The following is a 57,671-nucleotide window of genomic DNA, read 5'->3' as shown; positions in this document are numbered from 1 at the left end:
CGGGCGGCGTTATGAGTGGGACATCGAGGCGCTGTGGAGCGGCTTGCTCGACCACCTCGACCGCCTGCCGCGCAGTGTCCAGGCCAAGCCGCAGCTGTGTGACAACTTGCAGCGGCTGATCAAGAACGCCTGGGTGCGTGCTTCGATGGAAGAGGACAACGAGCAACTGCGCTCGGCCCACGTGCTGGGCGCGCTGATCGAGTCTCCCGACCTCCTCGCATGCGTAGAGGCCTGGCCGTTGCTCAGCCTGAGCGAGGTGCAGTTGCGCCATTTGCTGCCGTTTCTTGACGAGCATTCCGATGAGCGCCCACAGCCTGGGCAGGGTCTGGACGTTGAGCCGGAGATGGCTTCGGTAAAGATCTCGCCTGCGGATTCATCGGCGGAAAACCCTTCGCTGGCCAGGTTTACCCAGGACATCACCGAGAAAGCGCGCAAGGGCGAGATCGACCCTGTGCTGGGCCGTGACGACGAGATTCGTCAGGTCATCGACATTCTCAGCCGCCGGCGCAAGAACAACCCGATTCTGGTGGGCGAGCCCGGTGTCGGCAAAACCGCGCTGGTGGAAGGGCTGGCCCTGCGCATCGTCGAGGGCAACGTGCCCGCCAGCCTCAAACCGGTCAGCGTGCGCACGCTGGATCTGGGCCTGTTGCAAGCCGGCGCCGGGGTCAAGGGCGAATTCGAACAGCGCCTCAAAGACGTCATCGAGGCCGTGCAGCAGGCCGAGCATCCGGTGCTGCTGTTCATCGACGAAGCCCACACGCTGATCGGCGCGGGCAATCAGGCGGGGGGCGCCGACGGTGCCAATCTGCTCAAACCCGCCCTGGCCCGTGGCGAACTGCGCACCATCGCCGCAACCACCTGGAGCGAATACAAACAGTATTTCGAACGTGACCCGGCACTGGAGCGACGCTTCCAGATGGTCAAGGTCGACGAACCGGACGATGCCGCGGCGATGGTCATGCTGCGCGGTTTGAAGGCCCGCTACGCCAGCCACCACGGCGTACACATCGAAGACGCGGCGATACAGGCGGCAGTGGTGCTGTCGCGCCGCTATCTACCCGGTCGGCAGTTGCCGGACAAAGCCGTCGACCTGCTCGACACCGCCAGCGCCCGGGTGCGCATGAGCCTGGATTGCGAGCCCCAGGCGCTGATCGCGAGCAAGGCCCGGCAGTCCGCGCTGGTGCAGGAACGCCAGGCGCTACAAGACGATCAGCGCGTCAACGGACGCAACGCCGATGAGCGTCTGACGGCCATCGCCGCGCAACTGTTATCCCTGGGCGGTGAGCTGGCGCGACTCCAGGACCAGCACGCCCACGAACTCGATCTCGCGCAGACGTTGCTCGCTGCTCGTCATGCCGAAGTCTTTGACCCCGAGACCTGCGCGGATTTGCAGGCCCAGCTAAAGACGGTTCAGGGCGATGCACCGCTGCTGTCGCTGGATGTCGACGATCGCAGCGTCGCCCAAGTCATTGCCGACTGGACCGGCGTGCCCCTGAGTAGCTTGCTGAAAGATGAACAGGCCAGCCTGCTCACGCTGGAACAGTCCCTGGCCGCGCGGGTGATCGGACAGGACCGCGCGTTGACGGCAATGGCCCAGCGTCTGCGCGCCGCGAAAACCGGCCTGACCGAAGAAGACTCTCCGCTGGGCGTGTTCCTGCTGGTCGGCAGCAGCGGCATCGGCAAGACCGAAACCGCCCTGGCCCTGGCCGACACCCTGTTTGGCGGCGAGAAATCGCTGATCACTTTGAACCTGTCCGAGTACCAGGAAGCCCACACCGTCAGCCAGTTGAAAGGCGCACCGCCGGGTTACGTCGGCTACGGGCAGGGCGGCGTGCTCACCGAAGCGGTGCGCCAGCGCCCCTACAGCGTCGTCCTGCTGGACGAAGTGGAAAAGGCCCACCGCGATGTCCTCAACCTGTTTTATCAGGTCTTCGATCGGGGCTTCATGCGGGACGGCGAAGGGCGCGAAATCGACTTCCGCAACACCGTCATCGTCATGACGTCCAACCTGGGCAGCGACCTGTTGCAGGACTACCTGCTGGAGAACCCCGACGCGCTCGACGGGGAGGTCCACGAGCAACTGCGGCCGGTCCTGCGCGAGCACTTCCAGCCCGCGTTGCTGGCTCGTTTCCAGACGTTGATTTACCGACGGCTGCAGGCGCCGGCGCTCAAGCGCATCGTCGCAATCAAGCTGGGCAAAGTGGCAGAGCGGTTACGCCGGCATTACGGGCTGGACTGCCGGATCGACGAGCGCCTGCATGATGCGCTGGTGGAGGCGTGCCTGCTGCCCGACAGCGGCGCGCGGAACATCGACAGCTTGCTCAATCAGCAGATTTTGCCGGTGCTGAGTCAACAGCTTTTACAGCGCCAGGCGGCGCGATTGGCGACGCGGGGCGTGGTGCTGGGGCACTGCGAGGAGGACGGCATCACCCTTGAGTTTGTCGAGTCCCAGGCTTCGGTGGAGGGCGAATGATGAACGATGCCATCGGGGTGTTTTTCGACCATAGCCGTCACAAACTCGTCGTTCATAACCTGCCTGTGACACTCGACGTTTTAGCCTTTGAAGGTGAAGAACAGCTGAGCCAGCCGTTTCTTTATCGCGTGGAATTTACCTCGGTTGAGCGAGACATCGGCGCCGAGCGGATGCTGGGCCAAGATGCGCAGTTCAGTCTGCATGCGGCGGCCCACATGTTGCCTGTGGCGATTCCTGGGTTGCGGGTGCCTCGGGTTGAAGCGCTGCGTACGTTGCATGGGGTGGTTACCGGGTTCAAGCGGCTGTCCGGCTCGGCTGATGAAGCGCGCTATGAAGTGACGCTGGAACCGCGCCTGGCGTTGCTGGCCCGTGGGCGGCAGTTCCGGATCTATCAGCATCAGTCGGTGCCGCAGATTGTGGAGAGCATTCTGCGTACGCGCCATGACTTCCAGGGGCAGGACTTTCTGTTCACGCTGGTGCGGGAGTACCCGGCGCGCGAGCAGGTGATGCAGTACGGCGAGAGCGATCTGGCGTTTATTTCCCGGCTGCTGGCCGAGGTGGGGATCTGGTACCGCTTTAGCAACAATGAGCGATTGGGTATTGAGGTCGTCGAGTTTCACGATGATCAGCGGCATTATGTTCGGCCGCGGGTGAGCTTGCCGTTTCGGCCGCAGTCCGGGTTGGGCAGCAGTGACGCGGACGGGGTTTGGGGGCTGCAGGTCAGTCATGAGGTGGTGGAGCAGAGCGTTCACTTTCGTGCCTACCACCATCGTGACGCCGGTGCGTGGCTGGATGGGGATGTGGATCAGACTCGCGGTGATACCACGACTTATGGGGAGGCTTATCACTATGCCGAGCCGTACAAAGCGCTGGGTGACAAGCTCGATCAGGATGAAGATTTAGAGGGTGAAAGCGGGTTTTTCTTTGCCCGGTTGCGGCATGAACGGTATCTCAATAACCAGACTCGGCTGACCGGGATTAGCAGCAGTGCGTCTTTGGGACTGGCCCAGGTGCTGGCGATTTCCGATGGGGCGCCGCAGGCGTTTGAACCGGGTGCGGTGATCACTCGACTGCAGCTGCGGGCCGCACGGGATCGCAGCTTTGAGTTGAGCTTTGAAGCGATACCCTATTCCGAGAGCGTGTGTTTTCGGCCGCCGTTGCTGGCAAAACCGCAAATTGCCGGGACCGTCCCGGCGCGGGTCACCAGCTCGCTGGCCAACGATCCCTACAGCCACATCGACCGCGAAGGCCGCTACAAGGTCAGCTTTCTGTTTGACCGAGACAGCTGGGAAATCGGTCAGGAAAGCCTGTGGCTCAGATTGGCCCGTCCGTATGCCGGGGATACCCACGGCCTGCACCTGCCACTGATCTGCGGCACCGAAGTAGCCATCGCGTTTGAGCAAGGCGATCCGGATCGACCCTACATCGCCCATGCCCTGCACGACAGTCGCCATCCCGACCCTGTGACGCTGCTGCGCAGCGATTACAAACGCAATGTCCTGCGCACCCCGGCCAATAACAAGCTGCGCATGGAAGATGATCGCGGCCAGGAACACATCAAACTCAGCACCGAGCACAGCGGCAAGAGCCAGCTAAACCTTGGGCATCTGGTCGACAACGAGAAGGATAAGCGCGGCGAAGGATTTGAACTGCGCACCGATGGCTGGGGCGCGATTCGAGCAGGTCGCGGGCTGTTTATCAGCGCGGATGAACAGACCAGAGCCCACGGTCAGCAGCTCGACATGGACGCTGCAATCGAGCAGCTTGAAAGCGCGTTGTCGTTGGCCCGGTCCATGGCTCAAGCCGCGCGGAGTGCCCAGGCCATTGCCGCCGATACCAGCGGCCACGAACAACTCACCGCGGCCCTGACCAACCTGACCGAGCCCGGGCTTCTGCTGCATGCACCGGCCGGCATTGGCGTGGTCAGCCCCGAGGCTGTTTTGCTGTCCTCCGGCCGTGACAGCGTCGCCATCGCGTCGTCGCGCTCGACCAACATCAGCGCGGGACATGACATCACCGGCACCGCCGAGGGTGCGGTCAGCCTGTGCGCTGTGACCAAAGGCCTCGACCTAAAAGCCGTGGACGGGGATATGCAGCTCCACGCCTACGGCGGCGCGATGCACGCGCTGGCGAATGACCAGATAAAAATTGAAAGCCTGGCCGGCCGTGTCGAGATCAGTGCGCCCGAAGAAATCGTCTTCAGCTGCGGCGGCGCATTCATCCGCATTAAAGATGGCGATATCGAGCTGGGCGCGCCAGGGAACATCCATCACCGGGCCGCGTACGTGCTCAAGGGCGGTGCCACCACGCTGATCACCCCGGCGACACCGATACCGCCGGGCTATGCCGCGGGCTACACCCTCAGCGAACCCGATAAGGGTTACGCGCCCTACGCCCGTTACCTGATCACCACCCAGGAAGGCGAGCGGTTCCCCGGCGTGACCGATAAGGACGGCAAGACCATTCCGGTTCACACGCTATTGCCCGGGAAGGTAGTGATCGAGTTCCCCAATGACAAGCACGATGAGCAGTGACCACCGCTCAGGGGCCCCGTCGCCCAAATGGTTTGCGATCTGCATCGCAACGGCTACCGACACCGCGCCTGCCGCCAAGCAATCGGCCGCGACAATTTATCACCGCATCAAATCTTCAATCAGGAAGGACCCGGCATGAAAGACAGACAGCACCAGACGGACATTTTTTGCACCTACAAGCCTGTGGCCATCGGCCCCCAGAAAACCCATTGGGTTGAATTTCAACTGGTGGACGAGCGCGGCGAGCCGCTGGCTAATCTGCCGTGGCGGGCGACCAACCAGGCAGTGCGGGATGGCTGCGTTGCTGAGTACTCGGGGAGCACCGATGCCCAGGGTGTCATTCGGCTTGAGGATCTTTATCCGCTCGACGTAACACTGCTAATGCCGGCGGCGCCGTTGGCTGACGTTCTGCAACAGCGGCGGTTGCGCGCGGTGCGTCCGGAGCCCGAGCGGCCGGGTGCAAGTGACAGCAAACCTCTGTACGGAAAGCAGCGGCCCGGGTTTTCGCCGGTGGAACAACAGGCACTTGAGCAGGGGCATGCCTATCACTACCTGCGAATAGGGCAACTGTGTGATGAGCTGCCGGCGTTCAACCCGCCGTGGCCAGAGCTGGATCCGCCACCGGCTTATCATTTCCCGGACGCTGAGTTTTCAGGGTTTACCGCACCTTACGAAGCGCTGAACTGCCGGCATGTCTTGGAAGTTTGCCCACTGCGGGCTTGGTCGTTGGTGCTCCATGACAAGAATGAGTACAGCCTGGCGAACGCCTATAACCTGGGGCTGATGAGTATTTTGGCTTATAGCAATGAGGACAGAGCACAACATGGTTCTCAGGTGGGATTCTTCGCGCAGCAGTGTGTGGATCTTTCTCGCACGCCGCGGGTTTGGGATGGGGGAAAAAACTGGCCATGTCTGGTGACTGACGTACCGTTCGACGATCGTTACGAACCTTGCCAGCCGTTGAACACCGCTAGAGCCGAAATTCCTCAAGGGGATACCCAGCTTTTCTACGTTGCGAACGCTACTCAAATGTTGGTTGCTTGGAGGGGAACCGATTTTGATCGAATAAGTGCTCCGGACCTCGTTACCGACCTGACATTCCGCCCAGTCGATCCCAAGTTAAGCAGCAGTTGTGCCCCGTCTGTTCCATGCCCAGACCTGTCGGGTGAGGGGCGCGTACACCTAGGTTTCCGTAACGCCTATGTCGCCGCCCACACTCTATTTACCGCCGACCTGACATCCAAAATCCTGGACAAACTCCCAGGTAAAAAACTTTTTATTTGCGGCCACAGCCTTGGAGGTGCTTTGGGATTAATTCACGCCGCAGCTCTAAAGGATAGCGATCCGATGTTGTACACCTACGGCATGCCTCGCACTTTCACGCTGAGCGCGTTAAAGGGGTTGAGCGAAATTTGTCATTTTCGTCACGTCAATGACACTGACACCATTCCCAGCGTGCCACCTCAGGCTGACCTTGATAACCACCTCTACAAGTTGTATGGCCCGTTAGGCACGACATTGGGTTTCGCATGGTCGATGGGCCAAGTCCTCGCGACTAATGTGATCAAGTTCGGCGATCCATACGGCCATCACGGCGAACTTGCCATGTTCTACCGAGTAGAGCAGCACACGCAGAGCCGGGGCTCTTCTTACCCTGCATACCGCAGCAAAGATGGCCTCGGCGCGCCTTACTACAACACAGTCAAAACCCGACTCCCGGAGCGGCCCAGCCTTTACTTGGTGCCCAGTTTATGCGGCGCAGAAAATGATCAGGCCGAACAGTCGCAGCGCGCTCTAATGCGTTGCCTAACTCCCGAGGAAAAAGCGCGCTTCTTCCTACCTCATGAAAACATGAAGCCCGGGGGGCTGCTGGGTATCGGTAACCACATGATGGGTGAGTACATGACACATATAACTGATCGCCTATTAGCAGCTATCAAACTTGATCGTGTGCCACAGCTTGCCGCTCAGAAAAAGATTAAGCGTTTCAAGGAACAGATGAGCAAATACTGCAACTCCTCACCGAAAGATGAATATGACCGGAATAAATTTTTTCTGGCGATGCATCAGGGAGTTGATGCGGCATTGAAGGCGACGCAGCAGTTGGACGGCGGTGCCGAAGCGCTCAAACGGCTAGATACCATCGCGTTAACGCGGGGATAAACAAATGAGTGGAGTAACTGGTCAGCTTAGAAGTTTGTTGCTGTGCTTTACGCTGTCTATCTCAGTGAGCGGCTGCGCAACGGATCGCACTATGTCACCAGCGCAGGAGGGTGAAAAGGTCTCCTTTAGTATTAAATTGCCCGAAGGCTTGGAGGCGAAGCCTATGCGCGTAATGTATCGGTCTGCCATATGTCGGCACGTAACCCATGATGCACACGGGCGCCGTGAAACTTTGGATGGTTATAACGGATTCGATCTAATGTTAAGGCGAATTCAGAATGATCTGTATGGGGCTGAACTATATGTCGACGGCGGTGGCCCTTGCAGATGGCGTCTGAGCAACGTGGATCTCGGCGTTCAATATAGCGTACCTACTCCATTTGGAGTTGATGCGACACCTGGGTGGGGCGGTGGATTGATAGTGGTATTTGATTCCAACAACCCTCAGCGTCAAATCTCCAGGCCAATTATCGTGAAAGACGCAGTGTTGAATGTTATAGAAGATTACTATCCACTGGTGAGCGAGCGTTTTATCAATGGTTACGCCAAGCAGGTTAGTCTCGTCGGCGTCGATGGAGGCGATTTGACGTATACCGCGCCGGATGCCCGGATAGTCTATTTTGAGCCAGTGCTGCACGGGGATTACGTAGTGAGGTCCATTGCCCCTAAGAAAAATGTAAAAGGCGACTTTCCTAAGTTTTATTATCCGGATGGAACCGTTCAGTCCCATTGGCGATCGGAGGCTGACTTTAAAAAAATGCAGGAAATTCGTCGAAAGACGGAAGCAAAACAAATGAAGTTGCCTGCTGCCCCACCGTCTGTAGTGAGAAATATTCCATGAATTATGTTAAGTCATTTTTAAAGACTTCGATTTCATGCTTTGTATTGCTCACCTTCCTCTGCGGCTGCGCAAAAGACTTCAGCATCTCCCCTCAGCCTGATGGCGAAAAAGTCACGATTACTATCAAGCCGCCTGATGAGCTAGAGCCAGAGGTCATGCGCGTGATGTATCGGTCAGCTAAATGCCCGCGGATTGCTCACGATGGAGACGGCCGTCCCGAAACAATTGAAGGGTACAACGCCTTCGAAGTCTCGCTACATCGCAATGGGGCCGACAATCTCTACCGGACTGATCTTTTTGTAGATGGAGGTGGCGCATGCGAATGGCGTTTGAGCAATGTTGTATTTGGTGTGACGTACCGTGTGCCCAACTCATTTGGGGAAAACGTGCTCACTGGGGCGGGAGGGGAAATAGTTGTTGTGTTCGATCACAATGATCCGCAACTTCGATTGCCGGGCGCTAGAACAGTCCTCGGACGCGATCTAAAAATTTTAAGAGATTACTACCCTTGGGTAAACGAGAGATTTACCGACGGGTGCGTAAAGCGCGCGAGTCTCTGTGCTGAGAATGGTGGGGATATTACATACATTGCTCGCGAGGCACGGAATATAGATTTCGAGCCTGTGCTACACCCAGACTATGTAGTGACTTCGATAGCATCCAGGAAACATGCTTTTGGTGAGTACATAAAGTTTCACTACCCAGACGGGACCGTAGAATCCGATGGAAGATCGGTGCCAAACTTTAGGAAAATGCAAAAAATACGCATGACGGCAGATGCACAAGAATCAAGTCAATCGCTGCCCCACCTCCTGCGCTGAGAAATACTCCATGAATCACGCTAAATCATTTTTGAAGACTTCGGTTTTGTGCTTCGTATTGCTCACCCTCCTCAGCGGCTGCGCGAAAGACTACAGTATGAATCCGCCGCCAGATGGTGAGAAAGTCGAAATCGTTATAAAGATGCCCGAAGAACTGGAGCCACAACCTCTACGAGTCATGTATCGGTCGTCTGTATGCCGAAAAGTTGTGCATGACGGTGATGGTAGGCGTGAATCCCTGGAAGGATATAACGGTTACGGTTCGGAACTAACGAGGCGTGGGGCCACAGAGTTTTATGAGACGAAGTTGTTCATCGATGGAGGTGGTCGCTGCAAGTGGCGTCTTAGTAATGTCATATTTGGCATCAAATACCGTATTCCAAGTGGTTTTGGGGAAGGTGTAACGTCCGGCATTGGTGGCACGGTTATAATAAAATTCGATGAAAAAAATGCGCCAGTAAGTGTTGGCGGAGTTAGGGTGGTCGTTGGGCCGGACCTGAAGATAGTGAAGGACTACTATCCATGGGTCAGCGAAAACTTCATCGATGGTTATGCCAAGAGCGCGAATCTGTCTAGCGAAGGTGGAGGTTATCTTACTTACGAAGCTCGCGAGGCACGGAACATATATTTTGAGCCGGTACTACATTCAGATGTGGTAGTGACATCCGTGTCTCCAAAGAAGCACGTGATCGGAGACTTCATAAAATTTCACTACCCCGATGGTACGGTAGAGCCTGATTGGCGAGCTAGGCCTAACTTTGAAAAAATGCAAAAAATTCGTTTGGCGGCGGAGGCAAAAAAATGAAGTCGCTCGGTGTGCTGCACCCGTTTTTAAGGAGCCTTATATGAGTAACGCGACGCTATACGCAAAAACTACACTCTTATGCCTTGCGCTGCTCGCTCTCTTAAGCGGTTGCGTAAAAGACTACGACGTTCTAACGCCACCGCCCGACAGCGAAAAGGTAAAAATTGTTATAAAAGTGCCTGCAGAGCTTGAGCCCAAAACTTTGGTTGCCAAGTACGAATCGGCCAGATGCCGAATGTTCGTCGACTTGCCCACTGTGAGCCGTATGCAGTTTCCAGGATCAAACTTTAAAAATTTGAAGTTCACGAGGCGGGGAGAAACAGATCTGTACGAGGCGGAGGTATTCGTTGATGGCGGCGGTGAATGTGAATGGCAACTAGATAGCATCGAGTTTGGGGTCGTGTATCGTATTCCTAATCGTTTTGCAAAAAAAGTAACGGCTTATTATGGTGGGACAGTTATAGTTAAGTTTGACGGGCAGCACGCACCCTTTAATACGGTTGATCAGTTTATCGAAGGGCCGGACCTGACAATCGTAAAGGATTACTATCCATGGGTAAGGGAAGCCTATGAACTCGGTTACTACGATAAGAGCGTAAATCTGGCCAGAGAGTATGAAAGTTATCGTACCTACAGGGCTCGGGACGCAAGAAACATCTATTATGAACCGGTGCTGCATTCAGATCTTGTCGTGACGTCGACTTCCCCGAAGAAACGCGTCGCTGACGAAATCGTAACTACAACATTTCGCTACCCCGACGGAACGGAAGAATCCAATCGGGAACTTGAGCCAGACTTTAAGAAAATGCAGGAAATTCGCTTGAAGACGGAGGCGAAACAATGACGTTACTCAGTGGCGGGGAATGCCTCCAGGGCGATAAAACCACTCGGAAAGCATTAAGCATCTGGGCTTTACTCATGGGCATTACGTTATTGGCATCGCTCAGTGGTTGCGCACTTGACTATGAACTCCATCCCGACACGGAGGGGCATAAAGTCACGATGAAAATTAAAGTATCGGAAGGGTTAGTCCCGCCGCCCATGGCCGTGGGTTATCTGTCGACGATCTGCGAAAACGTTTATGAGGGGCCTGATGTATTCGGCAGTATCAGGGAGCAGCGTGTAGCGTTCAAACGGCGCGGGGCGGGCGATTTCTATGACGCCGATTTCGCTGTTGACGGTGGCGGGATGTGTAGGTGGCGCGTGGCTTACGTGAAGTTTGGGGTACGTCCTCAATGGCCTGAGCGCATTGGCGAAGGTGCGGTAGTGGGAACGGGAGGTGATGTCCTGGTCGTGTTTCAGCATAACAATCCGGATTTTCCGTCTGAAGGGGTTAAAAATGTGGTGGGCACCCATCTTGATATAAAAAATAATTACTACCCATGGTTAAAAGATGTCCTAAAGAAGGATTACGTCAAGAGGCTTAACCTGGTGGGTGAAGCGGTGCCTTACCAGACTTACCTGGCTCCCCAAGTGCGAAACATAAACGCTGAGGCAGTGCTTCACGCCAAGTATGTCGTGACATCAAAACAGCCAGAGTTCAAAGGCATCGGAATTCACCCTGCCTTTATTTATCCAGACGGGACTTCGGGCCCAGATGACAGCGATACGCCAGATTTTCCCACGCTTGAGGCCATTCGTTTAAAGGCTGAAGCCAGACGATGAGGACAAGTAATAACTTAACGTGTCACTCCTGATCTTTATATCGGTCATCAAGTCGGTGAGTACAGGCCCGCACCGTTAAAACCCGGCACGTATGACACGCACGCGCAACCCATGAGCTCGCCCAGGGATGCGCTCGCGCGGAATAAATACACGGCTTCATCAATTCGTTAACAAAGGATCTTTCAATGTCACAAGGATTCGTATTGTTGGGTGACAAGACCACCCACGGAGGAGCGGTAATTTCCGCATCGTCTACTCATATCACCCAGGGCAAAGCAGTCGCTCTGGTGGGGGATAGGGTCATGTGTCCCATACCCGGACATGGCGTTAATCCCATTATTGAGGGTTGTGCCGACTGTTTAGAGGATGGCCGTGCGCTGGTGGTCGATGGTTGCCACTCGATGTGCGGTTGCCAGGTCATTTCCAGCGCACCTGACTGGGCGGTGGATTGAAGATGGCGTGGCAACGTGAATACGTGCAAGCAGGGCTCGCACCCAAACCGCCTTCACCGGTTCGCTGGCTGCTGATCGTGGTTTTAGCGGGGGCAGCGGCTGTGCTGATGTTCCTGCTCTACGTCGTGGTGCCTGAATTGCAGGCGTTAAACGTATGGGCGCTCACCGCCTCGCCGTTGGTGGTGGCGATTCTCGCGCTGGCGGCGCGGGTGCACGCTTACGGTGGCGCTCTGGATGAGTACAGGCTGCTGCAGGAGCGGTCCCGGCTGGCACAGGTCGTCTGGGCGGAATGGGGTCAGCGTTACATGGCAGTCATGGGTGGGCTTGTTCTTTTGCCCGAGCATTTGTCTGCGGTGGCGATCATGGAACTGCCCCATACGCCTGTCCCACACTCAGGCAAAGCCCGCCGCATCGTTGGCCTGCCGAAGGGCCAAAAGGGCCGGGCCATGGCAGGTCTTGCCCAATTGATGGGTTCGCTGTCGACAATACTGGCGCCGCTGCCACCGAGTAAAAGTCTCAGGGTCACTGTCCTGACCGATGCGCCACAGGATGAGCATCCAGCATTGGCCGACGCCTGCCAGCAGCACCTGTCCGATCTCACCCCGTCATCCACCCTCACCGGCGTCCACGTAACAACCCAGTTTTCCTTCGCCTGGATGGAAGAAACACTTAAAACCCCACGCGACGCCGTCGACCTCATCCTCGTCGTCCAGGCCCACGGTAAAGAGGCTTACTCCGACGGACTCGCCGCGATCCTGCTGTGCGCCGACGCGGTCGCCAAAGCCCACAAGCTGCCCATCGCCGCGCGCCTGTTGCGCCCGATGCCCCTCGACGTCGATTCCCTGGAAACCGACTTCACCACTTTCCTCCAGATTCAGGCCAAAGCTCGCGATGCAACAGGCGTTTTGGCCGACGGCGCCGACTGGCACCCGGAAACCACCCTATTACTGGCGTCAGCCGCGCGAGAGGGTGCAGCGCTGTCGGTGGACCACCGCTGGATTCTGGAAGCCTTAAATGGCGTGCCGGGCCCCTGCGGTCCTTGGCTGCTGGCAGCCCTCGGCATCGAGATGACCAGGCTCGCGAAGCAACCCTTGTTGTTACTGAGCAGCGAAGACAAAGGCCGCTGGATCAACACCGTCACACCGGGAGACATCGCATGAAATCCATGATCGGCAATGGCTGGCGTCGCGCGGGTGGCGCGGTATGGCTTGTCGCCTTCGCAGCGGCGCTGGGCTGGCTTGTTTACACCTATGGCGCAACGGTCGGACTGACGGAGAGACATCAGCAAATCACGGTGTTCCTGTTGCTGATGGTGATCGCGCTGTTGGTGCAGACCCTTCCTCGTGCGCTGGCGCTGATGAAGGCCCGCCGCAGCGTCGAGCGGCAGAAGGGCGACGGCGTATTCCCACCGGAGGAGTCGTCATCCAACCCGGAAACCAAGAAACTCCCGGGCGTCGCGGAACTCCAGGAGCACCTCGACCACCAGTACAGCGCCTTCCAGCGCACCCGCACCCGCTTCATTCTGGTCGTCGGCGAGCCCGAACAGATCGAAGCCATCGCCCCAGGTCTTGCCGATGCCCAGTGGCTCGAAGGCCAGAACACCGTGCTGCTCTGGGGCGGCAGCCCGCAATCCCAGCTCTGCAAAACCGCCACCCGCTGGCACGCGGTAACCCAGCGGCGCTGTCTGGACGGCGTGGTCTGGGCCCTTGATAAGCAGCAAAGCGCCAACGCCGCGACCATGGGCAGTGGCGTCGCCGGTTTGCAGCAACTGGCGCGAACCCTGGGCTGGCAGTTGCCGCTGCACCTGTGGGAGGTCTGCGCGAGCCAATGGCCGCAGCACACCCGTCCGCGTGAGCCGGTTGGATCGTTGCTGGCCGCGCGCGTCACCGGGTCGCAGCTGGAAACGTCTCTTGCCCGTCTGGATGAGCCGCTGCGCAAACACGGCCTGGACCAGATGGAAGAAAGCGCGGACCACGACTTTCTCTTGCGCTTGTCCCAACAGCTGAAAGTGGAGGGCATCGCCCGCTGGCGTCAGGCGCTGACGCCGTTGCTGGGCAAGTTTGCGCGTGGAGTGCCATTGCGCGGGCTTTGGTTCAGCTTGCCGGCGCAACCCACCCACACCGCTGACCATTTGTGGCTGCCCGATCCAGCGTGGGGGGGCGTACTCCAAAACCAGTCACGCCAAACCCGCCGGCTAGGATGGCCCGTCACGCGCATCAGCTACGCACTGGCCTTGGGCACCGCGCTGATCTGGGCAGCAGGCCTGCTGCTGTCGTTCTCCACCCACCGCGCCCAGATCATCGACATTCAGTCGTCCCTCGCGGCCGTGCAGCCTTCGGGCAACGGCGATGAGCCGTTGCTCGCCCTCAACGCGCTGATCCTCGAAATGGGCAGGCTGAAGGACCGAGCCCGTCGTGGCGGGCCGTGGTACCAGCGCTTCGGGCTGAGCCAGAACGATGCACTGCTCGCGGCGATGTGGCCGCGCTATGTGGAGGCCAACAACCGGCTGATGCGCGACCCGGCGGCGGAGAATCTGAAGCGCCAACTGGCATCGCTGGTGGCGTCGCCCGCCGACAGTTCGCGGCGGGCGAAAGGCGCCCACAACGCTTACGTACAGCTCAAGGCCTACCTGATGATGGCCCGGCCGGAGAAAGTGGATGCGGCGTTTCTGGTGACCGCACTGGGCCATGCCGAGCCAACCCGAATGGGCGTGGCGCCGGGGTTGTGGAAAGGGCTGTCGCCCACGCTGTGGCAGTTTTACGCCGAACAGTTGGCGGCCAATCCGCAGTGGCGCATCGAGCCAGATAACGCACTGGTGGCCCAGGCGCGGCAGGTGTTGCTAGTGCAACTGGGCCAGCGCAATGGCGAAGCCAGCCTTTATCGGCAGGTGCTGGAGGCCGCCGCGACCCAGGCTCCCGATCTCGGATTTGAGCAGATGGTCGATGACAAGGAGGCGTGGCCGCTGTTTTTCACCGAGGCCAGTGTGCCGGGCGTGTTCACCCGGCAGGCGTGGGACGGGCAGGTGCGTCAGGCGATCGATGACATCGTCGAAGCCCGCCGCGAGCAGATCGACTGGGTGCTCAGCGATCGGGAAAGCAGCGCCGTTGCCGACACCTCGCCCGAGCAGCTCAGAGCGCGCCTGACCGAGCGCTATTTCCATGATTACTCCGGTGCCTGGCTTGAGTTTCTCAACAGTGTGCAGTGGCGACGGGCCGACAGCCTGGCCGACGTCATCGACCAACTGACGCTGATGAGCGACGTCCGTCAGTCACCGTTGATTGCCTTCATGAACACCCTGGCCTGGCAGGGGCAGGCCGGCAATCGCAGTCAGGGGCTCAAGGACTCGCTGGTGCAGTCGGCGCAGAAGCTGATGGGCAGCGACCGCTCGACCCGGGTGTCTGCCATCAGCCAGCAGCTCGACACGCCGGCCGGGCCGCTGGATCCGACCTTCGGCCCGCTGCTGGGGTTGTTGGGCAAGGACCCGGAAGGCAAGGGCGGCGATGACGACCTCAGCCTGCAAGCGTTCCTGACCCGCGTGACCCGGGTGCGCCTGAAGTTGCAGCAGGTCAGTCACGCCGCCGATCCCCAGGGGATGACCCAGGCCATGGCGCAGACGGTGTTCCAGGGCAAGAACATCGACCTCACCGACACCCGCGCCTACGGCGAGCTGCTCGCGGCCAGTCTCGGCGAGGAGTGGGACGGCGTGGCCCACGCGCTGTTTGTCCAGCCGCTGGATCAGGCCTGGCGCAAGGTGCTTGAGCCATCAACGGTGGCCCTCAACCGGCAATGGCAGCAAGGCGTTGTGGATGAATGGGACCAGGCGTTCCTCGGTCGCTACCCCTTTGCCGCCACCGGCAGCGACGCCTCGTTGCCGATGCTGGGCAAAATGATTCGGGCGGATTCGGGGCGTATCGAGCAGTTCCTCCAGCGGGAACTGACCGGGGTGTTGCGCAAGGACGGCGGTCGCTGGGGGGTGGACCCGGCCCACGGCCAGGGCCTGCTGATCAACCCGAAATTTCTCGCGGCCGTCAATCAGCTCAGCCACCTGGCCGACGTGCTCTACACCGACGGCGGCATGGGCATCAGCTTCGAGCTTGCAGGGCAAGGCGGTGCGCGACGTGGTGCAGACCACCTTCGTGCTCAACGGCGCGCGGCATCAGTACTTCAATCAGAAAGAGAGTTGGCAGCGATTTGCCTGGCCCGGCAGCAGCGATTACCCCGGCGCCAGCCTGACCTGGACCAGCGTGCGCAGCGGCGAGCGTTTGTATGGCGACTTTCAGGGCGCCTGGGGGCTGATCCGTTTGCTGGACACCGCCACCGTCAACGCACTGGACGACAGTGACAGCCGCTACCGCATCACGGTGCCGGCGCCGGATGGCCTGGACCTGACCTGGCACATGCGCACCGAGCTGGGCGCGGGGCCGATGAGCCTGCTGGCGTTGCGCAATTTCAAACTGCCGCGACAGATCTTCCTCAACGGGATCGCCAGCGCACCCACGTCATCGCGCGCCGAGGTGATCGAATGAGCCTGCAAACGTTGATCGCCACGACGCTGGGTGAGCGTGACGCGGTGGGCCTCGCCAAGGCCCAGGCTGAGCACTGGACAGCGTGGCTGGCACCGATCAGTGCCGAGTCCGCCGTGGGTCAGGACCCGGGCTATGACGATGATTTCCAGAGCATGCGCGAGGAGGTCAACAAACTTTCCGGAGCGGACGCCGATCGGGTCGTCTCGCTGGCGGAGAAGCTGCTCAAAGTCACGTGCAAGGACCTGCGCGTGCTCACCTATTACCTGTGGGCGCGCCTGCAGCGGGACGGCGAGTCCGGGCTGGCGGAAAGCCTGAACCTGCTGGCCGCAATTATCGAACGCTACAGCGCCGACGTGCTGCCGGCGCGTCCCAACAGTCGCAAGGTGGCGCTGGAGTGGCTGGCGAGCGCCAAGGTGCTGGACAGCCTGACGCTGTACCCGGAAGTTGCGAAAGCCGAGGCCGAACGCACAGTCGCCGCGCTCGCGTGGCTGGACCAGGTGCTGCAAGGCTGGCCTGCGCAACAACGCCCGGAACTGGGCGCGCTGTACGCGGCGCTGTCGGCACGGCTGGCCCAGGCCGGCGGACTCGACGCCGTGGTGCCGCAGTTCAGCGCCAGCCATGACGCTGCGAATCCTCAGGCCACCCAACACGCCGCCCCCCATGGCGTCGGCCCCGCGCCAAATACCATCCGCTCTGGCCGTGATCTGCTGGACAACGGCCGCACGCTGGCCAGCTATCTGCGCGAACAACCCCAGGGCTGGCTGGCGGCCCATCGGCTGATGAAAAGCCTGCGCTGGGACACCGTGCACCAGTCGCCGCCCCACGACGCGAGTGGCCGAACACGATTGGCACCGCCCCGGGGCGAATACCGCGCGCAGCTCAAACGGCTGTACCTGCAACAGAGCTGGAACGAGTTGCTCGATCAGGTGGAGCGCATGTTCGCCGAGGGCGTAAACCATTTCTGGCTCGACCTGCAGTGGTTTCTGTATCAGGCGCTGAGCCGGCAACCTGCGCCATTCGAGGGCTGGGCACGCATCGTCAAGGAGGACCTGGGCCTGCTCCTCGAACGCCTGCCGGGCCTCGAAACGTTGTGCTGGGACGACGGCTCGGCCTTTGCCGATGAGACCACCCGCGAGTGGATCGAACAGCACGTCAGCACCCAGGGCGCTGCTGCCTGGTTGCCCGCGCCGGCCGCGTCCAACCCAGACGACGCCGACATTCTGGCCCTCGAAAGCGAGGCGCTGGCCCAGGCCGACCGCGACGGCGTCGAGGTGGCGCTGGCCTGGCTCGACACGCGCCCCGACATTCACAGCGGCCGGCAGCGCTGGCTGCTGCGCCTGCTGATGGCGCGGGTCGCCGAGCAGTACGGCAAAAGCGAGCTGGCATTGCACCTGCTCGGCGAACTGGACGCCACGGCCCAGCGCCATGTCCTGGCCCAGTGGGAGCCGGCGCGGGTGTTCGAAGTCAAGGCGCGGCTGCTCGAGTTGTTGCGCCTCAAAGCCCAGCGCAGCGACGCCGACAAAAACGCGCTGAGTAAACGCATGGAGCCGCTGCTGGCGGCTCTGGTGGCCATGGACCCGGTCCGCGCGGCAGTGCTGTGCGGCTGACACTTTCAACCAGGAGGTTCCTTTGAACACGGACAATCTGACCCTGCGCTATTTCGATGCCGAAATGCGCTACCTGCGCGAGGCCGGCAAGGAGTTCGCCCAGGCGTTTCCCGACCGCGCCGCCTCGTTGAATCTGGACAAGCCCGGCGCCCACGATCCCTACGTCGAACGGCTGTTCGAAGGCTTCGCGTTTCTGATGGGGCGCCTGCGGGAGAAGCTCGACGACGACTTGCCGGAGCTGACCGAAGGCCTGGTCAGCCTGCTGTGGCCCCATTACCTGCGCACGATCCCCTCGCTGTCGATCGTCGAGTTGCAGCCCGACGTGCACCAGATGAAGCAGAGCGAGGAGGTCGCGACGGGCTTTGAAATTCAGTCGCAACCCATCGGCCCTCAGCGCACGCGCTGCAGTTACACCACCACCCAAGCGGTGACCCTGCGTCCGCTGGCGCTGGATTCGGTGCGCCTGGCCCAGGAGCCGGACGGCCGCTCGCTGATCCGCCTGCGTTTTTCCTGCGGTGCCCTGAGCAACTGGAGCCAACTGGACTTGCGCCGCATCCCGCTGTACCTCAACGCCACGCCGGCGGTGGCCAACGCGCTGCACCACGCGCTGACCCTGGGCACCCAGGCCCTCTACGTGCGTCAGCCCGGGGACGCCCAACGTCAACCGCTGCAGGGGCGCTTTGCGCCCAAGGGCTTCAGCGATGACGACCGGCTCTGGCCCAAGGGCGACAGCGCCTTCAGCGGCTATCAGTTGCTGCTGGAGTACTTCAGTTTTCGCGAGAAATTCATGTTCGTCACCTTGCACGGGCTCGAGAACATGAGCATCGCGCCGGACGCGCCGTGGTTCGAGCTCGAGGTCGTGCTGAATCAGGCGTGGCCCCACGGGCTTGCCCTGAGCGCGGAACAGATTCGCCTGCACGCCGTGCCGGTGATCAACCTGTTTGCGCTGGAAGCTGACCCGCTGTCCCTGGACCCTTTGCAGACCGACTATCTATTGCGGCCGATGCGTCTGCAGGACGGCCACACCGAGATCTATTCGGTCGACCGGGTGACAGCGTCCCGGGGTTCCGGGCGGGAGGCCTACGTGCCGTTTTCCAGCTTCCGGCACAAGGGCGGCATGCTCCGCGACGAGGCGCCCGAGCGCTATTTCCACACCCGCCTCAAGCGCGCAGCGAACGGGCTGCATGACACGTGGCTGATACTGGGAGGAGAGGGCGCCGACGTCGATCGGCTCGCCGAGCGCGCGTGTCTGTCCCTGCGGCTCACTGGCACCAACGGCCAGTTGCCGCGAAAAGCGCTGCAAAGCACGATCCTCGACACGCCGTTGCACGCCACCCAGGCAGGCCTGCGGGTGCGCAATCTGTGTGCGCCGACCCTGCCGTGCTACCCGCCGAGTCGCGACCGTTTTCACTGGCGAGTATTGAGCCACCTGGGCTCGAACTTCCTGCCGATGCTCGACAGCGCCGAAGTGCTGCGCGGCACCCTGGCGCTTTACGACTGGACCGGCAGCGAGCTCAATCGCCGGCGTCTGGAGGCCATCGTTGACGTCCGTCACCACCTCATTCAGCGCTTCGAAAAAGGCTTCCTCCTGCGCGGGGTGGACATCGAAGTCACCCTCGACGCCAACGGTTTTGCCGGCGAGGGCGACATCTGCCTGTTCGGCGAAATGCTCAACCGGTTCTTCGCGCTGTACGCCGACATCCACCTGTTCACCCAGATCACCCTGATCCTGCAACCGACCGGGAGGAGCCTGCGATGGAGCGAAAACCACAGCCAGCGGATTCCCGGTTAAGACTCGTCGAATGGCTCGATGCCGTGCAGGGGCGGGTGGCAGAGGCGAGCGTCTACCGTTTCTGCCAGTTGCTGGAAAGCGCTGCGCCCGGCCAGCCGTCGTTGGGCAGCACGGAAAACCCGAAGGATGATCTGGTGCGTTTCCGGCCTGACCCCGGCATGGGCTTTCCGGCCAGTGAGCTCAAAGCCGTGGAGTGGTCGTCTGAGGATCAGCCACTGCCCGCGACCGTGCGCACCCGCTTGCTCGGCCTCTATGGCGTGGATTCACCGCTGCCGACGCGCTACCTCGACGACATCGCGCAAAAGCGGGAAGGCCACGAGGCGCTGGAGGGGTTTCTCGACATCTTCAACCATCGGGTCTTCACCCAGTTTTACCGGATCTGGCGCAAGTACTCGTACCCGGCCTCATTTGCGCCCGCGGGTGCCGACCCGACCTCGCAATGCCTGTTCGGGCTGATCGGGCTGGGCATCCCCGGCACGGCAAAACGTATCGCCACGCCGCTGTCGCGCTTTCTGGCGCTGCTCGGGGTGATGCGTTTGCCGACCCGCAACGCCGAAGGCATTTCGGCGCTGGTGCATTTACTGGCGTCTCACACCCGGGTGTCGATCGCGCCGCACTGGCCGCGAAACATCGCCCTCGCCACGCCGGCCAGCCTGTCCTCCGCACGGCCGGTGAACCTGTCCCAGGGCACGCCGCTGGGCAGCGTCGGTCGCGACGTCAACAGCGAACTGTTGCTGACACTGTTCACCGCCGACCACGACGAGGCGCGGGAATGGCTGCCCGGCGGCGGCTTGCACAGCGACCTGCGGGTGCTGCTGCAGGTGTATCTGGGCTGGCGCTGTACGGCGCGGTTGCGCTTGTCGCTGCCGATTGAGTGCCTGCCGGTGTCAGCGCTGAGCGGACGCGGCGTGCTGCTGGGCATGACTGCAGGGCTCGAGTTGAAGGGCCGCGCTGCCGGGGAAAACGACACGATCACTATCCATTTGGGCCGTTATCAGGGGCTCCACCTCAACCCTCAGGAAAGAGAAACCACCCATGTCGCCTATGATTTTTAGAGCGTTGAACCTCTGCGCCTTCGGGCTCCTCGTCAGCGGCTGCGGGGTCACGCAGAGCGTGTCGGACTCCACCGCGTCCATGACCCGGGCGATCTTCTACAAACAGGTCAGAACACTGCGTCTGGACTTCGACGGCCGCCAGGCCCTGAACACCGACGGCACGGACATGCGCGCCTTGTCGGTGCCGGTGATGGTGCGGGTGTACCAGCTGCGCGACGGCAAATCGGCAAGCAAAGCCACCTACGACGACCTGCTGCGGGACGCCGACCGCCTGCTCGGCGCTGACCTGCTGGATCAGCGCTCACTGGTGATCAAGCCGGGGGAGGGTGCGCAGCTGGATGTGCCGCTGGACGAAAACGCCGGGGTGGTCGCCGTCGTCGGGTTGTTCCGCGAGCCCGATTCACAGGCCAACGACTGGCGCATGCTGCTCAACCGCGACGACCTCGACCCGGACCGGCCACGGGTTATCGAACTGGGGGAAAGCCGGCTGACGCTGCGCCCCCTGGCCGAGGGTTGAGCCATGACCGAGCTCAACCCGTCGCTCTACGAAACCCTGCTGCAGAATTTCACCGGTGAACTCGATCTGGCCCGGGTGGCGGAGGACGACCAGTACGTGCTCTCGGTGCTGGACAACCTGCAGCGCATTCTCAACAGCCGCGCGGGCACCCTCGCGCACCTGCCCGATTACGGCCTGCCGGACATGGGCACCGTGCTCGAAGGCTTGCCGTCTGCCGCCCATGGACTGATGCGGACCATCGCCGACACCCTGCTCAAATACGAGCCGCGCCTGCTGTCGCTGCACATTGAGCTGTTGCCGCAGACCGAACCTGGCCATCTGGTCTACGCCCTCGACGCGACGCTGGAGGGCGAGCGCACCGCGACGTTCGGCACGACGTTGAGCCCGGAAGGAAGGGCGGTGGTGCGTCATCTCAAGCGCCATGATGTGCGGGCCCTCCCGTGAGGCTGACAGCGCGCGCGATGACCCAGGGCTTCGCCATGGAGATCAAGGCCGGCGGCGATCCGCGGGAATTGCCGGACTACCGGAGGTTGTGCATTGAAATGGCCCGAATGGGTCATCCGGCCTGCCCTGATGTGGACTGGCAATCCATCGAACAGTGCTGCCTGGCCTTGTTTGCCAGCCATGGCGCGGACCTGCAAACGGCGGCGGCTTATGCCCTGGCGCGCAGTCACCTGGCCGGAGTGGACGGGATGTTCGAAGGCGTGGCGGTGCTGGAGAGCCTTCTGCGGGCAGACGCCAAACCCTGGCCCCGAGGGGTATCGGCGCGGGCGGAAATCCTCGGCGGAGTGTTCGGCTCGTGGCAAGCGGTGCTGCGGGAACTGGAGATCAACCCTTGCGATCGGGCAGGCCTTAACCTGCTGAACACGCGGCTTGGGTCGCTGCGCCAGACGCTGGTTCAGCAACATCCGCAATCCCTCATCGCGCTGGATCGGTTGCACGAGCAGATCGGACAGCGGGTGTCACGTCTGGAGCGCGATGCCCAAGCCCTTGGCGTTGTCGGGCAGCAAACAGCGCGAGCTTCAACGCTGCCCACCTCAGCGGACTCCCCAGTGCAGCGCGCAGTGCCCGGCTCCACGCAGCGCAACCGGCCAGGCACGCGGAGGAAGGCCACGCCCCCCAATCCGCCCCTCCAGCAGCTTCGAGCGCTCCGTATCGGATGGCTCGCTGCCGCGCTGTTCGGCTGTCTCATCGTTCTGGCCGCAGGCTATTGAGGTGCGTTGACCTCACACTTTCCGCGGGGTCGGTCGCGCACGGAATGTACCGCCCGGCTGAACCTTGGCATTTACCCGTCGGCCATATTTACAGCCGGGCACTGACTCCATTAGTGTGCGCGCATCATCTGCCTCAACACCGCGGCTGCCGCATGTTCAGGCACGTCCGCTCAGACCGGACACTTTCGCCCTTGGTTGAAATCACCCCTGCGTTGCGCGACCCTTGCGTCCCGGCCCCCGTTGCCAGCGTCCTTCAGCAATTGCGAACGGCGACCGCTGTCCAGCACACGGCACTCGAAGCCCGATTGCCACTGACCCACCCACAGCTTGATCTCGACACCTACAAACGGATCATCGCTGCCTATTACGGTTTTCATCTGCCCCTGCAACAGTCGATTGAGCGTTTTCTGGCGCCCCAGGCCGTTGATCCTGCGCGGCAGAAAATCCCGGCGCTGATCAAGGATCTGCACGCCCTTGGCCTGAACGACCTGCAGATTGAGGCTCTGCCGCTGTGCACCGAGCTGCCCGCCATCGACAGCGTCGCGCAGTTACTCGGCGTGATGTACGTCATGGAAGGGGCGACCCTGGGGGGGCAGGTGTTGCGCCGCATCATCGCCGACAGACTGGGCGTGGACGCCGACAGCGGCGGCGAGTTTCTGGACGTCTACGGCCGCAACACCGGTCATCTGTGGAAAGCTTTCCTGAAACAACTGGCCGAGTTCGACACCCCGCTGTACAACACCGAGGTGGTGCAATCGGCCCGCCTCACCTTTGAATCCTTTCAAACCTGGCTGGAGCGAGCGGGAGTGCTGAACAATGCTTAACAACATGCAGACCATGGACGACCTGCTGGACACCTGCGCCAACGAACCGATTCGCATCCCGGGCGCCATTCAGCCCCACGGCGCTCTGCTGACGCTGCTCGAAACCGATTGGTCCGTGCAACAGGCCAGTGCCAATGCCTGGCAGATGCTGGGCATCCCCGGCGACGTGCAGGCCGGCGACTCGCTGGCACGCTGGCTGGGCGAGGCGCAGGCCGACGCCTTGCGCGACGCCGTTCGGGACGCGGATCTGCACAGCCTCGATCCGTTGCCGATGCAGTTTGCCGGGCAGGCATTCGATGGCCTGTTGCATCGCCATGACGGCCTGCTGTTTCTGGAGGTGGAGCCCGTCGCCACCCAGGCATCGATGCAGCACTTGGGCCCGCGCCTCACGCGCACCTTGCGTCGCCTGCAATCGGCCAAATCGCTGGACGATCTGTACGCCATCAGCGTCGCGGAAATCCGCGCACTGACCGGCTACGACCGGGTGATGATCTATCGCTTTGAAGAGGAGGGCCACGGGCAGGTCATTGCCGAGTCGGCAACGGCCGAACTGGACGCCTACCTGGGGCTGTTTTTCCCCGCCACTGACATTCCGCAACAGGCCCGCGAGCTGTATCGCCTGAACTGGCTGCGCATCATCCCCGACGCCGCGTATGTGCCGGCGCCTATGGTCCCGGCCCTGCGCCCGGATACCGGCGAACCGCTGGACATGAGCCACGCGGTGCTGCGCAGCGTTTCGCCGATCCATTGTCAGTACATGCATAACATGGGCGTGCGCTCATCGATGAGCATCTCCCTGCTCAAGGATGAACGCCTCTGGGGCCTGATCAGTTGCGGCAATCGCGAGCCGCTGCAGGTTCCCCACACCCTGCGCTCAGCCTGCCAGACCATCGGACAAGTGCTGTCGATGCAGATCAGCCTGCTGGAAGATCAGCACACTCAGCGCCAGCGACTGGCCAAACATCACATGCTGGACCGGCTGTCCAGGGCGATGAACGAGTCCGCGGCCGACGTCTACAACGGGCTGCTTGAACATTCCCAGGCGCTGCTGACACTGGTCGACGCCAATGGTGTGGCGGTGATCATCGACGGTCAGGTGCACTTGATCGGCCAGTGCCCGAGCACCGAGCAAGTGAGCGCGTTACAGCAATGGCTGCAGAAACGGCCCGGAGCGGTGTTCGAGACGTCCAGCCTCGGCGCCGTGTTCCCCGACGCGCAAGGCTATCCAGACGTGGCCAGCGGACTGCTGGCGTTCAGCTTGCCCAAGCCGGTGGCCAACGCGGTGCTGTGGTTTCGCGCAGAGGTCAGGGGCAGCGTGGAGTGGAGCGGTAACCCAAAGGAGGCCAAACGGGTCGTCAATGACCGCCTGCAGCCACGGGAATCCTTTGCCCTGTGGGAACAGCAGGTCGAGGGCAAGGCCAGGGCCTGGAGCGCCGGCGAGGTCTACGCGGTGTCCGACCTGCGTCGCTCGGCGCTGGAGGCGGACCTGTCACGGCAGGTGCTGCGCGAAAAAGAGGCCGTGCGTGCCCGCGATGAGCTGGTGGCCGTGGTGTCCCACGACCTGCGCAGCCCGCTGACCGTCATCGTCATGCAGTGCGCCATGATGCAGCGGGTGATCAACGCCGACGCCACGGCGTCTACCAAACGGCTCAACTCGGCCATCGACATCCTGCAGCGCGCGTCCACGCGAATGACCAACCTGCTGGAGGATTTGCTCGATACCTCAAAGATCGAAGCCGGCCGCTACTTCATCGACGCCGAGCGGCTGGAAGTCAGTCAGTTGTTCGAAGACGCCTGGTCACTGCTCACGCCACTGGCGCTGAACAAATTCATCGACCTGACGTTCGACGCTGATCCCGACCTGACGATTTTCGCTGACCCGGAGCGCATGTTTCAGGTGCTCTCCAACCTGGTGGGCAATGCCATCAAATTCACGCCCAAGTCCGGCAGTGTGAAGGTGACGGCGTCAGCCGCGGGCGACAATGTGGTGTTCGCCGTGGCGGACAGCGGAGATGGCATTCGTGGCGATCAGTTGCCCCACGTGTTCGAGCGCTATTGGCGCAGGCGTGAAGGCAATCCGAGCGGCACGGGCCTGGGGCTCTACATCTCCCAGGGCATCGTCAGGGCCCACGGCGGCGAACTGACCGCCGCCAGTGAAGAGGGCGTCGGCAGCGAATTCCGCTTCACGGTGCCGCGCGCGTCCATGGCGTCCTGACCCGGACGCGAGCGCCCCAGTGGCCGGGGGTTATTCCTGACTGGAATCCCCCGCATGAAAAACATGAATTTTATTTATGCCTGTCAGCCCTCTACCGTGAGCGTGTTCCGTTCACGATAGAGCCATCATGACCGCACACCCCCAATCCCAGGCTGAGCCCCTGCCATCCATCGTCGAAGAGCACTGGAAGCGCAATCTGGCCGTTTGTGTATTCGGCGCGTTCACCACCATCGTCGCCATGACGCTGCTGCTGCCGTTTCTGCCGCTGTATGTCGAACATTTGGGCGTCAGCGATCAGGCCGCCATCGTGCAGTGGTCGGGGGTGGCGTTTGGCGCGACCTTTCTGTCTGCGGCGCTGACGGCACCGCTGTGGGGGCGGCTGGGCGACCGCTACGGGCGCAAGCTCATGCTGATTCGCGCCAGCCTGGGCATGGCGGTGGCGATGTCGCTGATTGGGCTGGCGGAGAACATTTACCAGTTGGTCGGGCTGCGTTTGCTGGCAGGGTTGCTCGGCGGCTATGCCTCCGGCGCGACCATTCTGGTGGCGACGCAGACGCCCAGGGCGCGCACCGGCTGGGCACTGGGGATGCTCTCTTCGGGGATCATGGCCGGTAACCTCGCCGGGCCGTTGATTGGCGGACTGTTGCCGCCGCTGATCGGCATCCGTCACACGTTCTTCCTGGCCGGGGGCGTGATCTTTCTGACCTTCCTTGCGACGCTGTTTCTGATGAAGGAAGCGCCTCGGCCCCAACGTCAGGCGGGTGCGGCGAAGGCGCCGGCTGTGCGGGCGTGGGACGTCATCGCGGACAAAAGGCCGGTGCTGACCATGCTGGTCGTGGCCTGTCTGGTGATGTTTTCGATCATGTCCATCGAGCCGATCATCACCGTGTACCTGACCCAGTTGCACAGCGAAAACGTCACGCTGATGGCCGGGCTGGTGATGTCGGCCACCGCCCTGGCCAGCGTGTTGTCGGCGTCCCGCATCGGCAAGCTGGCCGACCGCATCGGCCACTGGAAAGTGGTCATCGGCTGCCTGACGGCGGCCGCTCTGTTGCTCATCCCCCAGGCGTTCGTCAGCCATGCCTGGCAATTGGTGCTGCTGCGTTTTCTCATGGGCATTGCCCTGGGCGGCCTGTTGCCGTGCATTGCGGCGATCATCCGCCATTCGGTGCCCGACGCCGTGGCCGGCCGCATGCTGGGCTATTCTACGTCTTGCCAGTACATCGGCCAGGTGCTGGGGCCGCTGACCGGGGGGTACCTGGGCGGGCATTTCGGGATGCCGGTGGTCTTCATCGCCACCTGCCTGCTGATGGGCGGGTGCGCGGTCGGGATGTTGCTGATGCGGCCTCTGATGTCCAGCGGGACCGGCGCCAGCCGGGCGGAGCGCGGCATTTGACAAAACCATGACATCCCGCACCCGATAATCGCCGCAGGAGGGGCGACGCCCCGGATTCGAGTACCGCCATGCACGGACCTTCATGGACATCAAACACAGCCTCAAGCAACGGATTGTCATCGTATTCGCCTTGATGAGCACCCTGGTCGCCGGGGTATTCGCCGCCGGTATCATTGCCACCGTGCACGTGGTCGAAAAGCGCCTGTCGATCATGAGCCTGAAGGGCAACATGCACCGTCTGCTGGCGGTGGACAGCATCAACGACTGGCGCCACCGGCCTGAAAAAGACGAATTGTTCTACGCTGAAGAGGGCGTTGGCGACCTTGCCATGAGCGATGACCTCAAGGGCCTGCCCCTGGGATTTCAGGAGTTCTTTCGCGGCAAGAAAGCCTATTACGCCATGGTCTCGGAAGTGAACGGGCGCCATTACGTGTTGTTGCGGGATCAGCGCAAATTCCAGAAACGTGAACGAATTCTGTTCGGGGTCGTGCTGGTCGGCTTCGTCCTCAGCGTGCTGTTGGCGGTGTTGCTGGGGCGGCTGCTGGCGTCCCGGGTGATCACGCCGGTGTCGCGCCTGGCCGGTCAGGTGCGCCATCGCGATCAGTTGCTGGAACTGGCGCCGGTGCTCGCCAGCGATTACGCCAATGACGAAGTCGGCGCACTGGCCCGATCCTTCGACGAAACCTTGGGCCGGCTGCGGGCCGCGCTGAGTCGCGAAAAGCTGTTCACCAGCGACGTCAGCCATGAGCTGCGCACGCCGCTCATGGTGCTGGCGACGTCCTGCGAACTGCTGATGGAATACCCGGCGCTGGACGACCGTTCCCGCACGCAGGTCAAGCGCATCGGCAAGGCCACGGCCGGTATGAACCAACTGGTCGAAACCTTTCTGTTGCTGGCTCGTACTGAAGGCAAGAACACGCCTCATGGCCAGCGGTCGTCTCTCGTGCTGATCGCCGACGAGCTGGCTGACACCTGGCGCACGCCCATCGAAGCCAAAGGTTTGCGCTTCAGCTATCAGCGCCTGGACGGCGACGACGAGGCCTACAACGCGCCCTTGCTGCGCTCGGTGATGGGCAATCTCTTGCGCAACGCCTGGCACTACACCGATCAGGGATTCATCCAGTTGACCCTGCGCAGCGACGGGTTCAGCGTCGAGGACAGCGGCATCGGCATTCCGCTGGAAAAACAGCAGGCCATGTTCCAGCCCTTCGTGCGCGGCGACGAACAGCGCGGGGAGGGGCTGGGCCTGGGGTTGTCGCTGGTCCAGCGCATCTGCGCCAACCAGCACTGGACAGTCAACCTGACCAGCCGTGATGACGGGGGATGCTGTTTTACCGTGTCGCTGAAGCCGACCCATGAGATGTTGGTGGCCACAAGCCCCAGCGCCGACATCAGCGATTAATCCGGCGCTTTCCCGGCTGAAGCCGGTCCTGCAGTCGGTCCTTCAGTCGAGGTCAGACCAATCCAACCGCGCCCGGTCCACAGGGCGCAGGCGACACCGCGCACGCCACTGGTCCGGTGCACCGCACGAGGGCTCGACAGTGCGCTCCAAGGGTTGCCTCCCTTATGGACCCGCGACCATGCATCCTTCCAGCCCATCACTCATTTGCATGCCTGCCGACGATCCCGCGGTAGGTACGGATGACACCCCTGAATACCCCCTGTCTGCCCCCATCAAACCCGACGATCCCGAGCGGCGCAGCGAGCAGTCCCAGGCCGAGACCGATGGGTGCACCCCCGAAACCGGGGCCGATCCGGCCGAGTGATTATCATTCGTTCGGATGGGGTAATCGCTGCGTCTGTCAGCAAATGCGTGTGCATCTGTCATTAGAATTGATGATTGTGCTTGGAAAGCTTCTTCAAAAACGGAAGAATGCGCGATTATTCGCGCACCTAACTCGCAATATTCACCACGCCAATACCGTGGCGGAGGAAGCAAATTTGAATCAGCTAAAACGCCTTCAGAGCGGAATTGAAGGGCTTGATGAGCTGCTAATGGGCGGCTTCGTTGCCGGGTCCTCGTACATCATTCAGGGTCGACCGGGCTCCGGAAAAACCATTCTGGCCAACCAGATCGGTTTCAATCACATCCGCAATGGCGGCCGCGTGCTGTTCGCGACCCTGCTTGCCGAGCCCCACGAACGGCTGTTTCAGTTCCTCTCCACCATGAGCTTCTTCGACAAAGACCGGGTCGGCGACCAGATCCAGTTCGTCAGCGCGTTCGACACCATGGAAAACGACGGCCTTGATGAAGTCGTCAAGCTGCTGCGCCGGGAGATCGTCCGCCAGAAGTCCACGGTGATGATCCTCGACGGGCTGCTCAATGCCCGCTCCAAAGCCGAATCCACCCTCAACACCAAACGCTTCATCTCCGAACTGCAGGGCCACGCCGCTTTCGCCGGGTGCACGGTGTTCTTCCTGACCAGCTCACAGCTGGACGACGGCAGCCCCGAACACACCATGGTCGACGGCGTGCTGGAAATGGGCGAAGAGCTGGTCGGCAACCGGTCCGTGCGCCGTATCAAGGCGCGCAAGACCCGTGGCAGTGGCGCCATCCCCGGCGCCCACGAATGCGAAATCACCGAAAACGGGCTGGTCGTCTACCCGCGCCTTGAAAGCACCATCACCCACTCGGCGCTGCGCGACAGTGCTGAATTCAGTGTCATCGCCAGCGGTATTGACACGCTGGACCCGCTGATCGGCGGTGGCCTGGTGGAATCGTCGGTGACCTTGCTCCTCGGCCCGTCGGGCACAGGCAAGACCACGTTCGGCCTTAACTTTCTCGCGCGCTCGACGCCCGATGAACCGGGGCTGCTGTTCGGCTTCTACGAGTCGCCACAGCGCCTTCGGGTGAAGGCGGCGGCGCTCGGGCTGGACTTTGAAGCGCTGGAACGCGCCGGTGCGCTGCACATCGCCTGGAAATCACCGACCGCCGAGTTGATCGACAAACTCGCCCTCGACCTGCTGCGGATCGTCGAGCAGCACGGCATCAAGCGCGTGTTCCTCGACAGTCTCGGCGGCATGGCCCGAGCGTCGTGCGACCAATCGCGGATTCTCGACCTCTTCAGCGCCCTGATGAGCGAGCTTCGCGCCCGTGGCGTCACGGTGGTCTCGAGCTGGGAAATCCGCGGCCTGATCGGTGGCAAGATCGACGCACCGGCCCCTGACATGTCGGGCATCGTCGACAACCTCATGCTGATCCGCTTCGCGCAATCGACGGCGGGGCTGACCCGGCAACTGTCGATCCTCAAAATCCGCGATAACCCCTACGACCCGGCCCTGCTGGACGTCTTGATCGGCGAGCAGGGTCTGACTGTGAAAAAGGCTGCGTTCCATGCCCTCGACGATTCAGGCAATGCAACGGCGTAGAAGTCGTCATCGAGCCGATGATCGCTCATTGGCGCGGAGGGCTGCATGACCACGATTCTGATCGTCGACGATGAATACCTCATCGCTGACATCCTCAGCTTCGCGCTGGAAGACGAAGGCTACCTGACGGTCACCGCCGGCAGCGGACTGAAGGCCCTCGGCATTCTCGAACGCGAGCGCCCGCAGCTGATCATTACGGATTACATGATGCCCGGGATGAACGGCATCGAGCTGGCGGAAGCGGTGCGCGTGAATCAGAGCCTGGGGCAGATCCCGATTGTGCTCATGAGCGGTGCGCAGTCGCATCTGGGCATCGCCCGGCCAGACCTGTTCAGTAAAGTGTTCGACAAGCCGTTCGAAATCAGCGCAGTGCTGGAAGCGGTACGGTCGCTGCTGGGCACGTAGGACTGGCTTCAGCCGGGAAGAGGCCGATGTGGACGCCAGCAATTTTGCGGCGCGGCTGCCGGCGCATTCCCGGCTAAAGCCGGACCCACGGTCGAGGTCATGGCTGCTGGCGAAGTCCGGGAGCAAGTCTCACTGGACGCTTGGGATGCTTTTTGTGGGACTGGCTTTAACCGGGAAGAGGCCGGTGTGGACGCAAAAATTCTACGGCGCGGCAGGTGATGCCGGGCGTGGATTGAAACTCGGGAAGGCAGGGCGGCCATGACGCCGCCCTGGGTGAATCAACGTCCGTCAGCGACCTTGCGTTCGATCTCAGCTGACTTTTTGTTCAGCTCCTCGGCGTCCTGTTCCTTTTCCCGAATGGAGGTCGGGGTGATGATTTCGTCCACCGCGCGGGTGTCGTTGTCAGGGTCATTGAGGTCTCGCTGTACCACGTTGACGGGTTTGCCAGCGCTGTCCAGGGTTGGCGCGTCCGGCTGGGTGACGTTGCGTGGGTCGACCGGGGTGTCGTTGCTCATGGGTTCATCCTCGCTGTGGGGTATGAGGGTTGGATGTGTCGACGGTCGCCGAGTTCGGGTTTTTTTCGGCCGCGTGCCAGGCGGGGCCGGAGCCGCTCAACGCTGCTCCACCAGATTAAGGAAGCGCCGCGTGCGCTCGTTGTCCGGGTCGACCAGCACCTCGGTCGGCGAGCCATCGGCGACGATGCGCCCGCCCTCCATGAACAGCACGCGGTCAGCGATGTCCTGGGCGAACTTCATTTCGTGGGTCACCAGCAGCATGGTCATCTGCTGCTCGTGGGCGATGGCGCGAATTACCGCCAGCACTTCACCGACCAGCTCGGGGTCCAGCGCAGAGGTGACCTCGTCGAACAGCATCACTTGGGGCCGCATGGCCAGCGCCCGGGCAATGGCCACGCGCTGTTGCTGGCCGCCGGACAGCTGCGCGGGATAGGCATCGGCCTTGTGGCTCAAGCCGACCAGCCCGAGGTATTGATGGGCGCGCTCCAGAGCCTCTTCGCGGCTCAGCTTGAGCACCTGAAGCGGGGCTTCGGTGACGTTCTGTTGCACGGTCAGGTGCGGAAACAGGTTGAACTGCTGAAAGACCATGCCCACCCGATGCACCACCGGCGGCTTCTTCGCACCCGGCCAGTGCCAGCCGCCGGATTTGGCCGGCACCGGCGAGCCGGCCACCTCGATACTGCCGTGCTGATAGGCCTCCAGGCCCTTGATCAGGCGCAGCACCGTGGATTTGCCCGAACCGCTGGGGCCGATCAGGGCGACTTTCTGACCGGCGGGGATGCTCAGGTCGAGGTGATCGATGACCCGGGTCGCGCCAAAGTTTTTCACCACTTGCTTGAGGATGATCTGCGGCGATGCGCCGGGCAGAGCGTGTGCGAGATCAGACATGGCTGCGCCTCTCGAAATATTTGAACAACAGGGAGGTCGGCACGCTGATCGCCAGGAACATCAGCGCCATCACCGTGTAGGGCTCGTTGTAGCGGTACGTCATGCCGGCGATCTGCTTGGCCGCCTGGAACAGCTCGGGAATCGTGATCACCGCCAGCAGCGGGGTTTCCTTGAACATGCCGATCAGGTAATTGCCCAGCACTGGCAGCATCGGTTTGAGGGCCTGGGGCAATACGATCCGCCGCCACGTGGTGGCGCCGTCGAAATCCAGGGCCTTGGCCGCTTCCCATTGTCCGGCCGGCACGCCTTCGATGGCCCCGCGAAAGGCTTCGGCAATGTAGGCCGCGTAATACAGGCCGAGCCCGATCACCCCGGTGGAAATCGCCGGCAGGGTCAGGCCGGCCAGGGGCAGGGCGAAGAACAGCACGTAGAGCTGCACCATTAGCGGTGTGTGCCGAAAAAAACTCAGGTAGCCGGCGCTCAGCCGTTGCACCAGCGCGTTGTTCGAGCGCTGGGCGATGGCCAGCAGCAGACCGAGCAGCACCGCCAGCAGAAACCCCAGGATCACCACTTGCAGCGTCACCAGCAGCCCCTGAAACAGATCGGGGACGATGGACCAGGCGAAGGCGTAATCGAAGTTCATGGGGCCACCCCGCGACGCCAGTGGGTGACCCGCCGCTCATAGCGCTTGACCAGCCAACTGAGCGGCCAGGCCATGACGAAATAACACACCAGCACGATGCTCCAGATCAGCGTCTGCTGGCCCAGGGTGGTGATCAACTGACCGCCGGAAAACGTCAGGTCGCTGAGGGTGATCAGTGACACCAGCGACGTGGTCTTCAGCAGCTCGACCAGTTGATTGCCCATGGGCGGCAGCATGAAGGGCAGGGCCTGGGGCAGGATGATTCGGCGAAACGCCGTGATCGCGTCGAAGTCCAGGGCTTTGATCGCGTCCCGCTGGCCCCGGGCGACATTGCTCAGGGCCGAGCGGACGATTTCCGAACCATAGGCGGAGAAGGTCAGGCCCAGGCCTAGAATGCCGGTGGTCATCGGCGCCAGGGTGATGCCAAACAGCGGCAGGATGAAGAACAGGTAGAACAGCAGCACCAGGGCGGAGATGCCCCGCAGGATTTCGACGTAGACCGTCGCGATCCAGCGCAGCGCGCGCCATGGGGACAGGCGCATCAGCGCGATGACAAACGACATCACCACCACAACGACTTGGGCGAAGAAGGTGATTTCCAGGGTGACCAGTGCGCCGTTGGCCAACTGGCGAGCGATGAAGCGCGCGGTGTCCAGGGTGGAAGCATCAAAAAGCATGGGCCGTACTCGTATGGGCTGGGGCCGTCATGTCGCGGGTGAAAGATCGAGAAGCTTCCCGGCTGAAGCCGGTCCTACTGGATGCGTGCGGTCTGTAGGACCGGCTTCAGCCGGGAACAGGGCCGTGGCGGCACCCTCGATTTCCAGTGTGCTCACCGACGCCTTCCCGGCTGAAGCCGGTCCCACTGAATGCACTCGATCCCACAGTAGGACTGGCTTTAGCCGGGAAGAGGCCCGTGCTGGCGCCCACCATTTTGCGGTGCGCCCACCGACGTCTTCCCGGCTGAAGCCGGTCCTACAATGGCGCCGGCATCAGCGCCGGCATCGGCATCGGCACCGGGATCAGCATCAGCGATTGCAGCGTTGCTCGGCGGTGACGTCGGCGGGTGGCAGTTCGTTTTCGGTGTAGCCGTACTTCTGCAGGATCTTCAGCAGGTCACCGGACGCGCGCAGTTTCGCCAGTTGCTCGTTGAACGCCTGGGTGAACGCCGGATCGTTTTTCGGCAGGCCGTAGGCGTGGTAATTCCAGGTCGGTTTGCCATCGGCGTCCGGGATCTGCTCGAACGGCAGCGCCCGTTCAACCGGCGTGCCGTCGGCTTTTTTCAGCAGGCCGATGATTTCGGCATCGGGGAAGTACACCACGTCGACGCGATCGGCCTGCAGCGCGGCGAGGGCTTCGGTGTCTTTGTCGAAGAGCACCACGTTGCCATTGCTGATGCCGCTGTCCTTGGCTTCCTGCACCTGATTGCTGCCGGGCTGGGTCGCCAGCCGCGCCTTGCCGTTGGCCGCGACGTCCTTGAGGCTGTGCAGCTTCAGCGGGTTGCCAGCCTTGACCAGAAACGCGCCACCGGAGCGGGTGACCGGGTTGGAATAGCCAATCACTTTGCAGCGTGCCGGGTTGATGAACAGGCCGGCACCGATCAGATCGAAACGACCTGCCGCGAGGCCCGGCACCAGCGAGCCGAACTCGGTGATGGGCAGTTCAACCTTGCTGATGCCCAGCGGTTCGAGAATGGCCCGGAGGATCTCGACGTTGGCGCCGACGATGTTCCCGTCGGTGCCCACGTAGGCATAGGGCTGCTCGTTGGCGATGCCGGCGGTCAGGCCCTGAGTGCGGCCCTTTTCCAGCAGGTCGGCGACGGCGGAGAACGAAACCACGGCATTCAGCAGCAGGGCGGAGCCGAGTGCGGCTGACAATGACAGGGATTTTCCAGCGATTGTGCGAGGGAAGGGCATGGCGGACTCGTGGCGTCAGTGGGGGCAGGAAAGCGGAAGCCGCGAATCATAAGAGTCTAAAAAAGATTAGATAAATATCGTTTAGTTATTAGTTTATGCACTTGGGTCCGATGGATTCGGCCCGTGCCACGGCAACCGTATCCCCCTTGGACCGCTCTGGCAAGGCGGTCCGGGGGAACAGTCCGTGTCGATCAGGCCGTGGTTGAGGTTTCGCGGTGCGGCAGTTTCCAGCCAGCGCGAATAAAGTGGCAGGTGTAGCCGTTGGGAATGCGCTCCAGGTAGTCCTGATGCTCCGGCTCGGCTTCCCAGAACGGCCCGGCCGGGGCGATTTCGGTGACGACTTTGCCCGGCCACAGGCCCGACGCATCGACATCGGCCACGGTGTCCAGCGCCACGGCTTTTTGCTGGTCGTTGAGGTAGAAAATCGCCGAGCGATAGCTCACGCCCCGGTCATTGCCCTGGCGGTTCGGGGTCGACGGGTCATGAATCTGGAAGAAGAATTCCAGGATCTGGCGGTAGGAAATCTGTTCGGGATCGAAGACGATTTCAATGGCTTCGGCGTGGGTGCCGTGGTTGCGATAGGTGGCGTGGTCGACGTCGCCACCGGAGTAGCCGACGCGGGTCGAGACGACGCCGGGGTAGCGGCGCAGCAAGTCCTGCATGCCCCAGAAGCAGCCTCCGGCAAGCAGCGCGGTTTCGGTGTGGGTGGTCATGGGCAAGTCCTTCCAGCTGTTGAGCGGTGTGTGTCAGACAAGCGCCGCAGTGTGCGTGTCTGCGAGCTTGTTGGCGAGTGGGCGGCGCAACGGCCGCCCTTGAAGATCAGAGGATGGAGACGCGCACTCGTTCACTCGCCGCCGAACTGCTGACGGTATTGGCCGGGCGTCACGCCGATGCGCTCATTGAATGCCTTGCGCATGTGCCGCGCGCTGCCGAAGCCGCAGCGACTGGCCACCACCTTGAGCGGCAGGTCACTGCCTTCGAGCAGTTTGCGTGAATGATCGATGCGCGCGTTGAGCAGGAATTGCATGGGCGTCAGGCTGGCTTCGCGCTGGAACGCCCGGGCGAAATTGCGCGGACTCATCGCTGCCAGGTCGGCCATGCGCTGCACGGTGTACGCCTCATTGATGTGATCGACGACGTAGGCCTGCACCCGGGCGATCGCGCTGTCATCCCGGGGCACCGCCGCCAGCAGCGGGCCGTAGGGCGTTTGCCCGCCCTGACGCTTCATCACCACCAGCAGCACTTTGGCGACTTCGAGGGCGATCTCCTTGCCGTGGTCTTCGGCGACGATGGCCAAGGCCATGTCGATCCCGGCGGTAATCCCACCGGAGGTGATCAGGTTGCGGTCGACGACGTAGATTTGCTCGGTTTCGACCCGGGTGGCGGGGAACCGCCGGGCGAGTCGCTCGACGTAGTTCCAGTGGGTGGTGCAGCGATAGCCGTCCAGCAGGCCAGCGTCCCCCAGCAGAAACGCACCGGTGCAGATCGCCCCGAAACGCCGGGCGCCCTGGACGGCGGCGGGTAGCCAGGCGGTGAGCTGAGGATGGCCGACGCCGTACGCGCCCGGCCCGCCGGGGACCAGCAGCAGATCGATGTCGGCCGGCAGATCGTCCAGCGCCACATCCGCCTGGACCTTGAGCCCGCAGGAGCTGCGGATGAGCAGCGGTCGCTCGGCCACCGTGATCAATCGGTACTGTTCTTCCGGTGCCAGCAGTCGATTGGAAATCGAAAAGACGTCCATGGGGCCGGTCACGTCGAGCATGAGCACGTCGGTGAACAGCACCACTGCCACTGTTCTTTGCCTGGAAATGTCGCGCATGCCTTGATCGCCTTTCTGTTACCGCCACTGCCAGCGCAGGGGGCACGAGCCTGAAACCAGGCGGCATTCTAGGGGATTGTGCGGAAGGATGTGAATGATGGGCGTTGGTTGACGTGCTGCCTGTTCAGCGCGGGCGATCGTCCCACTGAATGCGCGCGGTGTTTTTAGTGGGACTGGCTTGAGCCGGGAAGGGGCCGGTGCGAGCAGCCTCGATTTTGCGGTGTGGCTTCTGACGCTTTCCCGGCTGAAGCCGGTCCTACGGTCGATGTCAGCGCCGGTCCCACCGCGGATACGCAAAGCGCAAGATTCTGCGAGTCCGCCAGTCCGTAATCAATGTCCGGAATCATTGCGGATCTGACATTGCCGGCTCTGCGGGTGCGCTTTAGACTCCCGGCCATCCACTAGACGACTGGTCTACGCCATTCATTCTGGTCACACCTTTGAACGCCTTGAACGGAGTTTCACCCATGGCTACGCAACCCTTGCTCACTCACGTCAACCTCGGTCGGCACGTGCTGAAAAACCGCATTGCCTTCCCGCCCTTGACCCGCCAGAGAAGCCTGCAACCGGGCGATATCGCCTCGGACCTGATGGCGACGTACTACCAGCAGCGTGCGTCCGCCGGTTTCATGATCACCGAAGGCACCCAGATCGAGCCGCGCGGCCAAGGCTATGCATGGACCCCGGGCATGTATACCGCCGAGCAGGTCGAAGGCTGGCGAAAAGTGACCGACGCGGTGCACGCGGAAGAGGGCGTCATCTTCGCCCAGCTCTGGCATGTGGGGCGCGTGTCCGACCACGCGTTGCAGCCCAACGGCGAAGCGCCGGTTGCCCCATCGGCTATTCCGGCGGCCAACGCCAAGGCGTTCATCGAAACCGCGCCGGGCGCAGGGCAACTGGTGGTGCCGCCGACGCCTCGCGCACTGACCGTGGAAGAAATCCGCGAGTTGGTGAAGCTGTACGCCCAGGCGGCAAAAAACGCGATCGAAGCGGGTTTTGACGGCGTGGAAATCCACGCGGCGAACGGTTACCTGGTCAACCAGTTCATCTCCGAGCACGCCAACCACCGCGACGACGAATACGGCGGCTCGCTGGAGAACCGCCTGCGCTTCCTGCGCGAGATCGTCACTGCCGTCGCCGAAGCCGTTAGCGGGGATCGTCTGGGCGTGCGCTTCTCACCGCTGTTCGCCAGCACCGACGAAGAACGCGTCTACATCGGCCTGGTGGAAAGCGATCCGCATCACACCTACGTCGAAGCCGTCAAGGTTCTGGAAAACGCCGGCGTCGCCTACGTCTCCATCGCCGAAGCCGACTGGGACAACGCCCCTGAACTGCCGGAGACCTTCCGCAAAGCCATCCGCGACGCCTTCAGCGGACGCATCATGTACGCCGGCCGCTACACCGCCGAACGCGGCAACCGCCTGATCGACGCCGGCCTCGCCGACCTCATCGCCTTCGGCCGCCCCTTCATCGCCAACCCCGACCTGCCCGCACGCATCGCCAACGGCTGGCCCCTCAACCCCGTCAACCCGGCCACCCTGTATGGCGGGACTGAAGTGGGCTATATCGACTATCCGGTTTATAAGGCTGGCGAATAAAACCCCTCGCCTTATCCCGGATCGAGTACAGACGCGGACGCGGAGCGATCAGTGGAGGTAAAAGACGTTAGCGTTGTCCCGGGGACAGATTAATTTACGGTGAAGCGCTGTAAATAAATCAGTCCCCTATGCGCTATGGTGCACTCACTGGCCTCTTCCCGGCTAAAGCCGGTCCCACTAAAAGCGATGCGTTCAGTCAGTGGGACCGGCTTTAGCCGGGAAGCTGTTGATCTGACTTTGATCTTGATCTTCGTACACAAAAGGCCCAGTCACCGCCAATCGCGACTTGGGTGAAGGTATTCCGACGAAGGAGGAACCCAACCAGGAGCAAGCACCCTTGGTTACTTGGGGTGCTTTTCCAAGTAACTCGCCGAAGGCGAAATGTCTGCCGTTAGGCAGACGCTCTTGATTTGGCTACTCGCGCGTAGCGATCTCATCGAGGTGGTTCAGCAACGCCAGCGGATCCTCATACACCCGCAACGCCCCGGCGCGCTCCAGCTCGCTCACGTCATACCCGCCCGACAACAGCCCGATCCCCGTCGCCTTGCACCGCCGCGCCGCCAACATATCCCAGATCGCATCACCCACCACCAGACAATCCTCGATCCTCGCCTCAATCTTCTTCGCCGCCGTCACAAACAAATCCGGGTCCGGCTTGCCATTCTTCACATCATCCCGCGTGATCAGATTGATCTGCTCCGGCTCCAGCCCCAACGCCTTCAGATTGATCCGCGCCGTCGACATCTCCCCACTGGTCGCGATGCACCAGGGAAAACCCTCATCGTCCAGCGTCTTCAACAACTCCACGGCCCCCGGCAGCGCAATGATCTGATCCTGGGTTCTCTCGTACGCCTCAGCGTGCCTTTCACTCAACCGCTCAGCCTGCGCCTCAGTGATCTCCATCCCGGTTTCACGGGACAGCATCTTCAGCATCAAGCCGCCGCTCATACCGATCTTGCGGTGGATGCGCCACATCGCCAGTGGAATGTTCTCTGAATCAAGGGCTTCCTTCCATGCCGTGACGTTCTGATAAACGCTATCGGTCAAGGTGCCGTCGAGGTCGAAAAGGAAGGAGGTATTGGATCGCATGGTGAGGCTCCGTTGGTCAACAGGTCATCCGCTGACAATGACTAAAAATAAAAGGGGAAGCGCCCGGCGTTCAGGCCGGGGCATAAAAGCGGTTCAGGACAACCCGAGTGTCAGCCGCTTCAACCGGCATTCCACGACCTTGTCGTAGAACTCGGAAAGCGCGTCGGCCTGCTGCGCGTCAATGCCGCCGCAGCACCGCAGCCCGAGCACGAAGCCGTTGGCCTGAGCGCCGTTCTTGACCGCGTCGATGGTCGAGCCCGACGCATGGATATCAGCCAGGATGCGCTCGCTTTGCGGTCGCAGTACGGGGGGCAGGTGGTCGAGGATGTCGGTCATGGGGAAGGCTGCCTTTCAGTTCTCTGTCCGGCTGTCTGTGTCTGCACAGCAGCGGTTGAATGCTCATGCAAGACCTGACCGGGAGAGGGGCGCAGCGGTTCCGACAAATCCTTCAAATGACCGCGAACGGCAGGGGTCGTGGGACTGGCTTTGGCCAGGAAGGGGTCGTGTGCTACACCACAACACTGATGGTGTACAAACCGGCCTCTTCCCGGCTGAAGCCGGTCCCACCAGAATCAATCTATACGCGGGTGCTGCTGAACCAGCGTCTCGCGCTTGGCTTGCAACTCGGCAATCTGCGTGTCGATGTCTTCAATCTTCTGCTCAATGTTGTCGTGATGCTCCTGCAGCAGCTCACGGGCTTCGTTGAGGTCCGACGCCGCCGGCGCGGCGCCACGCAAAGGCTTGTTCGCGGTCTCTTTCATGGTCAGGCCGGTGATCAGGCCCACTACCGCCACCACCATCAGGTAGTACGCCGGCATGTACAGGTCCTGGGTGGTTTCAACCAGCCAGGCGACCACGGTCGGGGTCAGGCCGGCAATCAGCACCGAGACGTTGAAGGCACTGGCCAGCGCGCTGTAGCGGATGTGGGTGGGGAACATCGCCGGCAGCGTCGACGCCATGACACCGATGAAAAAGTTGAGGATCACCGCGATCAATAGCAGACCGGCGAAGATCAGGCCCAACTGGCCGCTGTTGATCAGCTTGAACGCCGGAATCGACAGCACCAGCAGCGCGATGCTGCCAGCGATGATGAAGGGGCGACGGCCGATCTTGTCGCTGAGGAAACCGATCAGCGGCTGCACGAACAGCATGCCGACCATGATCGCCACGATGATCAGGACGCCGCGGTTTTCGCTGTAATGCAGGTTGTGGGACAGGTAGCTCGGCATGTACGTGAGCAGCATGTAGTACGTGACGTTGGTCGCCGCGACCACGCCGATGCAGGTCAGCAGGCTGCGCCAATGCTTGGTCGCGACTTCCTTGAACGAGACTTTCGGGCCGTGTGCCAGGCCTTCGCGGTCACCCTGTTCGAGCTTTTCAACGTGCTGCTGGAACGCCGGGGTTTCTTCCAGCGCGTTACGCAGGTAGAGGCCGATCATGCCCAGGGGCAGGGCGAGGAAGAACGGCAGACGCCAGCCCCATTCGAGGAACTTCTCCTCGCCGACCACGGACGAGATGAGCACCACCACGCCGGCACCCAGCACAAAACCGGCGATCGAACCGAAATCCAGCCAGCTGCCAAGGAACCCCCGTTTGCGGTCCGGCGCGTATTCAGCGACGAAGATCGAGGCGCCGGTGTATTCGCCTCCGACCGAAAAGCCCTGGGCCATCTTCGCCAGCAGCAAAAGGATCGGCGCCCAGATGCCAATCGATTCATACGAGGGAATCAGTCCGATGGCAAAGGTACTCAAGGACATGATGACGATGGTCGCGGCGAGGACTTTCTGTCGCCCGTACTTGTCACCGATGGCGCCGAAAAACACGCCGCCGATGGGGCGAATCAGGAAGGGCACGGAAAAGGTCGCGAGGGCCGCGATCATCTGCACGCTGGGGTCGGCGCCGGGGAAGAAGATCTTGCCCAGTGCGTAGGCCACGAAGCCGTAGACGCCGAAGTCGAACCATTCCATTGCGTTACCCAGCGCGGCGGCGGTGATGGCCTTCCGCATCTTGGCATCGTCGACAATAGTGATGTCTTGCAACCCGATCGGGTTGACGGTTTTCTTGCGTGATCTCATAAAAGTCCCGGCAGCTAGAAGTGTGACGTTGCGACGTTGTGGCGATCGGCATTGCGACCCACGGCAGCGCATACACTCGAAAGAGGTGGTGTGCTGTCGTAATAGTGGCAGGCCGATCTGCATCAGATAGGACCCTGACACAATTAATTCAGAGAAATCCCTGGTTTTTTGAAGTTTATTCAAATGAGTGATTAATCGAGCGGCTCTATCGACCGATAAAGTCAAACAGGTTGGATCCAATGAATTAAATGCATCAGAACAAGACAGGCGGTAGTCTCAGCCTATTGATTAAGTGATGGCTCAATGACATATTTGCTGCGCCTTCAACTCATGCCCACGGAAAAAAATGCGCCCCTTCAAGTCACTTGTTGCAGCCTCGGTGCTGATCAGCGGGTGCAACGGAATGCCCACCGCTTTCACCCAGGATCCTGTCTTTGACCAAGCCTTCGTCGTCCATTCCGGTGCGCCGCTGCCCTATCTGTTGATGGGCACCGCGATCCAGTGGAATGAAGATTACGCCGTCACCGTCAAGCACATCCCTTACATCTCCGGCGCGGTATTCCAGGGGCAAGGCGACGTACAGTTCTTCAAGCACAAGGCCGATTCCGTTCCGATGTGGCGCTCGTACCAGCCGGGTGAAGAACTCACCTCAGTGGGCTACAACTCCGCCTACATGTCGGTGAAAGGCACAGGCCGCGCGCTGCCGGCGATGATTCGCCTGGACGCCAAAGAAGGCAACGTAATGTACGGCACCCATGATGGCCCGGTGGCCAAGGGCATGTCGGGCGGCCCGGTGTTCGCGGCAGACGGCAAGGTGGTGGGGATCACCGTGGCATTGCTGACCTCCAGCGACCTGGCCAAGATCAAGCGCCCGGACCTGGCCAACCAGCCACGGATCAGTATTTTCATGCCGTACAACGAAATCAACCGTGAGTGGACCCGTTACATGGCTCAGGCCAAGCCGGCCACGCCAGCGCCGACCCACCTCGCGGTCAACTGATCAACGCTCACGCAACGCTTCGCGGGCGCGGTTGAGGGGTTTGATGAGGTAATCCAGCACGGTTTTTTCACCGGTGCGGATGTCCACCGTGGCGATCATCCCGGGGACGATGGCAAAGCTCTTGCCCGCCTTGTTGCGCAGTACGTCCGAGTCCGTGCGGATGTACACGCGGTAGTAGAAGATTTCCGGCTTCACCTCATCCTGAATCGTGTCCGGCGAGATGGTCACAACCTTGCCGTCGAGGCTGCCGTAAATCGAATAGTCATAGGCCGTGATTTTCACCTTGGCCTGCTGCTCGGGGTGGATGAACGCGATGTCCCGGGGCGAGATGCGCGTTTCGATCAACAGTTGCTCATCCAGCGGGACGATCTGCATCAGCTGTCCGTTGGGCGGCACGACCCCGCCGATGGTGCTGACTTCGATGTCCTTGACGATGCCGCGCACCGGCGAGCGCAAGGTCAGGCGAGACAGCGAGTCGCTGCGGCCGCGGATCACCGCTGACAGCATCTGCGCCTCGGCATTCGCTTTGGCCAGGTCTTCGCGGGCATGCACCATGTATTCGGAACGCGCCTCGGTGGCCTTGAGCTCAAGCTCGGAGCGCTGGCGGTTCAGGCGCAGCACTTCGACCCGACTCGACGCTCCGATTTTCGCCAGATTCTCGGTGATCGCCAGTTCGCTGCGCACCAGCTTCAGCGAGCTCTCGATGCCGGTAAGGGTTTCGCCGAGGCCCCTGCGCCGGGCGTTGAACAAGTCGGTTTCGGCGCGACGCAGCTCCGGGTACTTGTCCAGCGACGCATCGAACGTCAGCGGCTTCTCGCTGACTTCGGCCTGCAGCCGGTTGACGCTGGCCAGCGCCGCCCGGTACTTCGCCTCGCTCTCGCCGACGTTCGACTCACTCTTCACCGCATCGAGCTGCGCCAGCACCTGGCCGCGCTCCACCAGCGTGCCTTCGCTGACGTTCAGCTCCTTGATGATCCCGCCCTCCATGGACTGAATCAGCTGCTCCCTGGAACTGGGCACCACCTTGCCGGTGCCGGTGGACACTTCCACCACCTGAAACCAGGCCGCCCAGGCAAGGAAACACGCGAGCATCAGCGCGCACGTCCAGATCACCCGCACGCTCCCGGTGATGCTGCGTTCATCCTGGCCGTCGAGGTAGGTGACTTGATCGCCAAGCCGTGGGGTTTGCTCCGTGGTCAATGCGTTCATGCCTGCGCTCCTTGCGGCTGTCTGAGTCGGGTGAGGGCGGCGTCGCGGTGGTCATCGATGACGATGCGGCCGTTGTCCAGCACGATGATCCGTTCCACCAGTTGCAGCAGGCTGACCCGGTGGGTGGCGACGATCAGGGTGCGGCCCTGACACCAGGTCGAGAGTTTTTCCAGCAGCTGGCGTTCTGTGATGTCGTCCAGCGAGGCGGTGGGTTCGTCCAGCAGCAGCACCTGGGGCTGACGAATCAACAGGCGTGAGAGCAGCAGGCTCTGACGCTGACCGCCGGACAACCCCAGGCCGCCTTCAAGAATCAGGTGGTCCATGCCTTTGGGCAACTGCCGGACAAATTCCAGCGCGCCGGTCACCGACAGGGCAGCGATGATTTCCTGATCGCTGGCCTGGCCGGCGCCGAGGGTGAGGTTGTCCCGCAGCGTGCCGTGAAACAGCCGCGCCTGCTGGGACATCAGGCCGACGTCCCGGCGCAGGTCGGCCGGATCAAGGTGGGCCAGCGCAATGCCGTCCAGGGTGGTTTCGCCACTGGACAAATCCATTGAGCCTGCCAGCGCCTGCAGCAGCGTGGACTTGCCTGCGCCATTGCGCCCGAGAATGGCGACGCGCTCGCCCGGCCGAATGTTCAGGTTGATGCCGCTCAGGGCAGGCGCGGCCTCTTCGCTATGCTTGAAGCCGGCCTGACGCAACACGTAGTCGCCACGAATGGCGGGCACATGCACGCGCTGACTGCCTTCGGGGTGATCGACCGGCATCTGCATCAGCCGGTTGAGCCCTTGCAGCGCGACCTTCGCCTGCTGCCAGCGGGTGAGCACGTGGGTCAGCTGCGCCATTGGCGCCATCATCCGCGAGGCCAGCATCGAGGCGGCCACCAGGCTGCCGGTGGTGAGGTCGCCGGCAATCACCATGGGCGCGCCGAACACGATGACCACGGCAAACACCGCGCCCTGCACGTTCTGGGTCCAGGCCACCAGGCTGTTGGTCAGCGAGCGCAGTTTCAGGCTGCTGTCGGCCGACGCGGCGTTGTAGTGATTCCACTGCTGCTGGAAACGTTGCTCGGCCTGCAGCGCCTTGATGTCGTCCATGCCCTGCACGGTTTCCACCAGCATGGCGTTGCGCAGTGCGGCTTCGCGCATCGAGGCATTGGCCAGCCGCGCCAGCTTGCGTTGGGCGAGGACGCCGGGCAGCACCATCGCCACCAGCGCGACCAACGGGATCAACACCAGTGGCCCGCCGATCAGGTAGAACACCAGCAAAAACAGAAAGAAAAACGGCATGTCCGCCAGCGCCGTCGCAGTGCTGGAGGTGATCAGGTCGCGGATCTGCTCCAGCTCGCGCAGCTGCGAAATGAACGAGCCGGTGGATTTCGGCCGCGCCGAGTTACGCAAGCGCAGGGCGTGGCCGAAGATCAGGTCCGAGACCCGCAGATCCGCGCGCTTGCCCATCACGTCGGTGATGCGCAGACGCATGATGCGCATGACGAAGTCGAACACCAGCGCCAGCATCACGCCGCCAAACAGCACGTACAGGGTCGGCAGGGATTCGGCCGGAATCACCCGGTCGTAGACCTGCATGGAAAACAGCACGCCCGCCATGCCCAGCAGGTTGGCGACCAGCGACGCCAGCATGACCTGGCGGTAGGGGCGCAGGTCGCTGAGGACGATGCGCCGGAACCAATGCTCGTCGTAGGGCTTGATGTAGTCGTCGGTGCGCACGTCGCTGAGGGGCTGAATCGGCCGCAGGACCACCGTGCGCAGGGCGTGCTCGGCGAGGACGGCCGGGTCGATGCGGCTCTGCAGGCCCTGGTCGCCGCTGTAGGCGATGCCCAGTTCGCCTTGCTCGCTGACGCTTTCGATCACGCCGACCTGGCCGTCGCGCAGTTGCACCAGCAGCGGCGTGCGCCAGCGGGACAGGCTTTTGCGGTCGTAACGGGCGAACTTGACGCTCAAGCCCGCCTGACGCGCCATGTAACGAACCACTTCTTCGACACGGCCCTCGCTATTGGCCGAGGCCAGGCGGATGCTTTCCGGTGACACGTCGAGGCGGTAATGCCGGGCGACGGTGAGGATGGCCTCCAGCCACGGCGCGTAGTCCGGACGATCAGGGCCTGCCGCGGGGGCTTCAGGAATGACGACGGTCTCGGTCATGGCAGGATCTCCACGTGCTGGATGGTGCTGTGATCGATGCCGAACGCGCGGCGCAGCGCACCGCTGTTGTACAGGCAATCGATCTGCAGACGGCGCAGGTCAGCCTGGGTGTTGGCCAGGTCGAAGCGCGACTGGTGGATTTCCTGCTCGGCGTTGAGCAGGTCGAGCAGCGGCCGGGTGCCCAGTTCCAGGTACTGCCGGCCGTACAACTCGCGGGCTTCGGTGATGCTGGTCTGCCGGGATTTCAGCGAGCTGAGCCGGCGCGTCAGGCCGGACGTCTGCGCCTGCGCCTCGCCCAGCCCTTGCCGCGCCTGTAGGCGTGCGGCGTCCTCGGCGGAGTCAGCGGCGGTCAGGGCGTAGTTGGCGGCGCGGCTGCGGGCGCTGGTGGCGCCACCCTGATAGATCGGCACTTCCAGGTTGAGAAAGATCCCCGCCTGGGTGCGATTGATCGTCGAGTTCTGGTCGTCGTAATGATCGTCCAGAAACTGGTTGACCGAGGGCTGCAGTGACAGCGTCGGGTAGGCTTCCGCCTTGGCCTGGGCCAGTTCGGCCTGGGCCTGGGTGCGCTGGGCGGCGGCTTGCAGCACGGCGGGGAGGGCGTCTGTGCTGATGGGGGCGGTGCAGGCGTCGGTCATCGAGGCGCTGAAGGTGCTGCTGACCTGGGGCGGGGTCTGCCGACCGAGCAGGTTGGTCAGCGTCGACTGCCAGCGTGCATACAACGCTTTGTACTCTTGCAGCGTCGCCATGCCGCCCTCGGCGCGGGACTGCGCCTGAACCACGTCGGAACGGGTGCTCGCGCCCATGTCGCTGCGCTGCCTGGCCAGCTCGACGATATCGCCGATGCCGCGAATTTGCTCCCGGGCGATGTCCACCAGACGCTGATAGCGCTGGACTTCGATGTAGGCAAACGCGGTGTCGCGGCTGACCTGATCGATCGCCAGCAGAATGCTCGCCTGACTGCGGGCGGCCTTGGCACGGGCCGCCTCGACTGCGTTCGAGACCTTGCCGAAATCGTAGAGCATCTGTTTGAGGGAGATGCTCACCGACTGGCTGCCGTCGTCGCTGCCATAGCCGCTGGTGTAGCCGCCTTTTATCCCGCCGGAGATCTGCGGGTAGTAACCGGCTTCGGCCACGTTGATGCCCTCGGCCTGTTGATACAAGGTGCCGATCGCTTCGCTGATGCTGGGGTGCCAGTCAACGGCGAGCCGGACGGCCTGTTCGAGGCCCAGGGTCTGACTGTCTTCCTTGACCCCGACCGCTCCGGGCCCGGAACTGCCTTTGGCATTGCTTTTGTGACTGCCTTCACGACCATCGCCCTTGCTCCGCTGATCCGCGGGCTTCGCCTGCAGGCGGGAAGGGCTGATGCTGCGCAGGCCGGGATCGATTTGATCCTCTGCCAGCGCAACGGAAAAAATCGGGTGACACAGGCCGACGGTCAGGACGACCGCCGTCCATTTCTGCTTGCGAACGCGCTCCACATGGCTTCCTTACTGTACGAATACAGAGCTTCCCTTTTGTTGAATCAACCGGCCGAGCGCATTGATCGGCCGGTTGAACCCCGCCTCCGGCAGCGCCAGAGGGCGGGCTGATCAGACGACGTGAATACCGTTCTGCACCCACAGATGATGGGTTGGATCTTCTTGCGGCGTGTACTGGGTGTAATCGACGCCATCGGCCTGTTGCGCGCCGCCGGCGACCCAGGTGTTGGTCATGTGCACGCTGTCTCCGCTGCCTCCCTTGATGATCAATGTGCTGCTGTCGGCCGAGGTAATGGACACCAGGTCCGCCAGGCTGATGGTCAGCGCGACGGCACTGGTGTGGTTCAGGTCCAGCACCTCGATGTTGTGGATCCGGCTCTGCAGATCGCCCAGGTTGATGGTCGCGTCGCCCCCGGCCCACAGCAGGGTATCGGTGCCCGTGCCGCCATCGACCGAGGCGAAATGCTGGTCGGCGATGATCAGCGTGTCGTTGCCGGCGCCGCCCTGCAGGGTGACCGCCCCACCATGGGACCCGTCCAGCGTGTCATTGCCGGCGGTGCCCTGGATCAGCGCGGCACCGGTGGTGGCGATGGCCGTGGCGCTGTGATCATCGCCGCTCGCTACGGTGGACAGCGCGGCAAACGAGGTAGTGGCGACGGCACCGGCCTGTTCCAGATCAATGGTCAGCGTCGCCGTGTCGGTGGTGCCGTTGGGGTGCTTGAGTTGGTAGGTAAAGACCTCCTCACGGCCGATGACCGCATCGGTCTGGCCCGGCGTCAGGGTGTAGGTGTAGCGCCCGTCGGCCTGCACCAGCAGCGAACCGTAGGTGCCGACAATGGTGGTGCCGTTGTAGCCCGGCGTCACGTAACTGCCGGCCGCCAGCACGTTGAGCACGGTGTACGCCGAGCCCAGCACATCAGCGCCGCCGCCGGCTGTGTCGGTGAGCAGATTGCCCGCCACCGGGGTGTAGCTGCCCACCACGAACTGATTGGTGTAGGTGGCGTCGTTGGTCAGGCTGATGTTGACCGTACTGGCGACACCGACGCCCCCGGCGGCGAGTTTGACCTGATAGCTGCCAGGTCCCTGGTCATCGAAGCGCGCGGCGTAATTGCCGCCGCCCAGATTGGCGAGCGAAGCACCACTGTAGTTCTTGACCAGCACGTACTGGCCGGTGGCGGTGTTGAGCTTGTACAGGCCCAGGGTCAGGGACCCGAGCAGGCTGAGCAGGTTGGAGGAGTTGACCACTACCGTCAGGTCACTGATCGCACCGGCCGCCACGCTGGTGGTCCATGAACCACTGCCGCCCAGCACAGGCACGATGAACGGGCCCAGCGCCGTGGTAGTGATGACCTCCTTGTTGACCAGCGTGATGTCACTGACTGCGATGTCGTTGGTGGCATCGACCACCAGGGCCGGGCTGGCCAGGCTGGTATCGCTCCACACCTCGGTGGCCTGTGGGCTGTCGATGCGCACGTACAGATTGGCGGTGTCGCTGAGGCCATTGGGGTGCACCAGCTGATAGCTGAAGACATCCACTTTGCCGACGCTGGTGACCGCGCCGTCGGGCCGGTAGCTGTAGTTGCCGCTGGCGTCGATGGTCAACGTGCCGTACAGGCCTTGCACTGTGGTGCCCGCGCTGGCGGTGACGTAGCTGCCGTTTTTCAGCACCTGCAACACAGCGCCGTTGTCCGGGCCGGTCACGTCTGCCTGGCCATCAATGCCAGGGTTGGTGATGACGTTGCCGATCACGGGGGCACCGGCCACCCCGTTGAACTGGGTCAGGCTGGTGACGTCCAGCTGCAGCTGCGTGGTGACGTTGGTCACCACGCCAATCCCGGTGCTCGACACGACCAGCCGGTAATCGCCGCCCAGCAGATCGCCGATGTTCACCCGCACGCCCTGGCCGGTCAGCGCCACCAGATCGAGCAGGCCGCCGTTGCCATTGACGTCCAGGGTCACCCAGTTGCCGCTGGCGTTCTTCACCTGCAGCGTATAGACCACGCCGTCGAGCAAGGACACGGCACTACCGGTGGTCAACGTCAGGGTCGGGTCGAGGCTGGTGCCGCTGTTGACCGTAAACACGAACGCCTTGGAGAAACCGGCCAACAAGGTGGTGAAGGAGTCCGCAACGTTCTGCGTGGTCTTCACCGGCACGAGGCTGACGGTGGCGGTGGCCAGGTTATCGCTGGCGATCACCGGCGTGTTGACGTCGATGTCCGGCGCGGTGACGTTGGCCACCACCGACAGGTTGCCCTTGATGTCAGTGAGGCTGACCAGCAGGGTTTCGCCGTTGATTTGCGCGGGGGCGAGGGTGACGCTGAAGATTCCCGTGGCCCCGACGGTGCCCGTCCCGAGCACCGCGCCGCCGGTGGATTTGATTTGTACCGTCGAACCGACTTCGCCCGTGCCGCTGACGGTCAGGCCATCGACGCTGACCAGCAGCGCAGCGGGTGCAGCGGGGGGTGTCAGGTCAGGCGCAATGGCGCTCGCCGAAAGCGACACGTTACCCGCGGCATCGGCCTGGGTGATGCTCAGCACTTGATTGTTGATCTGCGCGGTGTTCAGCGCCACCGAGAAGCTGCCGTTGGCGGCGACTGTCGCGCTGCCAAGCACAACCCCGAGTGCGTTGCGCACGGTCACGGTCGACCCCGCGACGCCGGTGCCCGTGACCACCGAGCCGCTGGCGTTGATGCTCACCGCCGTCGGTGCGACGGGGGCCGTGGTATCAGGTGCCACCAGGCTGCCGGCGGCCGACACGTTACCGGCGACGTCCACCTGACGCACCGTCAGCGCCTGGCCGTCTAGTTGCGCGGCGTTGAGGGTGAGGCTGAACGTTCCGCCCGCGCCGACCGTGGTTGTGCCCAGCAGCGTGCCGCCGGCATTGACCACGTTGACCCTCGCGCCCACTTCACCGCTGCCGCTGAGGGTCAGTCCGTTGGCGGCCAGCACCAGGGCAGAAGGGGGATTAGGCGCCTGAATATCCGCAGCGGTGACCGTCGCCACGGCCGAGGCGTTGCCCGTCACGTCCGCTTGCTGGACGCTCAGCACCTGACCGTTCAACTGGGCTGTGGAGAGCAAGACGACAAACCCGCCCGCGGCATTGACCACTGCGCTGCCGAGCACTGCGCCGGCCGCATTGGTGACCCGTACGGTCGCGCCTGCCTCGCCGTTACCGCTGACTTGCAGGCCCGCGCCATTCAGGGCGACGTTGGTCAGCGCAGCGGGTGGCGTGGTGTCGACAGCACTGAGGTTGGCGAGCAACGAGACGTTGCCGGCGACATCACGCTGGCTTACCGACAGCAACTGACCGTTGAGCTGGGCCGCCGAGAGGTTGGCGCTGAACGTGCCGTCCACTGCCACCGTTGCGGTGCCCAGAACGACGCCGAAGCTACTGCGCACCGTGACCGTCGCGCCGGCTTCGCCAATCCCGCTGAGCACAGTGCCGGCGGCATTGAGGGCCAACACCGTCGGTGCATTCGGCGCGGTGATGTCGGGGGCGGTGACCGGCAATATGCCGGACTGCAAACCCACGCTGTCGGTCTGATACGCGTTGAGCACCTGACCGTTGGCTTGCGCCGGGTTCAACAAGACGCCAAACGTACCGCCGGCATTGACCACGGCGGTGCCGAGCGTAACGCCCGCGGCGGTGGTAACGTTCACCGTCGCCCCGGCTTCGCCACGTCCCGTCACCAGCGTACCGGTGGCGCTGACCGCGAGGTCGCTGAGCGCAGCCGGTGGCGTTGTGTCAGCCGCCACCACCGCAGCCGGCAAAGAAGCGCCACCTGCTCCGGTACTCGCCGTCACGCCAAGGCTTTCGCCGTTGGTTTGTGCGGTGTTGAGGGTCACCGTGAACGTACCGCCAGCATTGGTGGCCGCCGTCCCGAGCACGGCGCCTGTTGCGCTGTACACCGTGATGGTGGTGCCCGTTGCGGCGCTGCCGGTCAGGCTCAGACCGTCGGCGCTGACCTGCAGATTGGTCGGCGCATTCGGTGGCGGGGTCACGGGCACGGTGAGGTTGAGCGTCCCGGACACATTGTTGCTGGCGTCCACCTGACCGACCGTGAGCACGTTGTTGGCCGTGACGCCAGGGGCCAGCGTGATCACGAAGGTGCCGTTGGCCGCCACTTGCCCGGTGCCGAGCGTGACGCCGAGGGAGTCTTTGACGGTCACGATCGCGCCCGCTTCACCGCGGCCTGCCAACAGCAGGTAATCGGCGCTGATGGTCAGGTTGCTGACAGGATCAGGCGCCTGAGTGTCCGGCACTGTGTAAACCAGCGGCGCGGAAGCGTTGTTGGCCGCGTCCGTTGCAGTCACGGAAATGACTTGCCCGTTGGCCTGCGCAGGATTCAGCCCGACTTCGTAACGTCCCCCGGCGTCGGTCCGCGTGGAGCCCAGCAACGTGCCGTCGGCGGACCTTACGGTCACCGTGCTGTTGGCTTCGGCAGTTCCTTGCAGAATCGTGCCATTGCCGGTCAGCGAGATGAACGTCGGAATCACTGGCGGCGTGATGTCCGGTGCGGTGACCGCCACCGGCGTCGAATCGTTAAGTGCTGCATCGACCTGCACCACCGACAGCGACTGGCCATCAAGCTGCGCGGGCGCCAGCGCAAAACTGAACGTGCCGTCCGCGCGCACGATGGCGGTGCCGGGCAACGGCGTGTCCGCCACCGACACCGTGACCGTGGCCCCGGGTTCCCCGCGACCGCTTAGGGTCAGGCCGTCCTGGCTGACGGAGAGGTTGGTCACGGCGAGCGGGTCGGTGACGTCGTCGGCCCGGTAAACCACCGTGCCGGACACGTTGTTGGCCGCATCGGTCTGGGTGACGTTGAGCGTCTCGCCGTTGAGCTGGGCAGATGACAGCGTGACGCTGAACGAGCCGTCGGCCAACACCGTGGTGGTGCCGAGGCTGGCGCCGGTGGCACTGGTCACTTTGACCGTGGCGCCTGCTTCACCGGTGCCGGTCAGGATCAGGCCGTCGCCACTCAGCGGCGCCAGGACCGGCAGCGCGGGCGGGGTATTGTCGGGCGCGGTAACGGGCGCGCCAACGGACGGATTGCCCGCAGCATCACGTTGCACGATCGACAGCAGTTCGCCGTTGATTTGCGGCACCGATAGCGAGACCGCGAAATTGCCATCGACACCCACCACGCCGGTGCCGACGAGGTTGCCTGCCCCATCGGTGATCAACAGGCTGGCGCCTGCCTCACCGCGGCCGCTGACCACTGCGCCGGTGTCATCGATTTGCACGTTGGTGACGGGTGCGGGCGGCGTCAGGTCGGGTGAAGCCAGGGAGCCCGCAGCCGACGCATTGTTGGTGGCGTCGGTGAGCACGACAAACACCGGCTGACCGGCGTTTTGCGTCTGTGACAGGTTGATCAGGAACGTGCCATCGACGCCCACGGTGCCGGTGCCGACCAGCGTGCCATCTGCCAAGGTGATGCGCACCCCCGCACCGACTTCTCCGCTCCCACTGAGCACGCTGCCGGAAGCATTGAACTGCAGATCGGTGGCGACGGCTGGCGGGGTCAAATCCGGCGCGGTGACCGTCGCTGGCACGCTGACATTCCCGGGTGGGTCGGCCTGCTGAACGCTCAGCACCTGGCTGTTGATCTGCGGGGTGGTGAGGGTGACGCTGAACGTGCCGTCGGCCAGAACCAGGGCGGTGCCGAGCAGCGTGCCGCCGGCGTCGCGGACGGTGACGGTGGCGCCGGCTTCACCGGTCCCGGTGACCACCGCACCGGCGGCGTTGATGCGCACGTTGTCCAGCGGGTCGGGCGGGGTGAAGTCCGGGGTGGTCAGGCTGGCTTGGGGTGACACGTTGCCGACGGCATCGCGTTGCACCAGCGTCAGCACTTCGGCGTTGGACAGCGCCGGGACCAGCACCAGGGTAAAGGCCCCAGTGCTGCCCACCGTTGCCGTGCCGAGCACGGTGCCGAGCTCGTTGGTCACTGTGACAATTGCCCCGGCTTCACCGCGGCCGGTCAGCGTTGCGCCATCGCTGGAAATGCTCAGCTGGGTCAGGGCCAGCGGCGCAGTGGTATCGACCGAGGTCAGGCTGGCAGGCAGGGAAATATTCCCGGCCGCGTCAGTCAGGGTCACCGCCAGCAGTTCGCCGTTGGCTTGCGGGGTGGTGAGGGCGAGCTGGAAGGTGCCATCAATGCGCACGCTGCCGGAACCGACCAGCGCGCCGCTGGCGTTGAACACATTGACCGTGGCGCCAGGCTCACCGGTGCCCGAGAGCATCGCGCCGTCTGCCGTCACCGACAGGGCGAGCGGCGCATTCGGGGCGATCAGGTCTCTGGCGGTCAGCGCGAGGCTGGCCGATTCATTACCGGCGAGGTCGGTCTGGCTGATGCTCAGGGACTGGCCGGCAATCTGCGGCGGGTTCAGCGTCAGCGAGAAGTTGCCGTCGAGGCCCACTTGCCCGGTACCCAGGATGACCCCGCCAGCGCCGAGCACCGTCACCGTTGCGCCCGCTTCGCCGTGGCCGGTCAGGGTGACGCCGTTGGCGTTGAGGATCAGCTCGGTGAGCTGCCCGGGCGCGGTGACATCCGCCGCCAGGTAACCGGTGGCCAGCGAGTTGATGCCGTCGCTGGACGTGGCGATGGCCGCAAGCGATTCACCGTTGAGCTGCGCGGCATTGAGGGGCGCGCTGAACGTGCCGTCGCCGTTGACCAGCGCCGTGCCCAGCAGCACACCCGAGGCGGTGCGGATGCTGACAGTGCTGCCGGCGTTGGCGGTACCGGTCAGGGTCAGGCCGTCTGCGCTGAGGGCCAGATTCACCGGCGCCGGTTCGGCGAGATTGCCGGGCGCAACCACCGTGCTGGCGTCGGAAGCATTGCCGGCGGCGTCGGTCTGGACCACGGTCAACGTGCCGCCGGCCACTGCCGCCGGGGTCAGGCCGAGGGTGAAGCTGCCATTGGCGGCTACGGTGGCGGTGCCCAGCGCGTTGCCGTTGGCATCGCGCACCACCACTGTCGCACCGGGCTCGCCGATACCGCCCAGGGTCAGGCCATCGGCGCTGACCGCGAGGTTGCTGACGGCGGCGGGCGCGACGGTGTCGGCGGCTTGGTAAGGCGCTGCCACCGAGACATTGCCGGCCGCATCAGTGGCCGTGACACTGAGGCTCTGGCCGTTGAGTTGGGGGCTGGACAGGGTGACCTGGAACACACCATTGGCGCCGGCGACGCCTGAACCCAGCACGTTGCCGGCCGCGTCGCGCACGGTGACGGTGCTGCCGGCTTCGGCGTTACCTGCCAGTTGCGCGCCGCTGCCGCTCAGCAGCAGAGCGGTCGGACTGTCCGGTGCCGTGAGGTCGACGGACGTCACGTTGACCGCCGTCGAGACGTTGCCGGGCGGGTCTTCCTGGGTGACGGTCAGCACTTCGGCATTGAGCTGCGCGGTCGTCAGGGTGACGCTGAACGCGCCATTCGCGGCCACCAGCGCCGTGCCCAACAGGGCACCGCCAGCCGTGCGCACCGATACCGTCGCGCCAGGTTCGCCCCGGCCGGTCACGGTCAGGCCGTCGGCGTTCACCGCCACTTGGGTGAGGGCGGCGGGCGGGCTGATGTCCGGCGCTGTGAGGTTGATCGACGGCGAGACATTGCCGCTCGGGTCGGTCTGGCTGATGTCCAAGGCCTGACCGTTAGTCGGCGCAGGGGCGAGGGTCACGGTAAAGGTGCCGTCACTGGCCACAAGGGCGGTGCCAAGCAACGTGCCGGTGATGTCGAGGACTCTAACAGTCGCACCGGCCTCACCGGTGCCGGTCAGTGTGCTGCCGTTGGCGCTGATCAGCAGGTTCTGCAGCAGCGCCGGCGGGGTGGTGTCCACCGTGGTCAGGCTTGCGACGCCCGATACGTTGCCCGCCACGTCAGTCAGGGTGACGGACAGCGGTTCACCGGTGGTCACGGCGTTCGGCAGCGTGACCTGGAACTGGCCGCTCTGGTTGACGATGCCGGTGGCGAGAACGTTGCCGGCGGCATCACGAATGGTCACGGTCGCGCCGGCTTCACCAAGGCCGTTGACCACGGTGCCGACGTTGTTGATGGTCACACCGGTGGCGGCATCGGGCGCCTTCAGGTCCGGCGCAATGATGCTGCCCGATTGCGACACGTTGCCCGCCAGGTCGGTTTGCGTGGCGGTGAGCGGCTGGGCGTCCAGTTGGGGCGGCGTCAGTGCGATGACGAACGTGCCATTGGGCGCAACCGTGCCGGCGCCCAGCACGGCGCCGCCACTGTTTGTAATGGTCACCGTCGCGCCGGCTTCACCGCGCCCGGTGACGGCGCTGCCATCGCCATTGATGGTCAGACCTGCCGGCGCGTCGGGTGCCGTGAGGTCATTGGCGACCACCAGCGCGGTGACCGAGGTGTGGCCTGCGTCATCGGTCGAGACGACGTGCAAACTCTGCGCGTTCAATTGAGCGAAACGCATCAGGATGCTAAAGCGGCCAAAGCTGTTGACCCTGCCGCTGCCCAGGCTGACGCCGTTGCTGTCGAGGATGTTCACCGTGCTGCCTGGAGTTGCGGCGCCGGTGAGAATGAAGCCGTCGCTGCTGATCGCCATATCGCTGGGGGTCGCCAGCTGGGTGCCGTCCGGCCCTGGGAGGGTGACCGCGTTGGAGGCGTTGCCGATGGCGTCGGTGCTGATGACGTCGACGTTGGTGTTGTTTGCAGCAGGCGGAATAAGGCCGATAACAAACGTACCGTCCTGGCCAACCGTGCCGGTGCCGAGCACGACATTGCCCGGCCCGCGAACGGTGACGGTGGTGCCGGGTTCGCCGACCCCGGAAACGTTCGCGCCGTCCGGACTGATCGCCAGATTCGTCACATCGACCGGTGGTGTGGTGTCCGGTGCGAGCACCGGGGTCGCCAGCGAATCGTTGGCACCGTCGGTGGCGACCACTTGCACCGTCTCGCCGTTGCTCAGGATCGGCGCAACGTTAAAGATGAAAATCCCGTCCGCCCCGGCAACGGCAGTGCCGATCTCAACGCCAGCGGCATCGAGAATTCTCACCGAGCCACCGGGCACGGTGGTGCCGGTCAAAAGCCCGGCGGCATCCAGCGTCAGGCCGCTTGGCACGGGCGGCGCGGTGAGGTCGGGTGCCGTGACGGAACCGGCCAGCGAGGGCAGGGTGCTGGCGTCGGTCTGGGTCACGCTCAACACCTGACCGTCCAGCTGCGGCGGGCTCAGGGTCACCGCGAAAATGCCGTTGGTTCCCACGATGGCCGAGCCCAGCAGGGTCCCGCTGACATCCCGCACTTGAACGGTATCGCCCGCAACGCCTGTTCCGGAAACGGTCAGGCCGTCGTTGCTGATGGTAATCCCGGCGGGCGCGCCCGGCGCAGTGGTGTCTGGCGCGTTGAGCGAGGAGGCGGGGGAGATGTTGCCGGCGGCGTCGGTCTGCTTGACCAGCAGCACCTGGCCGTCGGCCTGGATCGCGTTGAGGAGGACGTCGAAGCGGCCGTTCAGCGGGTCGGCCGTGGCGGTGCCCAGCACGTTGCCATTGACGTCGAGCACGTTGACGGTGGCGCCGGGCTCGCCCTGGCCGCTGAGCGTCAGGCCATCGGTGCCAAGAATGAGGCCGGTGGGGGCGTCGGGGGCCTGGATGTCCGCCGCCAGCAATGGCGTGGCGGGAGAGGCCAGGGCCGAGCCGTCGACTTGCGTGACGCTCAGGGGCTGATTGTTGATCTGCGCGCTGGAAAGCGTCACTTCAAAGCGCCCGTCACTGCCGACCACCGCGCTGCCCAGCGTTGCGCCGAGGTCATCCTTGACGGTGACGGTGGCGCCGCTCTGGCCGTTACCGGTGACGATCAAACCGTTGGCCGACAGATTGAGGTTGGTCACAGCTCCCGGTGCGATGACGTCGGGCGCCGTGACCGGAGCGGCTACCGACTGGTTGCCTGCAGCGTCGATCTGGGTGACTTGCAACAACTGACCGTCGGTTTGAGCGGTCGTCAGGGTCAGGGAGAAGCTGCCGTCGGGGCCGGCCTGGCCGCTGCCAATGACGTTGCCGGCCGCATCTCGCACCGTGAGGCTTGCGCCGGCTTCACCGGTACCGGTGAGGACCAGACCCGTGCCGTCGAGGACAACGCCGGTCAGCGACGCAGGCGCCTGGGTGTCGGGGGTGATGAAGCTTACCGACGGTGCCAGGTTGCCGGTGCCGTCACTGGCGCCGATCAGCAGGGTCTGGCCGTTGTTCTGCGGGCTGTTCAGCGTCACGCTGAAGCGACCGTCGGCGGCAGCGATCGCCGTGCCGAGCACCGTACCGTTGAGGGTGGTGACCGTGATCGTTGCCCCGGCCTCGCCGGTGCCGGTCAGCGTTGTGCCGCTGGCGTCGATGCTGATCGCAGCGGGTTGCAGCGGGCCGTCGAGGTCTGGTGCGCTGACGGGGGTGGCAAGGGACGGATTTCCGGCAGCGTCGCTCAGCACCACCTGCAGTGCCTGGCCATTGGTTTGAGGAGAAGCGAGCGTGACGGTGAAGTTGCCGGTTGCGGACGTCACGCCGGTGCCGATGACAATGCCAAGGACGTCCCGTACCGAAACGGTCGCACCGGGTTCGCCACGGCCGGTCAGGGTCAGGCCGTTATTGGCGACGCTGAGATCGGTGGCAGCGGA

Annotated in this window: 38 protein-coding genes and 1 pseudogene (2 of these 39 only partly in view); 25 read left to right on the top strand and 14 right to left on the bottom strand. The window is 62.9% G+C overall.

Translation table 11 applies throughout. The annotated features are described in order from the left end of the window. From tssH to M1E04_RS13320, 23 genes and pseudogenes are all read left to right on the top strand, one after another. Positions 1-2,473, top strand: partial view of a type VI secretion system ATPase TssH gene (gene tssH / locus M1E04_RS13430; RefSeq protein ID WP_456291486.1) — the 3' portion only. The gene continues 164 nt to the left of window position 1, outside the view; 2,473 of the gene's 2,637 nt are visible here — the last part of the coding sequence; its start codon lies beyond the left edge, outside the window; it ends in the stop codon at positions 2,471-2,473. Continuing rightward, entirely contained in the window at positions 2,473-5,007 is a 2,535-nt protein-coding gene (locus M1E04_RS13425) for a type VI secretion system Vgr family protein (protein WP_456291485.1), read from the top strand. Before tssH ends, M1E04_RS13425 begins: the two co-directional genes overlap by 1 nt. Before the next feature lie 135 nt (positions 5,008-5,142). After that, entirely contained in the window at positions 5,143-7,170 is a 2,028-nt protein-coding gene (locus tag M1E04_RS13420; RefSeq protein WP_456291484.1) for a lipase family protein, read from the top strand. 4 nt (positions 7,171-7,174) lie between these two features. Next, complete coding sequence (locus M1E04_RS13415) at positions 7,175-8,011, top strand: hypothetical protein (RefSeq protein ID WP_456291483.1); 837 nt, start codon at positions 7,175-7,177, stop codon at positions 8,009-8,011. Continuing rightward, positions 8,008-8,832: a hypothetical protein gene (locus M1E04_RS13410; RefSeq protein WP_456291482.1), complete on the top strand. Its 825-nt coding sequence runs from the start codon at positions 8,008-8,010 to the stop codon at positions 8,830-8,832. Before M1E04_RS13415 ends, M1E04_RS13410 begins: the two co-directional genes overlap by 4 nt. 10 nt (positions 8,833-8,842) lie before the next feature. After that, positions 8,843-9,637, top strand: a complete 795-nt coding sequence (locus M1E04_RS13405; RefSeq protein WP_456291481.1) for a hypothetical protein — start codon at positions 8,843-8,845, stop codon at positions 9,635-9,637. Positions 9,638-9,677: 40 nt separating this feature from the next. Further along, entirely contained in the window at positions 9,678-10,481 is an 804-nt protein-coding gene (locus tag M1E04_RS13400) for a hypothetical protein (RefSeq protein WP_456291480.1), read from the top strand. Next, positions 10,478-11,302: a hypothetical protein gene (locus M1E04_RS13395; RefSeq protein ID WP_369318047.1), complete on the top strand. Its 825-nt coding sequence runs from the start codon at positions 10,478-10,480 to the stop codon at positions 11,300-11,302. The genes M1E04_RS13400 and M1E04_RS13395 overlap by 4 nt, the downstream gene beginning before the upstream one ends. 185 nt (positions 11,303-11,487) lie before the next feature. Continuing rightward, positions 11,488-11,754 carry a PAAR domain-containing protein gene (locus M1E04_RS13390; protein WP_456291479.1) on the top strand — a complete coding sequence of 89 codons (267 nt, stop codon included), beginning with the start codon at positions 11,488-11,490 and terminating at the stop codon, positions 11,752-11,754. A gap of 2 nt (positions 11,755-11,756) precedes the next feature. Further along, on the top strand, positions 11,757-12,914 hold the full coding sequence (locus M1E04_RS13385) for a hypothetical protein (protein ID WP_456291478.1): 1,158 nt from the start codon (positions 11,757-11,759) through the stop codon (positions 12,912-12,914). A gap of 197 nt (positions 12,915-13,111) precedes the next feature. Further along, a pseudogene (locus tag M1E04_RS13380) lies at positions 13,112-16,280 on the top strand (ImcF-related family protein). Further along, entirely contained in the window at positions 16,277-17,887 is a 1,611-nt protein-coding gene (gene tssA, locus M1E04_RS13375; protein WP_456291477.1) for a type VI secretion system protein TssA, read from the top strand. Before M1E04_RS13380 ends, tssA begins: the two are co-directional and overlap by 4 nt. A gap of 22 nt (positions 17,888-17,909) precedes the next feature. After that, positions 17,910-19,679, top strand: coding sequence for a type VI secretion system baseplate subunit TssF (gene tssF, locus M1E04_RS13370; protein WP_456291476.1), 1,770 nt, complete (start codon positions 17,910-17,912; stop codon positions 19,677-19,679). Next, positions 19,643-20,734: a type VI secretion system baseplate subunit TssG gene (gene tssG / locus M1E04_RS13365; RefSeq protein WP_369318041.1), complete on the top strand. Its 1,092-nt coding sequence runs from the start codon at positions 19,643-19,645 to the stop codon at positions 20,732-20,734. Before tssF ends, tssG begins: the two co-directional genes overlap by 37 nt. Then, positions 20,715-21,251 carry a type VI secretion system lipoprotein TssJ gene (gene tssJ / locus M1E04_RS13360; protein ID WP_456291475.1) on the top strand — a complete coding sequence of 179 codons (537 nt, stop codon included), beginning with the start codon at positions 20,715-20,717 and terminating at the stop codon, positions 21,249-21,251. The genes tssG and tssJ overlap by 20 nt, the downstream gene beginning before the upstream one ends. Before the next feature lie 3 nt (positions 21,252-21,254). Next, positions 21,255-21,695, top strand: coding sequence for a type VI secretion system baseplate subunit TssE (gene tssE, locus M1E04_RS13355; RefSeq protein ID WP_456291474.1), 441 nt, complete (start codon positions 21,255-21,257; stop codon positions 21,693-21,695). Further along, positions 21,692-22,465, top strand: coding sequence for a type VI secretion system ImpA family N-terminal domain-containing protein (locus M1E04_RS13350; RefSeq protein WP_456291473.1), 774 nt, complete (start codon positions 21,692-21,694; stop codon positions 22,463-22,465). The genes tssE and M1E04_RS13350 overlap by 4 nt, the downstream gene beginning before the upstream one ends. Positions 22,466-22,656: 191 nt before the next feature. Then, positions 22,657-23,289, top strand: a complete 633-nt coding sequence (locus tag M1E04_RS13345; protein ID WP_369318037.1) for a biliverdin-producing heme oxygenase — start codon at positions 22,657-22,659, stop codon at positions 23,287-23,289. Continuing rightward, positions 23,282-25,504, top strand: a complete 2,223-nt coding sequence (locus tag M1E04_RS13340; protein ID WP_456291472.1) for an ATP-binding protein — start codon at positions 23,282-23,284, stop codon at positions 25,502-25,504. The genes M1E04_RS13345 and M1E04_RS13340 overlap by 8 nt, the downstream gene beginning before the upstream one ends. Positions 25,505-25,631: 127 nt before the next feature. Then, positions 25,632-26,900, top strand: a complete 1,269-nt coding sequence (locus M1E04_RS13335; RefSeq protein ID WP_455912968.1) for an MFS transporter — start codon at positions 25,632-25,634, stop codon at positions 26,898-26,900. An 82-nt stretch (positions 26,901-26,982) separates the two neighbouring features. Further along, positions 26,983-28,302 carry a sensor histidine kinase gene (locus M1E04_RS13330; protein ID WP_065991592.1) on the top strand — a complete coding sequence of 440 codons (1,320 nt, stop codon included), beginning with the start codon at positions 26,983-26,985 and terminating at the stop codon, positions 28,300-28,302. A gap of 539 nt (positions 28,303-28,841) precedes the next feature. Next, a complete protein-coding gene (locus M1E04_RS13325) occupies positions 28,842-30,269 on the top strand; it encodes an ATPase domain-containing protein (RefSeq protein WP_456291471.1) in 1,428 nt (475 codons plus the stop codon). A 45-nt stretch (positions 30,270-30,314) separates the two neighbouring features. After that, positions 30,315-30,674 carry a response regulator gene (locus M1E04_RS13320; RefSeq protein WP_065991595.1) on the top strand — a complete coding sequence of 120 codons (360 nt, stop codon included), beginning with the start codon at positions 30,315-30,317 and terminating at the stop codon, positions 30,672-30,674. Positions 30,675-30,952: 278 nt separating this feature from the next. Here M1E04_RS13320 and M1E04_RS13315 read toward each other — a convergent pair whose 3' ends face one another. From M1E04_RS13315 to M1E04_RS13285, 7 genes are all read right to left on the bottom strand, one after another. After that, positions 30,953-31,189: a hypothetical protein gene (locus M1E04_RS13315; RefSeq protein ID WP_065991596.1), complete on the bottom strand. Its 237-nt coding sequence runs from the start codon at positions 31,187-31,189 to the stop codon at positions 30,953-30,955. 96 nt (positions 31,190-31,285) lie between these two features. Beyond that, entirely contained in the window at positions 31,286-32,077 is a 792-nt protein-coding gene (locus M1E04_RS13310) for an amino acid ABC transporter ATP-binding protein (RefSeq protein ID WP_192131427.1), read from the bottom strand. Beyond that, positions 32,070-32,720 (bottom strand): ectoine/hydroxyectoine ABC transporter permease subunit EhuD, encoded by a 651-nt coding sequence (ehuD, locus tag M1E04_RS13305; protein WP_065991598.1) that lies wholly within the window; start codon positions 32,718-32,720, stop codon positions 32,070-32,072. The genes M1E04_RS13310 and ehuD overlap by 8 nt, the downstream gene beginning before the upstream one ends. Then, positions 32,717-33,397, bottom strand: a complete 681-nt coding sequence (ehuC, locus tag M1E04_RS13300) for an ectoine/hydroxyectoine ABC transporter permease subunit EhuC (RefSeq protein ID WP_065991599.1) — start codon at positions 33,395-33,397, stop codon at positions 32,717-32,719. Before ehuC ends, ehuD begins: the two co-directional genes overlap by 4 nt. 348 nt (positions 33,398-33,745) lie before the next feature. After that, the gene (gene ehuB, locus M1E04_RS13295) at positions 33,746-34,633 is read right to left on the bottom strand and encodes an ectoine/hydroxyectoine ABC transporter substrate-binding protein EhuB (RefSeq protein ID WP_192131430.1); all 888 of its coding nucleotides are present in this window, start codon (positions 34,631-34,633) and stop codon (positions 33,746-33,748) included. Positions 34,634-34,824: 191 nt separating this feature from the next. Then, the gene (gene msrA / locus M1E04_RS13290; RefSeq protein ID WP_192131433.1) at positions 34,825-35,346 is read right to left on the bottom strand and encodes a peptide-methionine (S)-S-oxide reductase MsrA; all 522 of its coding nucleotides are present in this window, start codon (positions 35,344-35,346) and stop codon (positions 34,825-34,827) included. Positions 35,347-35,477: 131 nt separating this feature from the next. Then, positions 35,478-36,452: a GlxA family transcriptional regulator gene (locus tag M1E04_RS13285; RefSeq protein WP_192131435.1), complete on the bottom strand. Its 975-nt coding sequence runs from the start codon at positions 36,450-36,452 to the stop codon at positions 35,478-35,480. Positions 36,453-36,919: 467 nt separating this feature from the next. On the opposite strand from M1E04_RS13285, the gene M1E04_RS13280 reads away from it, so the two are divergent. Next, positions 36,920-38,050, top strand: a complete 1,131-nt coding sequence (locus tag M1E04_RS13280) for an alkene reductase (RefSeq protein ID WP_456291470.1) — start codon at positions 36,920-36,922, stop codon at positions 38,048-38,050. Between the two features lie 414 nt (positions 38,051-38,464). Here the strand turns inward: M1E04_RS13280 and M1E04_RS13275 are convergent, their stop codons facing one another. From M1E04_RS13275 to proP, 3 genes are all read right to left on the bottom strand, one after another. Beyond that, a complete protein-coding gene (locus M1E04_RS13275; RefSeq protein ID WP_065991604.1) occupies positions 38,465-39,139 on the bottom strand; it encodes an HAD family hydrolase in 675 nt (224 codons plus the stop codon). Between the two features lie 93 nt (positions 39,140-39,232). Next, positions 39,233-39,475 carry a hypothetical protein gene (locus tag M1E04_RS13270; RefSeq protein WP_065991605.1) on the bottom strand — a complete coding sequence of 81 codons (243 nt, stop codon included), beginning with the start codon at positions 39,473-39,475 and terminating at the stop codon, positions 39,233-39,235. 236 nt (positions 39,476-39,711) lie between these two features. Beyond that, entirely contained in the window at positions 39,712-41,214 is a 1,503-nt protein-coding gene (gene proP / locus M1E04_RS13265) for a glycine betaine/L-proline transporter ProP (RefSeq protein ID WP_192131440.1), read from the bottom strand. 403 nt (positions 41,215-41,617) lie between these two features. Here proP and M1E04_RS13260 point away from each other — a divergent pair, with 403 nt between their 5' ends. Next, positions 41,618-42,214: a S1 family peptidase gene (locus M1E04_RS13260; protein WP_244160408.1), complete on the top strand. Its 597-nt coding sequence runs from the start codon at positions 41,618-41,620 to the stop codon at positions 42,212-42,214. Here the strand turns inward: M1E04_RS13260 and M1E04_RS13255 are convergent, their stop codons facing one another. The 4 genes from M1E04_RS13255 to M1E04_RS13240 all read right to left on the bottom strand — a co-directional run. After that, positions 42,215-43,423, bottom strand: coding sequence for an HlyD family efflux transporter periplasmic adaptor subunit (locus M1E04_RS13255; RefSeq protein WP_065991607.1), 1,209 nt, complete (start codon positions 43,421-43,423; stop codon positions 42,215-42,217). It lies immediately after the preceding gene. Beyond that, a complete protein-coding gene (locus tag M1E04_RS13250) occupies positions 43,420-45,579 on the bottom strand; it encodes a type I secretion system permease/ATPase (RefSeq protein WP_065991608.1) in 2,160 nt (719 codons plus the stop codon). The genes M1E04_RS13255 and M1E04_RS13250 overlap by 4 nt, the downstream gene beginning before the upstream one ends. After that, on the bottom strand, positions 45,576-47,057 hold the full coding sequence (locus tag M1E04_RS13245) for a TolC family outer membrane protein (protein ID WP_456291469.1): 1,482 nt from the start codon (positions 47,055-47,057) through the stop codon (positions 45,576-45,578). The genes M1E04_RS13250 and M1E04_RS13245 overlap by 4 nt, the downstream gene beginning before the upstream one ends. A gap of 111 nt (positions 47,058-47,168) precedes the next feature. Further along, a protein-coding gene (locus tag M1E04_RS13240) for a BapA/Bap/LapF family large adhesin (protein ID WP_456291468.1) crosses the window boundary here: on the bottom strand, positions 47,169-57,671 show its 3' portion. It continues 2,616 nt past the right edge of the window; only the last 10,503 of its 13,119 coding nucleotides appear in the window; the start codon falls outside the window, past its right edge — the gene reads right to left on this strand; it ends in the stop codon at positions 47,169-47,171.

This window comes from Pseudomonas sp. AK106 (assembly GCF_053903055.1).
Note: the sequence above shows the minus strand (reverse complement) of the source record. Positions and strands in the feature narration are given on the sequence as shown.

Coding starts and splice junctions, on each gene's coding strand:
- M1E04_RS13285 (WP_192131435.1), bottom strand. CDS start 36,452: ATGCGCGACATTTCCAGGCAAAGAACAGTGGCAGTGGTGCTGTTCACC.
- ehuB (WP_192131430.1), bottom strand. CDS start 34,633: ATGCCCTTCCCTCGCACAATCGCTGGAAAATCCCTGTCATTGTCAGCC.
- M1E04_RS13250 (WP_065991608.1), bottom strand. CDS start 45,579: ATGACCGAGACCGTCGTCATTCCTGAAGCCCCCGCGGCAGGCCCTGAT.
- M1E04_RS13335 (WP_455912968.1), top strand. CDS start 25,632: ATGACCGCACACCCCCAATCCCAGGCTGAGCCCCTGCCATCCATCGTC.
- M1E04_RS13410 (WP_456291482.1), top strand. CDS start 8,008: ATGAATTATGTTAAGTCATTTTTAAAGACTTCGATTTCATGCTTTGTA.
- M1E04_RS13340 (WP_456291472.1), top strand. CDS start 23,282: ATGCTTAACAACATGCAGACCATGGACGACCTGCTGGACACCTGCGCC.
- M1E04_RS13315 (WP_065991596.1), bottom strand. CDS start 31,189: ATGAGCAACGACACCCCGGTCGACCCACGCAACGTCACCCAGCCGGAC.
- M1E04_RS13270 (WP_065991605.1), bottom strand. CDS start 39,475: ATGACCGACATCCTCGACCACCTGCCCCCCGTACTGCGACCGCAAAGC.
- ehuC (WP_065991599.1), bottom strand. CDS start 33,397: ATGCTTTTTGATGCTTCCACCCTGGACACCGCGCGCTTCATCGCTCGC.
- M1E04_RS13275 (WP_065991604.1), bottom strand. CDS start 39,139: ATGCGATCCAATACCTCCTTCCTTTTCGACCTCGACGGCACCTTGACC.
- M1E04_RS13390 (WP_456291479.1), top strand. CDS start 11,488: ATGTCACAAGGATTCGTATTGTTGGGTGACAAGACCACCCACGGAGGA.
- tssE (WP_456291474.1), top strand. CDS start 21,255: ATGACCGAGCTCAACCCGTCGCTCTACGAAACCCTGCTGCAGAATTTC.
- ehuD (WP_065991598.1), bottom strand. CDS start 32,720: ATGAACTTCGATTACGCCTTCGCCTGGTCCATCGTCCCCGATCTGTTT.
- tssA (WP_456291477.1), top strand. CDS start 16,277: ATGAGCCTGCAAACGTTGATCGCCACGACGCTGGGTGAGCGTGACGCG.
- M1E04_RS13320 (WP_065991595.1), top strand. CDS start 30,315: ATGACCACGATTCTGATCGTCGACGATGAATACCTCATCGCTGACATC.
- M1E04_RS13420 (WP_456291484.1), top strand. CDS start 5,143: ATGAAAGACAGACAGCACCAGACGGACATTTTTTGCACCTACAAGCCT.
- M1E04_RS13310 (WP_192131427.1), bottom strand. CDS start 32,077: ATGTCTGATCTCGCACACGCTCTGCCCGGCGCATCGCCGCAGATCATC.
- tssG (WP_369318041.1), top strand. CDS start 19,643: ATGGAGCGAAAACCACAGCCAGCGGATTCCCGGTTAAGACTCGTCGAA.
- M1E04_RS13395 (WP_369318047.1), top strand. CDS start 10,478: ATGACGTTACTCAGTGGCGGGGAATGCCTCCAGGGCGATAAAACCACT.
- M1E04_RS13330 (WP_065991592.1), top strand. CDS start 26,983: ATGGACATCAAACACAGCCTCAAGCAACGGATTGTCATCGTATTCGCC.
- proP (WP_192131440.1), bottom strand. CDS start 41,214: ATGAGATCACGCAAGAAAACCGTCAACCCGATCGGGTTGCAAGACATC.
- M1E04_RS13385 (WP_456291478.1), top strand. CDS start 11,757: ATGGCGTGGCAACGTGAATACGTGCAAGCAGGGCTCGCACCCAAACCG.
- M1E04_RS13415 (WP_456291483.1), top strand. CDS start 7,175: ATGAGTGGAGTAACTGGTCAGCTTAGAAGTTTGTTGCTGTGCTTTACG.
- M1E04_RS13405 (WP_456291481.1), top strand. CDS start 8,843: ATGAATCACGCTAAATCATTTTTGAAGACTTCGGTTTTGTGCTTCGTA.
- M1E04_RS13280 (WP_456291470.1), top strand. CDS start 36,920: ATGGCTACGCAACCCTTGCTCACTCACGTCAACCTCGGTCGGCACGTG.
- msrA (WP_192131433.1), bottom strand. CDS start 35,346: ATGACCACCCACACCGAAACCGCGCTGCTTGCCGGAGGCTGCTTCTGG.
- M1E04_RS13255 (WP_065991607.1), bottom strand. CDS start 43,423: ATGAACGCATTGACCACGGAGCAAACCCCACGGCTTGGCGATCAAGTC.
- tssJ (WP_456291475.1), top strand. CDS start 20,715: ATGTCGCCTATGATTTTTAGAGCGTTGAACCTCTGCGCCTTCGGGCTC.
- M1E04_RS13400 (WP_456291480.1), top strand. CDS start 9,678: ATGAGTAACGCGACGCTATACGCAAAAACTACACTCTTATGCCTTGCG.
- M1E04_RS13260 (WP_244160408.1), top strand. CDS start 41,618: ATGCCCACCGCTTTCACCCAGGATCCTGTCTTTGACCAAGCCTTCGTC.
- M1E04_RS13425 (WP_456291485.1), top strand. CDS start 2,473: ATGAACGATGCCATCGGGGTGTTTTTCGACCATAGCCGTCACAAACTC.